The sequence below is a fragment of the Streptomyces sp. NBC_01622 genome (genome assembly GCF_045209635.1).
Classification (GTDB): domain Bacteria; phylum Actinomycetota; class Actinomycetes; order Streptomycetales; family Streptomycetaceae; genus Streptomyces.
Map to the genome: position 1 here is coordinate 2,050,481 of NZ_CP109293.1, position 57,471 is coordinate 2,107,951.

52 protein-coding genes (2 of these 52 only partly in view) are annotated in these 57,471 nt (G+C 69.9%); 21 read left to right on the forward strand and 31 right to left on the reverse strand.

Features of this window, described 5'->3' with window-relative positions; all coding sequences use genetic code 11:
• Window positions 1-956, forward strand: the 3' portion of a protein-coding gene (locus tag OH768_RS09460) for a PDR/VanB family oxidoreductase (RefSeq protein ID WP_406451968.1). 58 nt of this gene lie to the left of the window's left edge; the window shows 956 of its 1,014 coding nt (coding positions 59-1,014); its start codon lies beyond the left edge, outside the window; its stop codon occupies window positions 954-956.
• On the opposite strand, the gene OH768_RS09465 is transcribed toward OH768_RS09460, so the two are convergent.
• A complete protein-coding gene (locus tag OH768_RS09465) occupies window positions 907-1,680 on the reverse strand; it encodes an IclR family transcriptional regulator C-terminal domain-containing protein (RefSeq protein WP_406451970.1) in 774 nt (257 codons plus the stop codon). The two genes, OH768_RS09460 and OH768_RS09465, sit on opposite strands and share 50 nt — an antisense overlap.
• A gap of 202 nt (window positions 1,681-1,882) precedes the next feature.
• Here OH768_RS09465 and OH768_RS09470 point away from each other — a divergent pair, with 202 nt between their 5' ends.
• Genes OH768_RS09470 through OH768_RS09485 form a run of 4 tightly spaced genes read left to right on the forward strand, consistent with a single transcriptional unit; the run spans window position 1,883 to window position 5,245 of the window.
• Window positions 1,883-2,851, forward strand: a complete 969-nt coding sequence (locus tag OH768_RS09470; RefSeq protein WP_406451972.1) for an ABC transporter substrate-binding protein — start codon at window positions 1,883-1,885, stop codon at window positions 2,849-2,851.
• Window positions 2,848-3,621: an ABC transporter permease gene (locus tag OH768_RS09475; protein WP_406451974.1), complete on the forward strand. Its 774-nt coding sequence runs from the start codon at window positions 2,848-2,850 to the stop codon at window positions 3,619-3,621. The genes OH768_RS09470 and OH768_RS09475 overlap by 4 nt, the downstream gene beginning before the upstream one ends.
• Window positions 3,618-4,397 (forward strand): ABC transporter permease, encoded by a 780-nt coding sequence (locus OH768_RS09480; protein ID WP_406451976.1) that lies wholly within the window; start codon window positions 3,618-3,620, stop codon window positions 4,395-4,397. The genes OH768_RS09475 and OH768_RS09480 overlap by 4 nt, the downstream gene beginning before the upstream one ends.
• A gap of 20 nt (window positions 4,398-4,417) precedes the next feature.
• A complete protein-coding gene (locus tag OH768_RS09485) occupies window positions 4,418-5,245 on the forward strand; it encodes an ABC transporter ATP-binding protein (protein WP_406451978.1) in 828 nt (275 codons plus the stop codon).
• Here OH768_RS09485 and OH768_RS09490 read toward each other — a convergent pair.
• From OH768_RS09490 to OH768_RS09570, 17 genes are all read right to left on the reverse strand, one after another.
• Complete coding sequence (locus OH768_RS09490; protein WP_406451980.1) at window positions 5,214-7,394, reverse strand: discoidin domain-containing protein; 2,181 nt, start codon at window positions 7,392-7,394, stop codon at window positions 5,214-5,216. The genes OH768_RS09485 and OH768_RS09490 overlap by 32 nt on opposite strands.
• Window positions 7,395-7,473: 79 nt before the next feature.
• On the reverse strand, window positions 7,474-9,075 hold the full coding sequence (locus OH768_RS09495) for a glycoside hydrolase family 13 protein (RefSeq protein ID WP_406451982.1): 1,602 nt from the start codon (window positions 9,073-9,075) through the stop codon (window positions 7,474-7,476).
• Window positions 9,076-9,114: 39 nt separating this feature from the next.
• Window positions 9,115-9,990, reverse strand: a complete 876-nt coding sequence (locus OH768_RS09500; protein ID WP_406451984.1) for a carbohydrate ABC transporter permease — start codon at window positions 9,988-9,990, stop codon at window positions 9,115-9,117.
• The gene (locus OH768_RS09505; RefSeq protein ID WP_406451986.1) at window positions 9,987-10,943 is read right to left on the reverse strand and encodes a carbohydrate ABC transporter permease; all 957 of its coding nucleotides are present in this window, start codon (window positions 10,941-10,943) and stop codon (window positions 9,987-9,989) included. Before OH768_RS09505 ends, OH768_RS09500 begins: the two co-directional genes overlap by 4 nt.
• A 4-nt stretch (window positions 10,944-10,947) precedes the next feature.
• Window positions 10,948-12,294, reverse strand: coding sequence for an ABC transporter substrate-binding protein (locus OH768_RS09510; RefSeq protein WP_406451988.1), 1,347 nt, complete (start codon window positions 12,292-12,294; stop codon window positions 10,948-10,950).
• A 109-nt stretch (window positions 12,295-12,403) separates the two neighbouring features.
• Window positions 12,404-13,402 carry a LacI family DNA-binding transcriptional regulator gene (locus OH768_RS09515; RefSeq protein ID WP_406451990.1) on the reverse strand — a complete coding sequence of 333 codons (999 nt, stop codon included), beginning with the start codon at window positions 13,400-13,402 and terminating at the stop codon, window positions 12,404-12,406.
• Between the two features lie 58 nt (window positions 13,403-13,460).
• Window positions 13,461-14,153 (reverse strand): GntR family transcriptional regulator, encoded by a 693-nt coding sequence (locus OH768_RS09520; RefSeq protein WP_406451992.1) that lies wholly within the window; start codon window positions 14,151-14,153, stop codon window positions 13,461-13,463.
• Window positions 14,154-14,203: 50 nt separating this feature from the next.
• Entirely contained in the window at window positions 14,204-15,205 is a 1,002-nt protein-coding gene (locus OH768_RS09525) for a proline racemase family protein (protein WP_406451994.1), read from the reverse strand.
• A gap of 36 nt (window positions 15,206-15,241) precedes the next feature.
• Complete coding sequence (locus OH768_RS09530; RefSeq protein WP_406451996.1) at window positions 15,242-16,138, reverse strand: dihydrodipicolinate synthase family protein; 897 nt, start codon at window positions 16,136-16,138, stop codon at window positions 15,242-15,244.
• 31 nt (window positions 16,139-16,169) lie between these two features.
• Window positions 16,170-17,615 carry an NAD(P)/FAD-dependent oxidoreductase gene (locus OH768_RS09535; protein ID WP_406451998.1) on the reverse strand — a complete coding sequence of 482 codons (1,446 nt, stop codon included), beginning with the start codon at window positions 17,613-17,615 and terminating at the stop codon, window positions 16,170-16,172.
• A complete protein-coding gene (locus OH768_RS09540; RefSeq protein ID WP_406452000.1) occupies window positions 17,608-17,916 on the reverse strand; it encodes a (2Fe-2S)-binding protein in 309 nt (102 codons plus the stop codon). The genes OH768_RS09535 and OH768_RS09540 overlap by 8 nt, the downstream gene beginning before the upstream one ends.
• Window positions 17,913-19,067: an NAD(P)/FAD-dependent oxidoreductase gene (locus OH768_RS09545; protein WP_406452002.1), complete on the reverse strand. Its 1,155-nt coding sequence runs from the start codon at window positions 19,065-19,067 to the stop codon at window positions 17,913-17,915. Before OH768_RS09545 ends, OH768_RS09540 begins: the two co-directional genes overlap by 4 nt.
• A gap of 106 nt (window positions 19,068-19,173) precedes the next feature.
• Complete coding sequence (locus OH768_RS09550; protein ID WP_406452004.1) at window positions 19,174-19,527, reverse strand: VOC family protein; 354 nt, start codon at window positions 19,525-19,527, stop codon at window positions 19,174-19,176.
• Window positions 19,528-19,576: 49 nt separating this feature from the next.
• Window positions 19,577-20,392, reverse strand: coding sequence for an ABC transporter permease (locus tag OH768_RS09555; RefSeq protein WP_406452006.1), 816 nt, complete (start codon window positions 20,390-20,392; stop codon window positions 19,577-19,579).
• A 36-nt stretch (window positions 20,393-20,428) separates the two neighbouring features.
• On the reverse strand, window positions 20,429-21,292 hold the full coding sequence (locus OH768_RS09560; protein WP_406452008.1) for an ABC transporter permease: 864 nt from the start codon (window positions 21,290-21,292) through the stop codon (window positions 20,429-20,431).
• 3 nt (window positions 21,293-21,295) lie between these two features.
• Entirely contained in the window at window positions 21,296-22,492 is a 1,197-nt protein-coding gene (locus OH768_RS09565) for an ABC transporter substrate-binding protein (RefSeq protein ID WP_406452010.1), read from the reverse strand.
• Between the two features lie 32 nt (window positions 22,493-22,524).
• Window positions 22,525-23,562, reverse strand: a complete 1,038-nt coding sequence (locus tag OH768_RS09570) for an ABC transporter ATP-binding protein (RefSeq protein ID WP_406452012.1) — start codon at window positions 23,560-23,562, stop codon at window positions 22,525-22,527.
• A gap of 113 nt (window positions 23,563-23,675) precedes the next feature.
• On the opposite strand from OH768_RS09570, the gene OH768_RS09575 reads away from it, so the two are divergent.
• The gene (locus tag OH768_RS09575) at window positions 23,676-24,419 is read left to right on the forward strand and encodes a FadR/GntR family transcriptional regulator (RefSeq protein ID WP_406452014.1); all 744 of its coding nucleotides are present in this window, start codon (window positions 23,676-23,678) and stop codon (window positions 24,417-24,419) included.
• 39 nt (window positions 24,420-24,458) lie between these two features.
• Window positions 24,459-25,220, forward strand: coding sequence for a cache domain-containing protein (locus tag OH768_RS09580; RefSeq protein ID WP_406452016.1), 762 nt, complete (start codon window positions 24,459-24,461; stop codon window positions 25,218-25,220).
• Between the two features lie 39 nt (window positions 25,221-25,259).
• On the opposite strand, the gene OH768_RS09585 is transcribed toward OH768_RS09580, so the two are convergent.
• The gene (locus OH768_RS09585) at window positions 25,260-25,922 is read right to left on the reverse strand and encodes a hypothetical protein (RefSeq protein ID WP_406452018.1); all 663 of its coding nucleotides are present in this window, start codon (window positions 25,920-25,922) and stop codon (window positions 25,260-25,262) included.
• Between the two features lie 223 nt (window positions 25,923-26,145).
• Between OH768_RS09585 and OH768_RS09590 the strand changes: the two genes are divergently transcribed.
• Window positions 26,146-26,802, forward strand: coding sequence for a helix-turn-helix domain-containing protein (locus OH768_RS09590; RefSeq protein ID WP_406452020.1), 657 nt, complete (start codon window positions 26,146-26,148; stop codon window positions 26,800-26,802).
• 33 nt (window positions 26,803-26,835) lie between these two features.
• Here OH768_RS09590 and OH768_RS09595 read toward each other — a convergent pair whose 3' ends face one another.
• The gene (locus OH768_RS09595) at window positions 26,836-27,861 is read right to left on the reverse strand and encodes an alpha/beta fold hydrolase (RefSeq protein ID WP_406452022.1); all 1,026 of its coding nucleotides are present in this window, start codon (window positions 27,859-27,861) and stop codon (window positions 26,836-26,838) included.
• A gap of 218 nt (window positions 27,862-28,079) precedes the next feature.
• Here OH768_RS09595 and OH768_RS09600 point away from each other — a divergent pair, with 218 nt between their 5' ends.
• Window positions 28,080-28,307: a hypothetical protein gene (locus OH768_RS09600; protein WP_200677520.1), complete on the forward strand. Its 228-nt coding sequence runs from the start codon at window positions 28,080-28,082 to the stop codon at window positions 28,305-28,307.
• 9 nt (window positions 28,308-28,316) lie between these two features.
• Here OH768_RS09600 and OH768_RS09605 read toward each other — a convergent pair whose 3' ends face one another.
• A complete protein-coding gene (locus tag OH768_RS09605) occupies window positions 28,317-28,997 on the reverse strand; it encodes a 4'-phosphopantetheinyl transferase (RefSeq protein ID WP_406452025.1) in 681 nt (226 codons plus the stop codon).
• Window positions 28,945-29,853 (reverse strand): metallophosphoesterase family protein, encoded by a 909-nt coding sequence (locus OH768_RS09610; protein WP_406452027.1) that lies wholly within the window; start codon window positions 29,851-29,853, stop codon window positions 28,945-28,947. Before OH768_RS09610 ends, OH768_RS09605 begins: the two co-directional genes overlap by 53 nt.
• Before the next feature lie 319 nt (window positions 29,854-30,172).
• Here OH768_RS09610 and OH768_RS09615 point away from each other — a divergent pair, with 319 nt between their 5' ends.
• Window positions 30,173-31,321: an ATP-grasp domain-containing protein gene (locus OH768_RS09615; protein ID WP_406452029.1), complete on the forward strand. Its 1,149-nt coding sequence runs from the start codon at window positions 30,173-30,175 to the stop codon at window positions 31,319-31,321.
• 154 nt (window positions 31,322-31,475) lie between these two features.
• Window positions 31,476-33,161, forward strand: a complete 1,686-nt coding sequence (locus tag OH768_RS09620; RefSeq protein ID WP_406452031.1) for a carbohydrate binding domain-containing protein — start codon at window positions 31,476-31,478, stop codon at window positions 33,159-33,161.
• Window positions 33,162-33,164: 3 nt separating this feature from the next.
• On the opposite strand, the gene OH768_RS09625 is transcribed toward OH768_RS09620, so the two are convergent.
• From OH768_RS09625 to OH768_RS09645, 5 genes are all read right to left on the reverse strand, one after another.
• On the reverse strand, window positions 33,165-34,049 hold the full coding sequence (locus OH768_RS09625) for a sulfotransferase family protein (protein WP_406452033.1): 885 nt from the start codon (window positions 34,047-34,049) through the stop codon (window positions 33,165-33,167).
• 177 nt (window positions 34,050-34,226) lie between these two features.
• Complete coding sequence (locus tag OH768_RS09630; protein WP_406452035.1) at window positions 34,227-35,477, reverse strand: alpha-L-fucosidase; 1,251 nt, start codon at window positions 35,475-35,477, stop codon at window positions 34,227-34,229.
• An 87-nt stretch (window positions 35,478-35,564) separates the two neighbouring features.
• Window positions 35,565-38,624: an alpha-mannosidase gene (locus tag OH768_RS09635; RefSeq protein WP_406452037.1), complete on the reverse strand. Its 3,060-nt coding sequence runs from the start codon at window positions 38,622-38,624 to the stop codon at window positions 35,565-35,567.
• A 101-nt stretch (window positions 38,625-38,725) separates the two neighbouring features.
• Window positions 38,726-40,063: a 6-phospho-beta-glucosidase gene (locus OH768_RS09640; protein WP_406452039.1), complete on the reverse strand. Its 1,338-nt coding sequence runs from the start codon at window positions 40,061-40,063 to the stop codon at window positions 38,726-38,728.
• The gene (locus OH768_RS09645; RefSeq protein WP_406465205.1) at window positions 40,060-40,824 is read right to left on the reverse strand and encodes a DeoR/GlpR family DNA-binding transcription regulator; all 765 of its coding nucleotides are present in this window, start codon (window positions 40,822-40,824) and stop codon (window positions 40,060-40,062) included. Before OH768_RS09645 ends, OH768_RS09640 begins: the two co-directional genes overlap by 4 nt.
• Window positions 40,825-40,975: 151 nt before the next feature.
• On the opposite strand from OH768_RS09645, the gene OH768_RS09650 reads away from it, so the two are divergent.
• The 8 genes from OH768_RS09650 to OH768_RS09685 all read left to right on the forward strand — a co-directional run bounded on the left by OH768_RS09650 (window position 40,976) and on the right by OH768_RS09685 (window position 52,634).
• Window positions 40,976-41,992, forward strand: coding sequence for a carbohydrate kinase family protein (locus OH768_RS09650; RefSeq protein ID WP_406452041.1), 1,017 nt, complete (start codon window positions 40,976-40,978; stop codon window positions 41,990-41,992).
• A 99-nt stretch (window positions 41,993-42,091) separates the two neighbouring features.
• Window positions 42,092-43,378 (forward strand): ABC transporter substrate-binding protein, encoded by a 1,287-nt coding sequence (locus OH768_RS09655; RefSeq protein WP_406452043.1) that lies wholly within the window; start codon window positions 42,092-42,094, stop codon window positions 43,376-43,378.
• Entirely contained in the window at window positions 43,378-44,337 is a 960-nt protein-coding gene (locus OH768_RS09660; protein ID WP_406452045.1) for a carbohydrate ABC transporter permease, read from the forward strand. The genes OH768_RS09655 and OH768_RS09660 overlap by 1 nt, the downstream gene beginning before the upstream one ends.
• A gap of 14 nt (window positions 44,338-44,351) precedes the next feature.
• Window positions 44,352-45,215 carry a carbohydrate ABC transporter permease gene (locus tag OH768_RS09665; protein ID WP_406452047.1) on the forward strand — a complete coding sequence of 288 codons (864 nt, stop codon included), beginning with the start codon at window positions 44,352-44,354 and terminating at the stop codon, window positions 45,213-45,215.
• Window positions 45,215-48,175 carry a glycoside hydrolase family 2 TIM barrel-domain containing protein gene (locus OH768_RS09670; RefSeq protein ID WP_406452049.1) on the forward strand — a complete coding sequence of 987 codons (2,961 nt, stop codon included), beginning with the start codon at window positions 45,215-45,217 and terminating at the stop codon, window positions 48,173-48,175. Before OH768_RS09665 ends, OH768_RS09670 begins: the two co-directional genes overlap by 1 nt.
• Window positions 48,176-48,244: 69 nt before the next feature.
• Complete coding sequence (locus tag OH768_RS09675; protein WP_406452051.1) at window positions 48,245-50,092, forward strand: LamG-like jellyroll fold domain-containing protein; 1,848 nt, start codon at window positions 48,245-48,247, stop codon at window positions 50,090-50,092.
• A gap of 26 nt (window positions 50,093-50,118) precedes the next feature.
• Window positions 50,119-51,792, forward strand: coding sequence for a PHP domain-containing protein (locus tag OH768_RS09680; RefSeq protein WP_406452053.1), 1,674 nt, complete (start codon window positions 50,119-50,121; stop codon window positions 51,790-51,792).
• On the forward strand, window positions 51,792-52,634 hold the full coding sequence (locus OH768_RS09685) for a hypothetical protein (RefSeq protein ID WP_406452055.1): 843 nt from the start codon (window positions 51,792-51,794) through the stop codon (window positions 52,632-52,634). Before OH768_RS09680 ends, OH768_RS09685 begins: the two co-directional genes overlap by 1 nt.
• A gap of 22 nt (window positions 52,635-52,656) precedes the next feature.
• Here the strand turns inward: OH768_RS09685 and OH768_RS09690 are convergent, their stop codons facing one another.
• From OH768_RS09690 to OH768_RS09705, 4 genes are read right to left on the reverse strand one after another with little or no spacing between them, the layout of a single operon-like run.
• Window positions 52,657-53,112: a MaoC family dehydratase gene (locus OH768_RS09690; RefSeq protein ID WP_406452057.1), complete on the reverse strand. Its 456-nt coding sequence runs from the start codon at window positions 53,110-53,112 to the stop codon at window positions 52,657-52,659.
• Window positions 53,113-53,157: 45 nt separating this feature from the next.
• A complete protein-coding gene (locus OH768_RS09695; RefSeq protein ID WP_406452059.1) occupies window positions 53,158-54,660 on the reverse strand; it encodes an acyl-CoA synthetase in 1,503 nt (500 codons plus the stop codon).
• Between the two features lie 10 nt (window positions 54,661-54,670).
• Complete coding sequence (locus OH768_RS09700; protein ID WP_406452061.1) at window positions 54,671-55,540, reverse strand: amidohydrolase family protein; 870 nt, start codon at window positions 55,538-55,540, stop codon at window positions 54,671-54,673.
• Window positions 55,540-56,457: an SDR family NAD(P)-dependent oxidoreductase gene (locus tag OH768_RS09705; protein WP_406452063.1), complete on the reverse strand. Its 918-nt coding sequence runs from the start codon at window positions 56,455-56,457 to the stop codon at window positions 55,540-55,542. Before OH768_RS09705 ends, OH768_RS09700 begins: the two co-directional genes overlap by 1 nt.
• A gap of 238 nt (window positions 56,458-56,695) precedes the next feature.
• Between OH768_RS09705 and OH768_RS09710 the strand changes: the two genes are divergently transcribed.
• Window positions 56,696-57,121, forward strand: coding sequence for a MarR family winged helix-turn-helix transcriptional regulator (locus OH768_RS09710; RefSeq protein ID WP_406452065.1), 426 nt, complete (start codon window positions 56,696-56,698; stop codon window positions 57,119-57,121).
• A 22-nt stretch (window positions 57,122-57,143) separates the two neighbouring features.
• Window positions 57,144-57,471: the start of an IclR family transcriptional regulator gene (locus OH768_RS09715; RefSeq protein WP_406452067.1), read on the forward strand. The gene runs 470 nt beyond the window's last position; 328 of the gene's 798 nt are visible here — the first part of the coding sequence; it begins with the start codon at window positions 57,144-57,146; the stop codon falls past the right edge of the window.

Here is a 57,471-nt window from a genome sequence, read left to right on the forward strand (position 1 = left end):
AACTCGTCGCCGACCGGCAGGAGTTCGCGGCCGACACCGAACTCGTCGTCGAAAGGCGGGAGTTCGCGGCCGACGGCGTGCTCGCCCTCACCCTGCGCCACCCGCTCGGCGAGCAACTGCCGGTCTGGGAGCCGGGCGCGCACATCGACGTCGTGCTCGGTCCCGGACTGGAGCGCCAGTACTCGCTGTGCGGCGACCCGGCGGACCGTACGGCGTGGCGGATCGCGGTGCTGCGGGAGCCGGACGGGCGGGGCGGATCGGCGTATGTGCACGAGCAGTTGGGGCAGGGCGACAAGGTGCGGGTGCGCGGACCGCGCAACCACTTCCGCCTGGAGCCCGCCCCGCGCTACCGCTTCGTCGCGGGCGGTATCGGCATCACCCCACTCCTGCCGATGCTGGCCGCGGCGGAGGCGGCGGGCGCGGAGTGGAGCCTGCTCTACGGCGGTCGCACCCGCAAGTCCATAGCCTTCACCGAGGAGTTGAGCCGCTACGGCGACCGCGTCACCGTCGCTCCGCAGGACGAGGCCGGACTGCTCGACCTGCCGTCCGTCCTGGACGACGTGCCCGAGGGCACCCTCGTCTACTGCTGCGGTCCTGGGCCACTGCTCGACGCGGTCGAAGCACGCTGCCCCAGCGGCATCCTGCACATGGAGCGCTTCCAGCCGAAGGCCCAAGAGGCGGGCGCCGACAGCGAGTTCGAGGTGGTGTTGGAGCGGAGCGCAAAGACCGTCACCGTCCCGGTGGGCGTGTCCGTGCTCGACACCGTGCGGGCCGCCGGGGTCGAGGTGCTGTTCTCCTGCACCGAGGGCACCTGCGGGACCTGCGAGACCGATGTGCTCGACGGCACCCCGGACCACCGGGACTCGGTGCTGAGCGAGGAGGAGCGGGCGGCCGGCGAGACCATGCTCATCTGTGTCTCGCGCTGCCTGGGGAAGCGGCTCGTGCTCGATCTGTGATCCGCAGATCGTCGTCGATGAGCGCCACCGCCGCCAGCAACTGGGGCAGCAGGTCCCGCCGTACGGCCTCGGCGGAGTGCCGGCCGGCGTGCGCCCCGACGCTCACGCCGGCGACCACCGCGCCGTCCCGGTCCCGCACCGGGGCGGCGACCGATCTGAGGCCCTCCTCCAGTTCCTCGTCGACGAGTGCGTACCCCTCGTGCCGTATCCGGTGAAGTTCCTTGCGCAGTACGTCGGTTGACGGTCGGGCGTCCGTCTCCCCGGTCGGCAGGTGGGCGAGGAGCACCCGGCCCGCGGCGGTGGCACGCGCGGGGTGGCGGGTGCCCACGGTGATCGTGGCGGCCAGGACGCGGCGGGCCGGGAGACAGGCGACGTGGACGACGTCGTCGCCGTCGAGGACGCACAGGGACGCCGACTCCCCTGTCCGCGCGACGAGTTGCTCCAGATGCGGGGCGACGATCTGCGGCAGGGTGGAGCCCGCGAGGTAGGAGTAGCCCAGCTCCAGGACGCGTGGGGTGAGCCGGAAGAGGCGTCCGTCGGACTGGACGTAGCCGAGGTCGGCCAGGGTCAGCAGCAGCCGGCGGGCGGCGGCGCGGGTCAGCTCGCAGGCACGGGCCACCTCGCTGAGCGTACGGGCGGGATGCTCGGCGTCGAAGGAGCGGATGACGGCGAGGCCGCGCTCGAAGGACCTCACGAAGTGCGGTGCGCGGACTACCGCAGGCATCGTCGCCTCCAGACGGACGCACGGGGTGCGCTCCGGGAGCACGGTAGAAGCGCATTTCGATAACTGTCAACAATTTTGTTAGCCAAACCATTGACCCGGTCGGACGCCGGGTTCTACGTTCCCGCTGAGCACCAAGAAGAGCACCACTGTGCGCTGTGCGCACAGCCTGTCGGAACACCGTTGTCTGCACAGGAGGAGCCGTATGCGTCGTCTGCTCGCCGGTCTCACGGTCGGCACGTTTCTGCTCGCCACCGCGGCCTGTGGCTCGTCCGACGGGTCGAGTTCGTCGAAGAGCACGTCCTCGGGGGGCACCACCACGGTCAAGGTGGGGGTCATCCCCATCGTCGATGTCGCCCCCCTCTACCTCGGCCAGAAGGAGGGCTTCTACACCAAGCGCGGCCTGAAACTGACCATGACACTCGCGCAGGGCGGCGCGGCCATCGTGCCGGGTGTGGTCAGCGGCCAGTTCCAGTTCGGCTTCTCCAACATGACCTCGCTGATGCTCGCGCAGAGCAATGACGTCCCGGTGAAGGCCATCGCCAACGGTGTCGCCTCAACGGGCGTGTCGGGCAAGGACTTTGGCGCCCTCGTCGTCAAGAAGGGCAGCACGCTCAAGTCGGCGAAGGAGCTGGAGGGCAAGAAGGTCGCGGTCAACACGCTGAAGAACATCAACGAGACGGCCGTACGCGAATCCGTCCGCAAGGCCGGCGGCGACCCGGACAAGGTGAAGTTCGTCGAGCTGGCCTTCGACCAGATGCCGGCAGCGCTCGACAAGGGCCAGATCGACGCCGCGATGGCCGTCGAACCCGCGCTCACCACCATGCTCGACCAGGGCGCCCAGCAGATCGCCTGGCCGCTGGTCGACGTCGCGCCGAACCTCACCGTCGCCATGTACTTCACGTCGTCGGCGTACGCGGCCAAGAACCCGGACGTGGTCAAGAAGTTCCAGGAGGCCACCGCCGAGTCCCTGGCCTACGCCGACGCCCACCCGGACGAGGTCCGCCAGATCGTCGCCACCTACACCAAGGTCCCGGCAAGCGTGCTGGCCAAGGTGATCCTGCCCAAGTGGCCCGCCGATCCCGACCGTTCGTCGATCGAGGCGCTGGAGAAGCTGAGCGAGACCGACGGTCTCGTCAAGAAGACCCCCGACCTGAACACGCTGCTCCCGTGAAAGGACTGAACACCGCACTCGGTGCGGCCGGACTCGCGGCCTTCCTCGCCCTCGGCGAGGTCGTGCCGCGCGTCGGCATCGTCAAGGAGGCCTACTTCCCGCCGACCAGCAAGATCGCCTCCGCACTCTGGGACGAGCTGAGGGACTCCGCGTTCTGGTCGGCGCTCGGCGACACCCTCACCGGCTGGGCTCTCGGCCTCGCGATCGCCGTCGGCGCGGGCATCGTCGCGGGTGTCCTGCTCTCCGTCGTCCCGTATCTGCGCGAGGCGACCGCCTCGACGATCGAGTTCCTCCGCCCCATCCCCTCGGTCGCTCTCATCCCCCTCGCGGTGCTGTTGTACGGCACCGAACTGAGGTCGGTGCTATTGCTCGTCGTCTACGCCTCGTTCTGGCAGATCCTCATCCAGGTCCTCTACGGCGTCCAGGACGTCGACCCGGTCGCCGAGGAGACGGCGCGGTCCTACGGTCTCGGCACCTGGGCGCGGGTGCGACACGTGCTGTGGCCGAGCGCGCTGCCGTACGTCATGACCGGCGTACGGCTGGCGGCGGCCGTCGCGCTGATCCTCACCATCACGGCCGAACTGGTCATCGGGGCACCGGGGTTGGGCGCCACCATCATGGTCGCGCAGAGCTCGCAGGCCGTGCCCGAGATGTACGCGCTGATCGTGGTGACCGGCCTGCTGGGGCTGATCATCAACGTGGGCGCGCGGACGGTGGAACGGCGGGCGCTGGCCTGGCACCAGTCCGTGCGCGGGGAGGTGATGGTGTGAGGCGGGCCCTGCTCCGACTGCTGTTCGTGGTCGCGCTCCCGGCGGTGCTGCTCACCGTCTGGTGGCTGGCGTCGGACGGCAGCACCAATGTGTTCTGGCCACCGCTGCGGACGATTCTCAAGACCTTCCCGGACGTGTGGACCGCCGACCGGTTCAGGACGGACGTCCTGCCCAGCGTGCTGCGGCTGACGGCCGGTTACGCCGTGGCGGCCGTCGCCGGGGTCGCACTCGGCACGGTCATCGGCTCCTACCGGCGGGTACGCGCGGTGTGCGAACCGGTCCTGGAGTTCCTGCGCGCGGTGCCGCCGCCGGTCCTGGTCCCGGTCATCATGCTGTTCGCGGGCATCGGCGACACGATGAAGATCGTGGTCATCGCGAGCGGCTGCGTCTGGCCGATCCTCCTCAACACGGTCGAGGGCGTCCGCGCGGTCGACCCGGTCATGAAGGAGACGGCCCTCTCCTACGGCATCACGGGCGCCGCCCGCCTGCGGAGCCTGGTGCTGCGCTCGGCGAGCCCGCAGATCTTCACCGGGCTGCGCCAGGCGCTGTCCATCGGGATCATCCTCATGGTCATCAGCGAGATGTTCGCCGGCACCGACGGACTGGGCTACACCGTCGTCCAGTTCCAGCGCAGTTTCGCGGTGCCCGACATGTGGACGGGCATCCTCGTCCTCGGGATGCTGGGATTCCTGCTCTCCGTCGTCTTCCAGGTGGTCGAGCGGCGGGTGCTCGGCTGGTACCACGGCCTGCGCGCGGCCACTCGCCGGTCCCCGTGAACATCGTGAAAGGGCGGTCCATGCACGCGCTACTCCACGTATGCGGCCTCAACAAGGTCTACGAGGGTTCCGGCCGCCGGGTGGAGGCGGTGCGGGACCTCACCTTCACCGTCGACGCCGGCGAACTCGTCTGTCTCGTCGGCCCGTCGGGCTGCGGCAAGACCACCCTGCTCAAGTGCATGGGCGGACTGCTCACCCCGACCGCGGGCGAAGTCCTGCTGAGCGGACGGAAGGTGAGCGGTCCGCCGCCCGGGATGGCGTTCGTGTTCCAGGAGTACGGGCGCAGCCTGTTCCCCTGGATGCGGGTCGGCGAGAACGTCGAACTTCCCTTGAAGCAGAAGGACTTGAGCAGGTCGCGGCGTCGGGAACTGGTCGCGGACGCGCTGGAGTCGGTGGGTCTGACGGATACGGCCGGGGCGTATCCGTGGCAGCTGTCCGGCGGTATGCAGCAGCGGGTCGCGATCGCCCGCGCGCTGGCGTACGAGCCCGAAGTCCTGCTGATGGACGAGCCGTTCGCGGCGGTCGACGCACAGACCCGGGCCGATCTGGAGGACCTGGTACGGGGGTTGTGGCGGGAGCGCGGCATCACGATCCTCTTCGTGACCCACGACATCGACGAGGCGGTCTACCTGGGTGAGCGGGTGGTCGTCCTGTCCGCGTCGCCGACCGTCGTGCAGGAGCAGCTGAAGGTCGATCTGCCCGTGGAGCGCGACCAGTTGCACACCCGGGTCGCCCCGCGCTTCGCCGAACTGCGGACCCATGTGTACGAGCAGATCCAGGCGGCGAAGCGCGGGACTCTCCCGGTCCAGGACCGGCTCACGAAGTCTGATACGCCTCCACTTCGCTGAACTGGGCCGCCGGCCAGCCGGAGTTGGCGCTCACGCTGAGCCGCAGATAGCGCAGGCTGGTGCTGCTCGGCAGGGCCACGGTGACCGTGTTGCCGGTCGCCGGGTCGAAGCGGTAACCGGTGGCGCCGACGACGGTCGAGTAGGTGGAGCCGTCGGTGCTGCCCAGCACCGTGACGGTCTGCGTGCGCGCGCTCCACGCGGACGCGGGCGGCAGCTTCAGCACCAGTCTGCGAACGGCCCGGGCCGAGCCGAGGTCGACCGTCCAGGCCTGTGGGAAGGCGTTGTTGGTGGACTCCCAGTAGGTGTTCGCGTCGCCGTCGACCGCCTTGCCGGGCGTGTAGACGTCCTGCGAGCCGGTCGCGGTGGCCGGGCGGCCCTTGGCGAGGTTGGTGTTCTGGTCCGGGGGCGGGTTGCCCTGGCCGGGCTGCGGCCAGGTCGAGCAGTCCGACCAGGTGCTGCTCCAGCCGGAGTTGCCGCCGCCGTCGGTGAGAGTGAAGGCGCCGGAGCCGGACGGGTAGGGGCAATTGTAGATGCCGGCCGCGCCGACGCCGGTGGCCTGTACGTTGCTGAGCTTCGCCGCGCCCTGCGCCTCCGCCTGGACGACGACCGTGCCGGTGTTCTGCACGGTCGCACCGCTGACGTTGACGTTGCCGGTCGAGTAGCCGTGCCCGCCGCCGGACACGAACTCGAAGGCGCTGTACGGGCTGTTGGTGAAGGTCGTGTTGGTGATGTTGACAGTGGCGTTGACCGCGCTGTCGTAGGAGTCGACGCGCAACGCGCCCATGGGATGGCCCCAGTTGGGGTTGATCGCACCGGTGCGGATGAGGGTGTTGCCGTCGACCGTGATGGTTCCGGCGAGCGGGGAGAAGGGGTCGAGGAACTTCTGGTTGGAGATCGCGATGCCGCTGCCGAGGGCGTTGGTGTCGGAGATCAGGTTGTTGCGGACCGTGATGTCCGTGCCGCCGTAGATCGCGATGCCGTTGGCGAGGTTCGGCTGCGAGACGGTGTTGTTCTCGAAACTGCTGTTGGTGTCCGGGGAGTTGAGCGACCACATGGCGAGGGAGTCGTCGCCCTGGTTGCGCAGGAAGTTGTTGCGGACGATCACGCCGTGGGCGGTGCCGTTGAGGTTGAGGCCGTCGGCGGTGGTGTCGAGGATGCGGTTGTTCTCGACGACGAGGTTGTCGTTGTTGCCCATCAGCCAGAAGCCGCACTTGAGGTGCTGGATCCACATCCCGGAGACCGAACTCCCGGGCCCGAGCGTCCCGTTGACGAAGTTGTCCGGGTTGGAGTCGACGCGCTCGGTGACCTCGCCGATGACCGCGAAGTCCTTGATGTGGACGCCGCCGGAGGAACCGGACTGGTCGATGAACCGCGAGGTGTGCACGACGGAGTACCACTGACCGGCACCCTGCAATGTCACATTCTGTACGCCGCCGAGGGAGGAGGTGAGCCGGTAGTCGCCCGGCGGGATCCACACCACTCCCCCTTGGGCGGCGGAGATGGCGTCCCGGAAGGCCTGGGTGGAGTCGCCCGCGCCACTGGGGTCGGCACCTTTGGAGACCACGGACACCGAACCGGCCGGCTGCGCGGCGGCCCCGGCGACCTGCTCGAAGTCGGCGACGTCGACGGTGACTTGAGTACCGGTCGCCACCAACGCAACCCTGTCACCCTGCTGCACGCTCTGGCCGAGCAGGAGCCGGGAGTTGTCGAAGAAGTGGTGCGTCTTGGCACCCGCGATCCAACCGGTGTCGACGTACGAGTACTTGGACGTGACGGCGAGCGTCTTGGCGATCTTGGTGCCGTTGACGTACACGTCGAGGCTGCCGCTCTGCCCGTCCGGAACGCTGTAGGACACGTTCACGGCGTTGGCCGCGCGCGGCACGGTGAACTCGACGCGCTGTCCGGAGGTGAGCCGTACGGCCTGCCGTCCGGAAGCCTCGGAGGCCAGGCTCCCCTGGGTGTAGTCGGGGCCGATCCTGGTGCCGGTCGCGGTGGCGGACTCGGCCTCGACCGAGGTGAAGGGGAGGGAGGCGCCGGAGGCCGCGTGGGCGGCGGCGGGGGTCAGGGCGACGAGCATGCCTGCGGCGAGCGCGGCGGCCGCCCCGACACTTGGCATGCGCCTGACAGTTCTGGACATGGTGCTGTGCATGTGCTGATCCCTTCGAGGTGGGGGTGCGGGGATAGCGGATGCGGGGTGGCGGTCGACCGTTGACGGTCGACCGTCGGCATTACGCGGTGCGCAGCCAGGCCGCCGTGTCCCGCGGCAGCCGGCCCTGGTCGTCCAGGGGGCCGCTGGTCAGCAGGAGCCGGGTGTGCGACGGCAGCTCGACGGGTCTGTCCGACAGGTTGACCACGCACGTCGCGCCGTCCGCGCGGGCGAAGGAGAGGACGCCGTCGGGGGCGGGCAGCCAGGCGAGGGGGCCGTCGCCGAAGGCCGGCCGGAGGCGGATCGCCTCGCGGTAGAGGTTGAGCATGGAGTCGGCAGTCCGCTGCTGACGGTCGACCGCATACGATGTCCAACCGGCCGGCTGCGGAAGCCAGGGCTCACCGCGCGAGCCGAAGCCCGCGTACGGCGCGTCGGCCACCCATGGGAGCGGTACCCGGCAACCGTCGCGGCCGGGGTCGGTGCCGCCCGACCGCAGGTACATCGGATCCTGTATCCGGTCGACCGGCAGCTCGACCTCGGGCAGCCCCAATTCCTCCCCCTGGTAGAGGTAGACGACCCCGGGCAGGGCCAGCGACAGCAGCGCCGCCGCCCTGGCGCGCCGGGTGCCGAGGGCGAGGTCGGTCGGGGTGCCGAAGGCCTTGGTGGCGAAGTCGAAGCCGGTGTCGGCGCGGCCGTAGCGGGTGACCGTGCGGGTCACGTCGTGGTTGCAGAGGACCCAGGTGGCGGGGGCGCCGATCGGGGCGTGCTCGGCGAGGGTCTCGTCGATCGAGGTGCGCAGCCGGTCCGGGTCCCAGGGGCAGGACAGGAAGGCGAAGTTGAAGGCGGTGTGGAGTTCGTCGGGGCGGAGGTAGCGGGCGAAGCGTTCGGTGTCGGGGAGCCAGACCTCGCCGACGAAGACGGCGCCGTACTCGTCGGCGACGGCCCGCCAGGCGCGGTAGATGTCGTGGAGTTCGTCGCGGTCGACGAAGGGGTTCGGGTCGCGGCCCTCGACGAAGTCGGGCAGTGCCGGGTCCTTGGCCAGCAGTGCGGCCGAGTCGATGCGCACTCCGGCGACGCCGCGCTCGAACCAGAAGCGCAGGATGTCCTCGTGCTCCTGGCGGACGGCCGGGTGGGCCCAGTTGAGGTCGGGCTGTTCGGGGGTGAACAGGTGGAGGTACCAGTCGCCGTCGGGGAGGCGGGTCCACACGGGTTCGGTGGAGCCGGCGAACTGGGACGGCCAGTCGTTGGGCGGGAGTTCGCCGTGTTCGCCGCGTCCCGGGCGGAAGTGGAAGAGCTCGCGCTCGGGGCCGCCGGCGAGGGCGGCGCGGAACCACGGGTGCTGGTCGGAGACGTGGTTGGGCACGATGTCGACGATCGTGCGGATGCCCAACTCCCGTGCCTCACTGATGAGTTTCTCGGCCTCGGCGAGCGATCCGAAGGCCGGGTCGATGGCGCGGTAGTCGGCGACGTCGTAGCCGCCGTCCTTCATCGGTGACAGGTACCAGGGGTTGAACCACAGAGCGTCCACGCCGAGTTCGGCGAGGTAGGGCAGCCTGGAGCGGACGCCCGCGAGGTCGCCGGTGCCGTCGCCGTCGCCGTCCGCGAAGCTGCGGACGTACACCTGGTAGATGACGGCCGAGCGCCACCAGTCGTCGTGGCTTTGGGCATGGGTGGGCTGTCCCACTGTGCTGGCCTTTCTGTCGGAGGGCGTCGAGGGGCGGTGTCAGCCCTTCGTGCTGCCCGCGCTGATCCCGGCGATGATGTGGCGCTGGAAGACCAGGAACATGGCGACCATGGGGATGCTCGCGATCACCATCGCGGCGATGAGCACGGTCAGTTGGATGTTCTGCGACAGCTGGACGAGTGCCACGCTGATCGGCTGTTTGTCGGTGTCGGAGAAGACCATCAGCGGCCACAGGAAGTCCTGCCACACGGCGACCAGGGCGAAGATCGAGACGACGCCGAGCACGGGCCGGGACATGGGCAGCACGATGGACCACAGGATGCGGAGTTTTCCGGCGCCGTCGATCTCGGCGGCCTCCATGACGTCGCGCGGGAGTTGGTCGAAGAACCGTTTGAGGAGGTACAGGTTGAAGGCGTTGGCGACGGCCGGCAGCCAGATGCCGAGGGGATCGTTGAGCAGGCTGGTGTGGATCAGCGGGAGGTCGGCGACGGTCAGGTACTTCGGTACGACCAGCGCCTGCGCCGGGACCATCAGCGTCGCGAGGATGCCACCGAGGATCAACTTGCCGAAGGCGGGCTTGAGTTTGGACAGGGCGTAGGCGGCGGCCGTGCACAGGACCAGCTGGAACGCCCAGGCGCCGGCGGCCTGGACGACCGTGTTCCACAGGTGCTCCGGGAGCTGCATCAGGTCCCAGGCGTCCGTGTAACCGCTGAGGTGCCAGTGCTTGGGGATGATCGTGGGCGGCGTCTGCGCCACCTCGTCCGGCGATTTCATCGCGCCGGTGACCATCCAGTAGACGGGGAAGAGGAAGGCGACGGCGAAGAGCACGACGACGCCGGTGAACACGGTCCAGTAGACGGCCCTGCCGCGGGGCCGGGCGAGCGCGGCCGGGGAGAGAAGCGTGCGGGTGCTCACAGGTCGTCCTCTCCGGAGCGGGTCAGCCGCAGATAGACGGCGGAGAACACGCCGAGCAGCACGAGGAGCATCACGCTGAGCGCGCAGGCGCCGCCGAAGTCGTTGTAGAGGAAGGCGTATTTGTAGATCAGGTAGAGGATGGTGACGGTGGCGCTCTCCGGACCGCCCCCGGTGATCACGAAGGGTTCGGTGAAGACCTGCATCGTGGCGATGATCTGAAGGAGCATCAGCATCAGGATGACGAAGCGGGTCTGAGGGATCGTCACGTACCGCACGCGCTGGAGGAGGCTCGCGCCGTCGAGTTCGGCGGCCTCGTACAGCTCGCCGGGGATGGACTGGAGTGCGGCCAGGTAGATGAGGACGGTGCCGCCCATGTTGGCCCAAGTGGCCACGATCACCAGGGAGATGAGGGCGGTGTCGGTGCCGTTGGACCAGTTCGAGGTGGGCAGGTGCAGGAAGCGCAGCGTCTCGTTGGCGAGGCCGGCTCCCGGGTCGTAGAACCACTTCCACAGCAGGGCGGTGACCACCGGCGGGATCATCACGGGGAGGTAGACGACGATCCTGAAGAACGCCTTCCAGTGCCTCAACTCGTTGAGGACCAGGGCGAGTACGAAGGGGATCGCGAAGCCGATGAGCAGGGCCAGCAGGGTGAAGACGAGGGTGTTGCGCCAGGCGGCGGTGAACTCGGGGTCGTGCCAGACGCGGGTGAAGTTGGCGGTGCCGACCCACTCGGGCGAGGAGCCGGGCGTGTACTTCTGGAAGGCGATCACGACCGCGCGGATCGCCGGGTACCAGGAGAACAGGGCGAAGCAGATGAGGCCGCCGAGGAGGAAGGCGTAGGCGCGGGCCTGGTCGAGGAGGCGGCGCCGCCCCCGGCCCCCTACCGGGGGCGGCGCCTCGACCTCTCGTACCGCCGTCGTCTCGACGGGACTCCGGGTGGCCGTCCGGGTCATCGGGTCAGCCCCGGGCCAGGATGCCGTCGATCTTTCCGGAGGCGTCCCCCAGGAGTTGGTCGATGTTCGCGTCCTTCTTGGTGAGGACGGCGGAGACGGCCGAGTCGAGGACGGAGTAGATCTGCTGGGCGTCCGGCGGTTCGATCTTCATCTGGAGGGACTGGTTGCCGTCCAGGAAGGCCTGGTAGTTCTGCACCGGGACGTTGGCGTTGGCCTTCTTGACCTGCTGGTCCTTGGCGTCGGCGGCGCCGGTGAACAGGCGCGGTTCGGGCAGTCCGACGGGGGCGTTGGCCTTCTTGGCGCGGGCGTAGTCGCCGAGGAAGCCGCTGCCCGGGGTGAGGAACATGCTGTCGAGCCACTTGAGGCCGGCGCGGATCTGGGCGGGCGTGTCGTGCTTGTTGAACATGTAGCCGTCGCCGCCGATGAGCGTGCCCTGGCCGCCGGGCATCGGGCCGAGGGCGAGGTCGTCGTAGTTGCCGCCCTTCTCCTTGACCAGGATCGGGATGTTGTCCGGGGCGGAGAGGTACATGCCGAGCTTGCCCGAACCCATCAGCTGCTGCACGTCGTTGATGACGAGGAGCTGCTTGCTGCCCATCGAGTTGTCGGTCCAGCGCATGTCGTGCAGGTTCTGCAGCACGGCGTGGCCCTGCGGGGTGTCGATGGTGGCCTTCTTGCCGTCGGCGCCGACGACGTCGCCGCCCTGCGAGTACATCTCGGCGGTGAAGTGCCAACCCCCTTGGTTCTGGGCGCTGTAGTCGGCGTAGCCGATGGTGCCGTTGCCGAGCGCGGCGATCTTCTTGGCGTCGGCGCGGACCTCGTCCCAGGTGGCCGGGGGCTTGTCGGGGTCGAGGCCGGCCTGCTGGAAGAGCTTGCGGTTGTAGATCAGGCCCATCGAGTAGCCGGTGCGCGGTATGCCGTAGATCTTGCCGTCGACGGTGTAGATGTCGCGCAGCTGCTGCTGAAGAGTGTCGTAGCTCTTCAACTCCTTGATGTACGGCGTGAGATCGGCCGCCTGGTTGATGTCGACGACATGCTTGGCGTCGGTGAAGTACGTGTAGAACACGTCCTCCATCTGGCCGCCGGCGAGTTTGGCGTCGAAGGTCTTCGGGTCCTGGCAGGGGAAGGCGTCGTGCGCGACGACGTCGATGTCGGCGTTCTTCTTCTCGAAGGACGCGACATCGGAGTCGAAGAACTTGCGGTCGACCTTGGCGCTCTTGGGCGGCTCGCAGTTGACCGTGATGCGTGTCTTGCCGCTCGCCGAGTCGCCGCCGGACCCGCAGGCGGCGGCGGTGAGCGCGAGAGAACAGACGCCGATCGCGGCGAAGGTACGGCGGAACCCGGTGCTTCTCATCGATGGACCCCTCTGGGCAGGAGCGGTGGGCGCCCACACTCAAGCACCGCCGACATCTCTCCGCAAGATGTCGCGCAGAATCTGTAATTATTCGACAGCAGGACGGCTGTCAGCTGCGCGGGGCTTGCGCGGTGGAACCCCTGACCACCAGTTCCGGTTCGAAGAGCAGTTCTTCGGCGGGTACGACGGCGCCGCCGACCTGTGAGTTCAGGAGCTCCACGGCGGCCCGGCCCATGGCCTCGATGGGCTGGCGGACGGTGGTCAGCGGGGGCTCGGTGCAGTTCATGAACGCGGAGTCGTCGTAGCCGACGACGGAGATCTGTGACGGGACGTCAAGTCCCTTGCGGCGGGCGGCCCTTACCGCGCCGAGAGCGAGCGGGTCACTGGCGCAGATGATGCCGGTGACACCGCGGTCGATCAGCCGGGAGGCGGCGGCGTGGCCGCCCTCGATGGAGAAGATGGCGCGCGCCACGAACTCGTCGGGCAGGTCCCCGGACACGGCCCGCGCGGCGGCCAGCTTCCGTGCCGACGGCATGTGGTCGGCGGGTCCGAGGACCAGCCCGATGCGCTCGTGGCCGAGGGAGGCGAGGTGGCGCCACGCCTGCTCGACGGCGACCGCGTCGTCGCAGGAGACGGCGGGGAAACCCAGGTGGTCGATGGCCGCGTTGAGCAGGACGACCGGGATGTTGCGCTCGGCGAGCAGCCGGTAGTGGTCGTGCGGCGCGTCCGCCTGGGCGTAGAGTCCGCCGGCGAACACGACGCCGGAGACCTGCTGTTGCAGCAGCAGCGTCACATAGTCGGCCTCGGAGACCCCGCCCTTGGTCTGGGTGCAGAGCACCGGGGTGAGGCCGAGCTGGGCGAGCGCGCCGCCGATCACCTCGGCGAAGGCGGGGAAGATGGGGTTCTGCAGCTCGGGCAGCACCAGGCCCACCAGCCGCGCGCGTTCACCGCGCAGCTGGGTGGGCCGCTCGTAGCCGAGAACGTCCAGGGCCGACAGCACCGACTGCCGGGTCGAGTCGGAGACTCCGGGTTTGCCGTTGAGTACCCGGCTGACCGTGGCCTCGCTGACCCCGACCTTCTTCGCCACCTCAGCAAGTCGTCGCGTCATGTGCGCAAGAATAGCGCAAGTGACGCAAGTGGTTTGCGCTATGGAGCAACCAATCGCTTCAGTCGTGCGCGGCCCACAGACCGCGGACATGCCCCAGGTGACGGGTCATGATCTCACGCACGGCCCGCTCGTCACGGGCCACCAGCGCGTCGAGGAGGTCCAGGTGCTCCTGGGCGGAGGCCAGCAGACGTCCCTCCTTGACGAGGGCGGTGAGCCCGTAGAGCCGGGACCGCTTGCGCAGATCACCGACGACCTCGACGAGATGGGCGTTGCCGACCAGGGCGAGCAGCCCCAGATGGAAGCGGGTGTCGGCCTCGACGTAGGCGATGAGGTCGCCGGCCACGGCCGCGCCGACGATCTCCCGGGCGGCGGGGCGCAGCGCCTCCAGCGAGACGGGGTCGGCGGTCCCGGCCAGCCCCACCACCGTGGGGATTTCGATCAGGGCGCGGATGTGGGTGTACTCGTCGAGCTGCTTCTCGGAGACCGCGGTGACCCGGAACCCCTTGTTCGGGACGGTGTCGACCAGCCCCTCCTTGGCGAGGTCGAGCATGGCCTCGCGCACCGGTGTGGCCGAGACTCCGAAGCGGGCGGCGAGCGTCGGCGCGGAGTACACCTCGCCCGGCCGCAGCTCCCCCGCGATCAGCGCGGCCCTGAGCGCGTCGGCGACCCGCTCGCGGTAGCTGCTCTTCCCGCCCAGTGCGGGCAGATCCGGGGCAGTGGTGGGCGGGGCGCCGGTGCGCTGGACGGCCATCGAGTCTCCTAGTGGTGCAATGTCACGCGTGACCGGCCATTATCCCCGGGCTAGAGGACGAACCCGCCCGGGAACGGGTCGGTGGGATCGAGCGAGTACTGCGCGGTGCCGGTGATCCAGGCACGGCCGGTGAAGCTGGGCAGTACGGCGGGAACGCCGGCGACCTCGGTGGTGCCGAGGAGCCGCCCGGTGAACCGGGTGCCGATGAAGGACTCGTTCACGAACTCGGTGTGCAGCGGGAGTTCGCCGCGCGCGTGGAGCTGCGCCATGCGGGCGCTGGTACCCGTGCCGCACGGCGAGCGGTCGAACCAGCCGGGGTGGATCGCCATCGCGTGCCGCGAGTGCCGGGCGGTCGCGCCGGGCGCGTACAGGTGGACGTGATGGCAACCGCGAATGGAGGCGTCCTCGGGGTGGACGGGCTCGTCCCTGTCGTTGATCGCCTCCATGAGGGACAGGCCCGCCTTGATGATGTCGTCCTTGCGGGACCGGTCGAAGGGCAGCTCGAACTGGTCCAGCGGCAGAATGGCGTAGAAGTTGCCGCCGTACGCCATGTCGTATGTCACCGTCCGCCCGTCGGCGAGCGCGATTTCCCGGTCGAGGCCGACGGAGAACGACGGGACGTTCTTGAGGGTGACGTTCTTCGCGGCACCGTTCCCGACCGCGACCTCGGCGACGACCGGTCCGGCCGGGGTGTCCAGCCGGATCGTGGTGACCGGCTCGACGACCTCGACCATGCCCGTCTCGACGAGCACGGTGGCCACGCCGATCGTGCCGTGCCCGCACATGGGGAGATAGCCGGAGACCTCGATGTAGACGACGCCCCAGTCGCAGTCGGGCCGGGTGGACGGCTGCAGGATCGCACCGCTCATCGCGGAGTGGCCGCGCGGCTCGTTCATCAGGAACTGCCGGATGTGGTCGCGGTGTTCGCGGAAGTACAGCCGCCGCTCGTTCATCGTCGCACCGGGGATGGCGCCGATGCCGCCGGTGATCACCCGGGTCGGCATGCCCTCGGTGTGCGAGTCGACGGCGTGCAGGACGAGTTTGCTGCGCATGACGCTCCTGGTGGATCGGTGCCGTTGCGAGGGTACTTACGCGAGTCCGGCCGCGACCGCCTGCTCGGTGGCGGCGCGCACGACGGCCTCCTGCCCCGGCAGCAGCGGAACGCGCGGCGGACGCACCGGGCCGCCGTGTCGACCGACGATGTCCATGGACAGCTTGATGGCCTGCACGAACTCGACCTTGGAGTCCCAGCGCAGCAGCGGGTGCAGCTGCTCGTACAGCTTCTTCGCCGTGGCCAGGTCGCCGCCGACGGCCGCGTGGTAGAGCTCGACGCTCGCGGCGGGCAGCGCGTTGGGGTAACCGGCCACCCAGCCCTTCGCACCCGCGAGCGCCAGCTCCAGCAGGACGTCGTCCGCGCCGATCAACAGGTCCAGTTCCGGGGCGAGTTCGGCGAGCTGGTAGGCGCGGCGGACATCGCCGGAGAACTCCTTGACGGCGTGGATGTACCCCTCGCCGTGCAGCTTGGCGAGGAGTTCCGGCACCAGGTCGACCTTGGTGTCGATGGGGTTGTTGTACGCCACGATCGGCACGCCCGCCTTCGCGACCTCCGCGTAGTGCGCGAGGACCGAACGCTCGTCGGCGCGGTAGGCGTTGGGCGGCAGCAGCATCACGGAGGCGCAGCCGGCGTCGCGGGCCTGTTCGGCCCAGCGGCGGGACTCGGCGGAACCGTAGGCGGCCACACCGGGCATCACCCGTGCGCCGCCGATCGCGGCGACGGCCGTCTCGACGACCTTGGCGCGCTCCTCGGGGGTGAGCACCTGGTACTCGCCGAGCGAGCCGTTCGGTACGACGCCGTCGCAGCCGTTGTCGACCAGCCAGGCACAGTGCTCGGCGAACTTGTCGTAATCGACGGCGAGTTCGTCGGTCAGCGGAAGCGCGGTGGCGACGAGGACGCCGCGCCAGGGACGGTTCGGGGTGGTGGTCATGGAGCGTCTCATCTCAATAGGGTGTGACATTTCATTGATGATCGTCGTCCTCGGCCTCACCGGCGTGAGCCAGCACTCCTAGCGGCACGGGCCGCGCGAACGGCCGCCGGGACGGGGCGAGTTCGCACCCGGCGAGCCCCGCGACCGCGGGCCCGCACATCCGCCCCTGGCACCAGCCCATCCCGGCCCGCGTCAGCAGCTTCACGGTGCGTACGTCACCGGCGCCGAGCCCGGCCACGGCCTCGCGGATGGCACCTCCGGTGACCTCTTCGCAGCGGCACACGATCGTGTCGTCGGTGACGAGTTCGGTCCAACAGGCGGGCGGCGCGTACACGGTGTCGAGGGCGGCGAAGAACTCCCGCGATCGCGTACGGGACTTGGCGGCCGTCGCCCACCCGCGCGGGTCGGGTACGGCACCCGTCAGGCGGGCGGCGGCGGAGCGTCCCGCGATGTGTCCTTCGGCGAGGGCGAGGTCCGCGCCGCCGATGCCGGTGGTCTCGCCTGCCGCCCAGACGCCGGGGACGTCGGTGCGCTGTTCGTCGTCGACGTGGACGGAGAGCCCGTCGAGCCGGCAGCCCAGGGTCTCGGCGAGGTCGGTGTGCGGCAGCATGCCGTGGCCGATGGCGAGGGTGTCGCAGACGAGGCGCCGTTCGGTGCCGGGGCGGACCCGCCCGTCGGTGTCGAGCGCGGCGACGGTCACCGCCTCCACCCGCTCGTCGCCGTGCGCCTCGACGACAGTGTGTCGGGTGAGCAACTTGACGCGCCGACGCAGGAGTTGGGCCGCGTACTGGGCACCTTCGGCGATCTTGCCGGGCTGTGCCGCGAGCACCCGGGGCCGTCGTACGAAGGCCTTGGGGTCGGCGGACTCGACGAGCGCGGCCACCTCGACTCCGGCCGCGGCGAGACCGGTCGCCACGGGGAGGAGCAACGGGCCGGTGCCGGCGACCACGGCGGTTCGTCCCGGGACGGCGAGGGAGCCCTTGAGGATGGCCTGCGCGCCGCCCGCGGTGAGGATTCCGGGGAGGGTCCAGCCGGGGAAGGGGAGGACCTGCTCGTAGCCGCCGGTGGCGAGGAGGACGGCGTCGGCGCGGACCTCGACGGGGATGTCCTGTTCGGGGCCGAGAAGGGCGTGCACGGTGAAGGAGTCGAGGGGGCCGCTGCTGTCGGCAGCGCCGCCTCCCTCACTCAACCTCCGCTCCACGAACCAGACATGATGGCCCGTCAAATGACTTACGTGGCCTGCCTCCACGTGGAGGGCGAGGGCGTCGCTGAGTCGCTGCCACGTCCGCCACCGGTGGTGCAGGGCCTGCGGGCGTGCGGCGCGCAGTTCGGCGGCGGCCTGTCGGTAGAACTGGCCGCCCGCCCGCGCGGCCGAGTCGAGCAGCGTGACCCGGACGCCGTGTGCCGCGGCGGCCACGGTGGCGGCGAGTCCCGCCGGGCCCGCGCCGATCACGGCGAGGTGCGGTCGCTCAGTCATCGCGGCCCGTTCCCTCCTGTGTGCGGATGGCGTCACCCGGGTGCAATGGCACCAGGCAGGCCCGTTGGTTCGGGCGGTCGTTGACGGTGACGAGGCAGTCGTAGCAGATCCCGATGCCGCAGAAGACGCCGCGCGGCGCTCCCCCGACCCGGGTGGTGCGCCAAAACGTCACTCCCGCCGACCACAGTGCGGCGGCGACGGTCTGGCCGGGGACTGCCTCGATCTCTCGGCCGTCCAGGGTGACCGTGAAGGCCGGTCCCGGGTGGGCGTCGGCGAGGCCCTGCGGGGATCCTGGGCTCACTCGCCCTCCTCGTCGGGGAAGCGGTCGGGGCGGAAGGGTGTCATGTCGAGGTCGGGGGTCCTGCCGCCGAGCAGTTGGGCGATCAGGTGCCCGGTGCCGGTGGCGAGTCCGATGCCGGCGCCCTCGTGCCCGCAGGCGTGGACGAGGCCGGGGACCCTGGGGTCGGGCCCGATGGCCGGGAGGTGGTCCGGCAGGTAGGGGCGGAAGCCGAGGTAGGAGCGCATCGCCCGCACGTCGGCCAGGAACGGGAACAGGCGGGTCGCGCCCGCCGCCAGGGCCCGCAGGACCGGCAGCGAGAACTCCCGGTCGAAACCGACGCGTTCACGGCTGGCGCCGATCAGGACGGGCCCGGCGGCCGTGCCCTCCACGACGGGTGAGGTCTGCAGGGTGGCCGAGTCGCTGGCCACGTCGGCCACGTAGTCGGCGGCGTACACCTTGTGGTGGATCAGGCGCGGGAGCGGTTCGGTGACGAGGACGAAGCCTCGGCGTGGGAGGACGGGGAGGGTGGTGCCGGCGAGGGCGGCGAGTTCACCGCCCCAGGTGCCGGCGGCGTTGATCACGGTCGGGGCGAGGATGTCGCCCAGGGCGGTGCGGACACCTTGGACCGTTCCATCCGTCTTGCGGAGTACGGCCGTCACGGTACGGCCGGTGAGCAGGCGGGCGCCGGAGACCCGGACGAGGTGGGCGGCGGCCAGGGCGGGCATCACCTGGCGGTCCTGGGGGTAGTGCACGCCGCCCGGGAGGTCCGGGGCGAGGCGGGGTTCGAGGTCGTAGAGGGCCTCGGCGTCGACCGGTTCGGCGACGACTCCGGCGGTGCCCTGTTCCTCGGCGAATTGCTCCAGGGCGGTGAGTCCGCCGGGCGTGGAGGCCACGACGAGGCCGCCTTTGGCCTCGTACTCGATGAACTCCCCGATTTCCTGGGCGAGTTGTGTCCACAGGCGGGCGGAGAGGAGGGCGAGGTCGAGTTCGGGGCCGGGTGCCTTGTCGGAGACGAGCAGGTTGCCCTCACCGGCGCCGGTCGTGCCGCCGGACACCGGGCCGCGATCCACGATGACGACGTCGAGGCCGGCCCGGACCGAGTAGAGGGCGCAGGCCGCGCCCACCACTCCGGCTCCGACGACCACGACATCGCAGGTCAGTCGCTTGCTCACGTCAGTACTATGTCACATACCTCTCTGGCTGAGTATGTCCCCGCGCGAATGTCACCGCGAGGACGGTGAGCCGCAGCGGACCGGGGACAACCCCACTCAGGGGTGCTTACTGGCGCCGTTGCCCGAGGACGCAGAACTCGTTGCCCTCGGGGTCCGCCAGGACGACCCACGACTGTTCGCCCTGGCCGATGTCGACCCGCTGGGCGCCATGGGCCTCCAGACGGGCCACCTCGGCGTCCTGGTCGTCGGGCCTGAAGTCGAGGTGCAGTCGGCTCTTGGACTTCTTGCTCTCGGCGAGCCGTACGAAGTCGATCCCCGGCAGGCGGTCCGGCGCCGGACGGATCTCGAACTCGTCGTCGGAGGAGTGGACCACCACCCAGCCGAGAGCCGTGGCCCACCACTGGCCCAGGGCCGCCGGATCCTCCGAGTGCACGATTACCTGTTCCCATTCCAAGGTCATCCGCAGAGCTTAGACCGGCCGGCGCCCCGGAAAACAGGTGCTCAGGGCGTCAGACCCGGCTGCCGGTGGCCGTGTCGGCGGACAGCCGCTGTGCGACGTAGATCGGGACGACCGAGAGCAGGACGAGCACCGCGGCCACCACGTTGACGACCGGCGCCTGTTGGGGCCGGGTCATGTTGTTGAAGATCCAGATCGGCAGGGTCTCGATGCCGGGTCCGGCGGTGAAGGTGGTCACCACGATCTCGTCGAAGGACAGCGCGAACGCGAGCAGTCCGCCGGCCAGGAGCGCCGAGCGCACCAGCGGGAAGGTGATGTCGACGAAGGCGCGGAAGGTGTCGGCCCCCAGGTCCATGGCCGCTTCCTCGTACGACCCGGAGGTGCGCCTGAGCCGGGCGACGACGTTGTTGAAGACGACGACGATGCAGAAGGTGGCGTGTCCGACGATCACCGTGAACAGGCCGAGGCCCACGCCGAGCGGCTCGAGTACCGTGCTGAACGCCGAGTTGAGGGCGATGCCCGTGACGATGCCGGGCAGCGCGATCGGCAGCACGACCACGAAGGAGATGGCGTCACGGCCGAAGAATCGGTACCGGGCGACCGCGAAGGCGATCAGGGTGCCGAGCACCAGGGAGATGGCGGTGGCACCGAGGCCGGCCTTCACCGAGACCCAGAGGGCCGCGCGGGCGCCCGAGTTCTGCCAGGCGACGGACCACCAGTGCAGGGTCAGGCTCGACGGCGGCCAGCTCGCGCTGCGGTCCGGGTTGAGGGAGTTGACGAGGACGAGCAGGAGCGGGACGTAGATCACCGCGAAGCCGAACCCGGCGGCCACGCGCAGGGCGATGCGCGAGGAACGGGAGAGCTGCATGACATGTCACCTCCTTCAGAGGCGGTCGATGGTGTTTTACAGGCTGCTCAACGCGCCCGTGCGGCGCATCGCGAGCAGGTACACGACGATCACGACGACGGGGACGGTGCCGAGTGCGGCGGCCATGGGCAGGTTGAGTTCGATGTTGGAGTAGACGAGGTTGCCGATGAGCTGGGTCTTGCCGCCGACGATCTGCACGGTGATGTAGTCGCCGAGGCTGAGCGAGAAGGTGAAGATCGACCCGGCGGCGAGGGACGGCAGCACCATCGGCAGCACGACGGACCGGAAGGTCCGCCCGGCCCGCGCGCCCAGGTCCGCCGACGCGTCGAGGAGGTTGGCGGGCAGTTGCTCCAGCGCGGTGTGGATCGGCAGGACCATGTACGGCAGCCAGAGGTACGTGAGCGTGAGGACGGCCGCCGGCAGTCCGAAGCCGGGTCCGCTCAGGCCGAACGGTTTCAACATCCAGTCGGCCAGGCCGCCCTGGGAGAGGATGAGCCGCCACGCGTACACCTTGACCAGGTAACTGGCCCACAGCGGGGTGAGGATGGCGACCACGAGCAGTGGGCGCCACTTCGGCTTGGCAACGCGGGCCGTGTAGAAGGCGAGTGGGAACGCGATGACGGCGCACAGGACGGTGACGGCGAGTGCGACGCCGATGCTGCGGAGGATGACCTGCCGGTACACGGGCACCGTGAACATCTCGTGGAAGTTGTCGGTCGACCAGACCTTCACCACCTCGGAGGTGAAGGAGTCCGTCGTCCAGAACGCGGAGACGAACAGCACGCTCAGCGAGCCGAGATAGAGCACCGCGAGCCACAGCAGCGGTGCGGTGAGGAGCAGGGAGAGCCGCAGCCGGGGGCGCCGGTACAGCGCCCCCGCGGTCCGGTTGAGCAGGGACATGGGTCAGCCCTTGATCTCGGTCCAGGCCTGTACCCACTTGGCGTACGGCACGCACTTGACGTCCGTTCGGCCGTCGAGGCACTGCTCGATGGGCGTGTTCCAGAAGGCGATGTTCTTCCAGTACGCGGTGTCGGCGGCGTGGTAGGTGGTGCAGAAGTTCTTGTCGCTGGTCTCCTCGCAGGCCTTGGCGTTGGCGGGAGCCTCGCCGAAGTACTCGGCGACCTGGGCGTTGACCTTCGGGGAGACGATCCAATCGAGCCACTTGTAGGCGCAGTTGGGGTGCTTGGCCTTGGCGGAGATCATCCAGGTGTCGGACCAGCCGGTCGAACCCTCCTTGGGTACGAAGGCCTTGATCTTGGCGCCCTCGTCGACGGTGAGGTTGGCGATGACCTGCCAGGTGGTGCCGACGACGGAGTCACCGCTCTTGAAGGCGGAGATCTCCTTGAGGTAGTCGCTCCAGTACTCGCCGATGTCCGCGTTCTGCTTCTTCAGCAGGGCGACGGCGGCGTCGAACTGTGTCTGGTCGAGCGCGTAGGGGTCCTTGATCTTCAACTCGGGCTTGGTGGCCTTGAGATAGAGGGCCGCGTCGGCGATGTAGATCGGCGAGTCGTACGCCGTGACATGGCCCTTGTACTTGGAGGCGTCGTCGAAGACCGCGGCCCAGGAGGTCGGGGCGGGCGTCACCTTCTGCGTGTTGTACATGAGGAGGTTGGCGCCGCGGCCGTGCGGGATGCCGTAGGCCTTGCCCTTGACCGAGTTCCAGGCCTGGAGCTTCAAGTCGGGGAAAATGTCTTTGTAGTTGGGGACGAGGTTCGTGTTGACGGGGGCGGCGTCGCCGGAGGCTATGAGGCGCAGGGAGGCGTCGCCGGAGGCGGAGACGGCGTCGTACTCGCCGGTCTTCATCAGCTTGACCATCTCGTCGGAGCTGGCCGCGACCTTGGAGTTGACCTGGCAGCCCGTCTGCTTCTCGAAGTCGCTGACCCAGTTCACCTTGGGGTCGTTGGAGCCGTCCTCGACATAGCCGGCCCAGGCGATCAGGTTGACCTCGCCCTCGCTCTTGCCGAGCTTCGACTGGGCTTTGAGGTCAGGGGGGTTGAGGCCGCCGGACGAGCTGCCCGACGAGTCGGAGGAGCCGCAGGCGGTCGCGGCGAGCAGGACGGCGGCACAGGCCGCCACCTGGAGGGTTCGGGTGAGACGCACGGCGTTCTCCATGGGTGAAGGAGCGAGCGGGGTCAGCGGGGATCGGGAACGTGCACCGTGTGACGCCGGTGCCATTGCAATCGCACCCGGCTGCCGCGGTAGGCGGCCACGTCCTCGGCGGAGGTCTCCAGGTTCTGCTGGAGCGCGGTCAGCCGGCCGCCGGCGTCGAGGTCGACGAGGAAGCGGGTCGAGTCCCCGAGGTAGACGACCTCGGCGACGGTGCCGGCGGCACTCTCGTGATCCGGTTCGCCGGTCTCGGCGGCGTCCTTGAGGACACGGATCTTCTCGGGCCGGACGCTGTAGGTGCCGGTGGTGCCGACGATCCGCTCGGCCGCCTCGCCCGCCAGCAGATTGGAGGTACCGACGAAGGACGCGACGAACGGGGTCGCGGGGCGTTCGTAGACCTCGGCGGGGGTGCCGACCTGCTGGATGCGGCCCTGGTCGAAGACGGCGATGCGGTCGCTCATCGTCAGGGCCTCCTCCTGGTCGTGGGTGACGAAGACGAAGGTGATGCCCACCTCCCGCTGGAGCGCCTTGAGTTCGACCTGCATCTGCTCGCGCAGTTTCAGGTCGAGGGCGCCGAGCGGTTCGTCGAGCAGCAGCAGGCGGGGGCGGCCGACCAGGGCGCGGGCAAGGGCGACGCGTTGCCGCTGGCCGCCGGAGAGCTGGGCGGGACGGCGGGCGCCGTAGCCCTCGAGGCGTACTTCCGCGAGGGCCTGTCGGGCGCGTACGAGCCGTTCGGACTTGGGGACCTTGCGGACCTTGAGGCCGTAGGCGACGTTCTGCTCGACGGTCATGTGCGGGAAGAGGGCGTAGTCCTGGAAGACGGTGTGGACGTCGCGTTCGAAGGGGGCGAGGCCGGTGACGTCCTGGCCGGCGAGTTCGATGGTGCCGCCGGTGGGGCTCTCGAAGCCGGCGATCATGCGGAGCACGGTGGTCTTGCCCGAGCCGGACGGGCCGAGCATCGAGAAGAACTCGCCGTCCCTGATCTCCAGGTCGACGCCGGCCACGGCGGTCGTCTCGCCGAACGACTTCCGCAGATCCCGCAGCCGGATCGCAATCCCCTCCATGGGCGGGAACCTTTCTGGTGCTCTGTGACGTTGCATGGAAACATATGAAGTCATAGTTCAAAGCTCAAGGCCCTCTTAGGGTAAAGCTTGAGTCAACGTGCAAGGTGGTGGCCGTGAACCAGCAGCAGCACCTCAACGGCGGCGCCCGAAAAGCCGTCTTCGCCCCGGTCGGCAACCGGGCGCGGGTGGACGCCGTCGTCAGCCGGCTCGGGGACGCCATCGAGCTCGGACTGCTCGCCGACGGTGAGCAACTGCCGGGCGAGAGCGAGCTCGCCGGGCAGCTCGGTGTGTCCACGGTGACCCTGCGGGAGGCGCTGATGGCGCTGCGCCAGCAGGGTCTGGTCACCACCCGGCGCGGGCGCGGCGGCGGCAGCTTCGTGTCCCTGCCCGAGGTCCCCGGCGAGGAGCGGCTGAAGGTCCGGCTGCGCGGCTGGAGCACCGAGGAGCTGCGCGACCTCGGCGATCACTGGGCCGCCCTGTCCGGCACCGCGGCCCGGCTCGCCGCGGAGCGCACCGAGCCCGAGGATCTCGTACAACTTCGGCGTACGGCCGAGGAGTTGACGCATGCCGAGGACGCGGCGGCGCGCGGCCGGGTATACGGGCGGTTCCATGTCGAGCTGGCCGCCGCCGCGCAGTCGGCGCGGCTCACCCGGGAACAGGTCGCGCTGCAGACCGAGGTCGGGGCGCTGCTGTGTCTGGTGCTCGGCAGCGACGAATATCGTGAAGAAGCCGCAGACCGTCACCGCTCCGTAATCTCGGCCGTGCAAGATGGGGCCCACGATTCGGCCAGGGAGCTGGCCGAGCGGTGCGTGCAGGAATCCACGGCGCGGCTGATCGCCGAGCGGTTGGCCCTGTAGCCGGCACCGCGTCCGCTCCCCGTCTGCTGGAGGGCACGCATGAGCCTCGCGACGGCACCGCCGGCCACGGCACCCGAGCAGTCCGTCGCGGCCGGGGTGCGCTCGGCCCTGGAGTCCGTGTTCGACGCCGTGGCAGCCTCCCGCGCCGACACGACGGCGCTGCTCGCCAAGGTGGCCGCACAGGGCCGCCGCCCCGCGACCGTCGACCTCGCCGCACTGCGCCCGGGCCTCCATCTCCGGCTGGCCCGGCACGAGTTGGTGTCCGGCGTCGGCTTCGTCGCCGCGCCGGGACTGCTGAGCGACGTACCGGCCTGGCTGGAGTGGTGGCAGACCACCTCCGACGGGGGCATCCGACCGCTGCTGCTCGACCTCGATCCCGAGCAGTCGGCGTACGCCGACTACACGCACTGGGACTGGTTCGCGCTGCCCCGTGACACCGGGGAGCGGGCGGTCGCCGGACCGTACGTCGACTACCTCTGCTCGGACGAGTACAGCCTCACCCTGTCCGCGCCGGTGCACGTGGAGGGACGGTTCGCGGGGGTGGCCGCGGCGGACGTGTATCTACGGCACTTCGAGGCGGCCGTGATGCCGATGCTCCGTCAACTGCCCGGTCCGGCACGGCTGGTGAACGCGCGCGGCCGGGTCGCCGCGTCCACCGACCCGCGTCACCTGGTCGGTTCGCTCAGCAAGGGCCCGGACTTCGCGGAGGCGCTCGCGGCGGGCCGGGCGGGGTATGCGCGAGGACTGCGGCTGGTGCCGTGCGACGGGGTGCCGCTGGTGCTGGTCGTCGCCGAGCGCTGACCCCAACTCGCATGGAGATGTGGCGAGTTGGGGCGGTGCTCACTCGGCCGCCGGGACCACCCTCAGGTGTCCCGCACCGCGTCCCGGCCTGCGCGTCCTGGGCGGCGGGGTACGGCGGGCCTCGCGCAGGACCAGCGTCAGACGCGTATAGCCCATGTTCTCAAGGGTCTTGGGGGTCTCGCCGACGACCCGGCAGTCCGTGACGCCCCAGCGCGGGTCGGGGTGCAGTACGGGGCGGACCGCGCCGTCGTGCTCCACGGCCTCCTCGCCCACCGCGCGGATCCAGTGCGGCAGGCCCTGCCGGTAGGCGGCCTCCATGATCGGGTCCTGGGCGATGTCGCGACGGATCGCCTGCAGGCCGTGGTCGTGGCCGTGGCTCTCCACGACGGAGGCGAAGTGGGCCAGCATCGGCAGGCACCAACTCGACTCGTGCTCACCGAGAACCGTGCTCGCGTCGGGGTGGAAGAGCACGAACCTGAGGAAGTTGTCGCCCGGCATGGCCGTCGGATGCGGACCGACCGCCCGGAAAAGTGACTTGAACGCACCGTTGGTCAACACCACGTCCCAGCGGTGGTCCATGACGACGGACGGGAAGGGGACGGCCTCCAGCAGCGTGGCGTAGTCCAGCAGATACGCCTGGGCCTCGGGACTCTCGGGGGCGGGCCGCGGTGCGGACCGCTGCCCACCTGCCTGGTACGCCATCGGGAGGTCACCCCTCTTGCCTATGCGGCCTTCTCGCGGCGCCCTGATCCTGCTGCTCCGACGCGAGCCGTGTCAACTATCGTGGCATTTCATGCTTGTTGACGGCTGAAATTGGCCACAGTTGTGGCGAGACCTGGATGCGAGTTCGAACGAACCGCTACCCTCCGGGATGTTCACGGCCACCGTTTGTGAGAAGCCTGTGAGAGACGTAGGAGATCTGTCGGTGTCGGATGGCTTCGAGGTACCGGGCGCGACGGCGGGCGCCGTGCTGCCCGCCGTCGTCGACCGCGTCACCGCGCTCGCCGAGCGGCTCGACGTTCCGCAGGCCGAGGTCTTCCATGTGGGCCGGATCTCCGTGGCCTCCGGTGTTCCGGACTCCGTGGTCAGGGCCCTGCTGAGCGGTCGTCCCGCGGGCGAGCCCGATGTGCAGGCCCGGTTCCTGCAGCGCCTCGACCTGTTGCGGCGCACCAGACTCAAGCCCAACGGGCGCAAGTACACCCAGCAGGAGATCGCCGACGGCGCGGGCATGTCGCGCCAGCAGGCGGGCGCGCTCATCAACGGCGACCGGCGTCCCACGATGGAGCACTGCGACGCGCTCCAGCGCTTCTTCCGGGTGCACGCCGGATTCCTCACGGCCGAGGACCCCGAGGCCCTCGCGGGTGCCCTCCAGCGCACCGAGCAGGAGCTGTTGCAGAAGCTCGCCGACCGCGAGCGGGCGGCGGCCGAGGCCGCCGGAGACCCGCTGGAGCGGCTGCTGCAGGACCACGGGGTGCGCGGAATCGCCTGGCGCGCCGCGCAGTTGCCGACCGACCAGCACCGCGACAAGGTCGCCGAGTGGCTGGACATGCTCCTGGAGAGCGTGAAGCGTCCCGAGGCGTGATCCGGGGCCGCACGGCCGAGAATTGACGGGGTGTCAGGTGGCGCTGCGTTCGCTCGCCTCCCTCAAGTCCCGTTCCAGGGCTCCGCTCTGCGCCGTGGTGCCGGGCCCGCCCTCGCACAGGAGGTCGCGCCAGTGCTCGCGGCTCCAGTGGGCCGGGGTGGTGGTGCCGGTGAACTCCGTGACCAGGGCGAGGAATCGGGCCGGGTCGGTGTGGAACGGGAAGTGTCCCGCCCCCTCGAAGATCTCCAGCCGGCTGCCCGGCATGGCCTCGTGGGCGCCGTGGGCGTGCCGTACCGGCACCACGCTGTCCCGGTCGCCCCACAGCAGCATCGTCGGCATGCCCTCGGTCAGATAGCAGCGGTCGAGCATGGTCACGACCTGACCGCGCCAGTCGACGACCGCGCGCAGGGTGCGGATGAAGGCGTTGCGGGCGGTCTCGTCGGGCAACGCGTCGACGAGGGTGAGGAGTTCGGGGGCGTCCTGACCGAGGTCGGTGTCGAGGAGCCTCATCAGGCCCACGGCGAGGCCGACCTGGAGGCGCATGCCGGGCAACCGGAGCGCGGACAGGGCGAGATGGGAGCCCGGAAGGGTGACGAGCCGCAGCACGGGGTTGACCTCGCGGCCCACGCCGCCGGCGCTGACGAGGACGAGCCGTTCGGTGCGTTCGGGGAACTGGTAGGCGAACTGCATCGCCACTCCCCCGCCCAGCGAGTGCCCGAGCAGGGTCGCGGACTCGATGCCGAGGGTGGTGAGCAGATCGCGCACGCCGTTCGCGTAGGCGGCGACCGAGTAGTCGGCCCGTGGTTTGTCGGAGGCGCCGTGGCCGAGGAGGTCGGGGGCGATCACCGTGTGGGTGCGGGCGAGCTGCGGGATCAGCTCGGCCCAGGTGGCCGAGGAGTCGCCGATGCCGTGGATGAGGACGAGCGCCGGGCCCTGGCCGGCCATGCGGAAGGCACGGCGGTATCCGTGCACGACGCGGTACTGGAGCGTGAGTTCCGCGTCGCCCACCGGGCGCAGCCGTGCGGCGCGCGCCGGGCGCCGTGCCGGGACGTCCTCCACCCACTCGCCTCCCGTTCACCTGGCCGCCCGCGGACGGCCGAAAACCCTTCCTCTCAGCGTAGGGCCGCTGTCCCATCGGGGATTTCGGGGACGTTTCGCCTCCGCTAAGCGGGCGAACCGGGGCCCGGGGAAACGGGATTGTCAGTGGCAGGCGGCAAGCTGGAGTCGTGCCACCGCCGTGCGGGGGCGCACGACGCCGATCAGGGGAGAGCCGTCCTATGCAGACCGCAGTGATGACCGACCGCGAGCGCGCCGCCGTCCAGGCCTATCTCCGGCTGCTGCACACGGTCAGAGCCGCCTTCGACGGCCCCCCGGGCGACCCCCGCCCGGTCCTGGTCCCGCCCTCGGTGCTGGCCGAGGCGGACCAGGCCCTGACGGACGCCGGACTCGCGGGCAACGAGGAGGCGTTCTTCGGACTGCTGGAGAGCTGGTGCCCGGAGGGATGACGAGGTGGGTCACGGATGCGGGACCGTGACCGCCGTGGCGACCAGTCCCCGTCGTACGGTCCAGCGGCCCTCGAAGGTGTCGAGGCGCTCGCCGTCGACCACCGGGCCGGGGACGAGGAGGCGGGCGCGCAGGCCGCCGCGTGCTTCGTCGCCGGGGTCGGCGAAGAGTTCGATGTCGGCCTCCGAGAAGTCCAGCCACTTCCCGGTGAGGGGGAACCAGGCCTTGTAGACGGACTCCTTGGCGCTGAACAGGAGCCGGTCCCAGTGCACGGCGGGCAGTTGGGCCGCGAGCCGTGTCAGCCGTTCCTGTTCGGCGGGCAGGGAGACGGAGCGGAGGACGCCGTCGGGGAGCGGTGCATGGGGTTCGGCGTCGATGCCGAGCGAGGCGAGGTCGGTGGCGCGGGCCAGCGCGGCGGCGCAGTAGCCGTCGCAGTGGGTCATGCTGCCGATGAGTCCGGCGGGCCAGGTCGGCGCGCCGTGGGCACCGGGCAGGATCGGCTGCGGGGGTACGCCGAGCTTCTCCATGGCGCGCCGGGCGCAGGCCCGTACGGCGGTGAACTCGCGCCGCCGTTTGGGGACCGCGCGGGCCACCCGGGCCTCTTCCTCGGGGTACAGCGGGGCGTCCTGGAACCCCTCGTCACCGTGTGTCTCCACGGTCACCACGGGCTCCGGGAGCAGCTCCTCGATCACCGGCTCCGACCTCCATCGGCAGGATGCGGCGCAGTCGTCCCGGGGGTTCCGGGCGCTTCTGCCACTCGCGGGGGTATCCCACGGACACCTCTTCGAAGCGGACGCCCTCGTGGTGGGTGGTCCGCGGGATGTGGAGATGGCCGTAGACCATGGTGTCCACGCGGAATCTGCGGTGCCAGTCGGCGGTCAGGGTGGTGCCGCACCACATGGCGAACTCGGGGTACCACAGGACTTCGGTGGGGTGCCGGTCCAGCGGGTAGTGGTTGATCAGGACCGTGGGCAGGCTGTCGGGGATCCCGGTGAGCCTGCGTTCGGTCTCGGCGACCCGGGCCCGGCACCAGGCCTCGCGGCTGGGGTAGGGGTCGGGGTGCAGCAGGAACTCGTCGTTGCAGACGATGCCGGTGCCGTGCGCGTACGTCAGTCCCTCGTCCTTGGTGGCGCAGCCGGGCGGGAGGAACGAGTAGTCGTAGAGGAGGAAGAGCGGGGCCACGGCGACCGGGCCGCCGGGGCCGTCCCAGACGGGGTAGGGGTCCTCGGGGGTGAGGACGCCGAGCTCCCGGCACAGGGCGACGAGGTGGTCGTAGCGGGCGACGCCGCGCAGCGTGACGGGGTCCCTGGGGTGGGTCCACAGTTCGTGGTTCCCGGGGGACCACAGGACCTTGCGGAAGCGGCCGGCGAGGAGTTCGAGGACCCAGCGGATGTCGGTCACGGTCTCGGCGATGTCACCGGCCACGATCAGCCAGTCCTCGTCCGTGCCGGGGCGCATGTTCTCGACCAGGGCGCGGTTCTCGGCGTACCCGATGTGCAGGTCGCTGATGGCCAGCAGCTGTCCGGCACCGCCGGCCGTCGGCTCCACCCCTCGCCCCCTCCGCGCGCACGAATGAGGCCACGAGATCACATCCCGCCGTACCGCGACAAGACGGCGGGGCCGCCGGGGCGGCGGTCCGGACGGTGCTCGGGGCGGTCCGGTGCCGGGAGTTCATGGGCCGGGTGGGCAGGATCGGGAAATCCGTAACACGGGCGTTGCACGCGGCACCCCTTGAAAGCCGTATGATCGCCCCAACACCACCGCCATGAACGCCTCTTCGCCGAGGGCGGTTTGGTGTCCCTCCAACCACCCTGGCCGGGCACGGCCTCGCTCCGCCGTGCCCGCGAACCCGAAAGGACGGCCCTGCATGGTCTCTCGCGTACGCGTCTGGCTCAACCGCACGTACGCGGAGAACGTGTTCTTCATGGATCAGCTGCGGAGAAATCCCAGCGATCGGGCCGTCGAGATCCATGCCACGCACGGCGACGCGGACTCCCCCGTACTGGCCGCCGCCGACACCGCCGACCTGGAGCCCGAGGGCCTGTCCCCGGCCGGTTACGTCGAGTACGCCCTCGACCAGTGCGCCCGCCGCGGCATCGACGTGTTCGTGCCCCGGCTGCACCAGTCGGAGATCGTGGCGCACCGCGCGGACTTCGAGGCGGTGGGCACGGCACTGCTGGCGCCGACCCCCGAGGCCGTCGCCGTCTTCCACGACAAGGTGATCGCGTACGAGGCCGTCCAGGCGATCGGCGTGCCTGTGCCGCCGTGGTGGCGGGTGCGGACGGCGCCCGAACTCGTCGCGGCCGTCGAGGAGTTGGAGGCGGCCGGGCACAAGGCGTGCTTCAAGCCGGCGTCCGGCGCGGGCGGGGTGGGCTTCCGCGTGGTCACGCGCGCCCCCTTCTCGCTCATGCACCTCAACGGATTCCCGAGCCCCTACGTCCCGCTCGACACGGTCGTCGAGGCGCTGGAGCAGGCCGACGAGCAGGTCGACTGGCTGGTCATGCCGCGCCTGGAGGAGCCGGAGGTGTCGGTGGACTGCCTGACCGGTCCCGACAACCTGGTCCGGCTCGCCGTGGGCCGCACGAAGAACGGCCGCCGGCGCGGTTTCACCCTGCACGAGCAGTGGCTGGAGCCGGCCCGCCGGATCGCGGAGGGCTTCGGGCTGCACTACCTGTCCAACATCCAGTTCCGGATGTTCGGCGACAGGCCCGTGCTGATGGACGTCAACACCCGTCCCGCGGGCGGCCTGCACCAGCTGTCGCTGTGCGGGGTCAACGCCCCTTGGGCAGCAGTGCAGTTGGCGCTCGGCGAGGACCCGGGCACGATGGAGCCGCCGTTCCTGGGCGCGGACTACGCGGTGGTCTCGGGCCCCCGTCAGCTGCGTCCCGTGATGCTCCCGCACCAGCGCGCGGAGGAGTCGGAGCCCCTACTCCCGACGGTGCCCGCGCAGACCGAGGCGGAGCCGGAGACCACCCGCGCACCGGAGCTGGACAGCCGGGCGGCGGCCCGCGCCTAGGCCGCCAAGGTCTCTCCTTCCCCCTCCGCGCCACAACTTCATACCGGTCTGGACCAATCATGGCGCAGCACCTTGACACCATGATTGGTCCAGACCAAATTGGTTGCGCACCTTCCTGCACTCCCGAACACCCCCATTCCTTCAGGGAGATCGCGTGCGCGACACACTCAGACGTTCCAGACGTCGGCTCCTGGCCCTGCTCGGTACCGCCGCCCTGGCCATGGCCGGGGCCATCGCCCTGCCCGGTACCGCGCAGGCGGCCAACGTCCTGACCAACCCCGGCTTCGAATCGGGTTCCCTGTCCCCCTGGTCCTGCACCGGAAACCTCGGCTCGGTGGTCTCCTCCCCGGTGCACGGCGGCTCCAAGGCCCTTGCGGGCGCGGTGAGTTCGAGCGACACCGCCCAGTGCTCCCAGACGGTCGCCGTGCAACCGAACACGGCGTACTCGCTCAGCGGCTGGGTGCGCGGCAGTTATGTCTACCTCGGTGTCAACGGCGGTTCCTCGACGTGGACTTCGTCCCCGTCGGCGTACGCCCAGTTGACGACGTCGTTCACCACCGGCGCCTCGCAGACCAGTGCCACCATCTACGTCCACGGCTGGTACGCGCAGGGCACCTACTACGCGGACGACATCAGCCTCGACGGTCCCGGCGGTGGCGGCGGTGGCGACACCCAGGCGCCGACCGCGCCGACCGGACTGACCTCCACGGGCAAGACGTCCTCCAGCGTGTCCCTGTCGTGGGGCGCCTCGACGGACAACGTGGGTGTCACGGCGTACGACATCTACAGCGGTGCGAACCAGGTCCTCAGCGTCTCCGGTACGAGCGCCACGGTCAGCGGGCTCTCGTCCAGCACCGCCTACACGTTCACCGTGAAGGCGCGGGACGCGGCCGGGAACTCCTCGGCGGCCTCCAACGCGGTGAGCGTCACCACGAGTGCCGGCACCGGCGGCGGCACCGGGTTCACGCAGGCCGCGCCCTACCTGTACGAGGGCTGGGGCGATCCGCCGAGCCCGAGCACGGTGATGAGCGCGACCGGCATCAAGTGGTTCACGATGGCGTTCGTGCTGGACTCCGGCGGCTGCACCCCCGCCTGGGACGGCAGCCGGGCCCTGACCGGTGGCGTCGACCAGACCGCCATCAACCAGATCCGCGCGGCGGGCGGCGACATCGTGCCGTCGTTCGGCGGCTGGCAGGGCAGCAAGCTCGGCGCCAACTGCTCCTCGGCGAGCGCGCTCGCCGGCGCGCTGCAGAAGGTGATCGACGCCTACGGCCTCAAGGCGATCGACATGGACATCGAGAACACGGACGAGTTCGAGAACGAGGCCGTCCAGGCGAAGATCCTGACCGCGCTGAAGACCGTCAAGGCCAACAACCCCGGTCTGAGGACGATCGTCACCTTCGGCACCTCGACCACCGGCCCGACGTACTACGGCAACCGGCTGATCGAGCAGGCGCAGTCGCTCAACGCCAACATCGACGTCTTCACCATCATGCCGTTCGACTTCGGCGGCGGCGCCGACATGTACGGCAACACGGTCGCCGCGGCCGAGGGCCTGAAGACCAAGCTGAAGTCCACGTTCGGGTGGGACGACGCGACGGCCTACTCGCACATCGGCATCTCGGGCATGAACGGTCTGTCGGACCAGTCGGAGACCACGACTCCCGCCATCTGGACGCAGATCCGTGACTGGTCGAACTCGCACCACATCGCACGGCTCGCGTTCTGGTCGGTCAACCGTGACCGCGGGTGTGCCGGTGGCGGAGTGGTGAGCAACTGCTCCGGCATCAGCCAGAACACCTGGCAGTTCACGTCCATCACGGCCGGTTTCACCGGCTGAGCGTCAGCGTGGGGGTGCCCCGTCGGGGTACCCCCACGCCCGCGCCAACTCCGTGAGCCTGGGCGGCAGTTCGGTGGCCGGATCGGCGGTGCGGGCGGGCTGGACCCGCCCCGACTTGAGGGTGCTGCTCCAGTCGCCGAGCTGCGGCCGGTGGACGCCGTGGTCCTTGCTGCCGTAGTCGAGCATGCCGCTCTCCCAGGGGACACCGAGGTACTCGCACAGGCCGCGGGTCGACTTCTCCGGTTCGGCGGTGAGTTCCTCGTACGTCATCACATGGGCGTCGAGATTCTGCCGGGCCTCCTCCAACTTCTCGGCGTAGCCCAGGACTTCGGCTCGGATCGCCTCGTGGTCGGGGTCGTCGCGGCGGGCGGTGAGCGAGGCGACGACGGCGCCGGGGTGGCGCAGCAGCAGGATGTAGCGGGCGTGCGGCCAACATCGGTGCAGGCGGGGCCAGATGAGGGTGTTGGGCGGGGTCTTGTCGACGATGACGTCCTTGCCGCTGCGCTGCAGTTCGAGGTGGAGCACCCGGTCCCACAGGACGTGTTCCAGCTCCTCCTTGTCGAGCGCGAGCGCCCGCATGGCGTCGTCGGTGAACTCACGGGAGAGATGGACGTGCAGGGTGCGCAGATGCATCTCGTGCGGGGCGCGGATCCGGCTGTGACTGTTCATCAGTACCCGCAGCAGCGTGGACCCGGAGCGCACGGAGGACAGCACGAACACCGGCGAGTCCACCAGGCGCGGGGCGCGCGGCGCGGTGTAGCCGTCGGCGGCCGGCCGGGGCGCGGGCATCGCGTCGAGGTGGCGGCGCGGCGGGCTGACCGCCTGGGCCATCAGCCTCCCCCGCCGCCGCAGCCCCTTGCCGATCGCGGACATCCGCGGGTCTCGCATGCTGACACCTTTCTCTCGCCGTTCCCTCCGAATCCCAGAGGGGGCAGGCGAACTCCAGGTGTCACGGAGTGGAACGGCGCGGGCCGCAATCGGCAGAAAAGCGCCGCTGACCTGCCCGCTTACCGTTTCCTTAATTCTTGATGGGAACTGGTCCACGCACCGAGACGCGCAGGCGTCTCAGAACCGGCCCGAGCCGCGGTACAGCTCCAGTTCCCCGTCGAGTTCCACGGCCAGCACGGTGGCGTGCGGGTCGAGGTCGGCCTCGGCGGGCGGGTCGATCCACAGCACGCCGACGGCCTCGTGCAGCCCCCCGATCACCCGGTGGGCGAGTTCGGTGCCGGTGCCGAGCACGGTGACCCTGCGCACTGGGGTGACCAGCCCTCGGACGCCGATCTCGGCGCGCGGGACGTCGAACAGGGTGAGATAGAGGGTGCGGCCGTCGGCGGAGAGGGTGCTCGGCCCGTAGTGGTGCCCGGCCGGGAGGCCGCGGACCGTGCCGTACACGGCGTCGGAGTGCTTGCGGATCCACTCCCCCAGGCCTTCGAGGCGCTCGACCTGCGGCTGCGGGACGGTGCCGTCCTCCATCGGGCCGACGTCGAGGAGGAGGTTGCCGCCCCCGCCGATCGTCTCCGTGAAGTAACGGACCAGCTGGCTCAGGGACTTGTGGTTGTCGTCGTGGTGCCGGTAGCCCCACGAGTCGTTGATGGTGAGGCACAACTCCCAGGGCCCGTCCGGGGGTTCGATGGGGGCGCCCTGTTCCGGTGTCGCGTAGTCGCCCTCGCTGAGCATGCGGGCGTTGAAGACGACGTGCGGTGAGTACGAGCGGATGAGCGCCGCGAGTTCCTTGATGCGCCACTGCTCCTCGCTGCGGTCCCACTCGCCGTCGAACCACATCAGGTCGGGCCGGTAGCGGGAGGCCAACTCCCGTATCTGGCCGTCCCGATAGGCGATGAACCGCTCCCAGGCCGCCAGGTCCTCGTCCTCGGCCGAGCACTCGGAATACCGGTTGTCCTCCTGCTCCGGCGGGCGGCCCGGCTTGCGGGTGGTGGCGTAGTCGGGGTGGTTCCAGTCGGAGTGCGAGTAGTAGAGGCCGACCTTCAGGCCCTGCTCGCGGAGTGCGTCGGCGTAGCCGGTGAGGTAGTCCTCGCCGAGGTTGAGATCGCCGAACTCGGTGTCCCACAGGGCCACTCCGTCGTGGTGGCGGCTGGTGAGGACGGCGTACTTGGCGCCGGCGCGGGCGAACAGGTCGGCCCAGGCGCGCGGGTCGTACTTCGCTCCGGTGAACCGGCCGAGCTGGGACATGTACTGGTCGTGCGGCACGATGTCGTCGTAGAACGACCAGGACTCCTGGACGCCGTCGACGGCGTAGATCCCCCAGTGGACGAAGATCCCCAACTTGGCGTCGGTGAACCATGGTTGCATGGGCACGGCTGAACTCCCGTTACGTACAAGGTCAGTTGGGGGATGCCGGAGGGCGGGCCCGGCGTGCGACGACCGGGCCCGCCCTCCGGGGTTCTACTGGCCCGCGTCCGCCCGCTTCAGACGGAGCGTCAGGATCTGGAAGGGCCGCAGGGCGACGGCGACCGAGCCCTCGCCGAAGGAGACCTCCTCCTCCAGCGGTCGTTCCAGCAGGTCGGTGATCCGGGCGCCGGCGAGCGGGAAGCCCGTGCGCAGCGTGCCCTCGGCGCGACCGCCGTTCGACTCGTAGAGCCGGACCACGACGTCGCCGGACTCGTCGTCGGCGAGCTTGACCGCCTCGACGGTGATGCCGTCGCCGTCGACGGAGACGACCGGTTCCGCGGCTCCGCCCGAATCGGACACCCGCAGCGGGAGGTTGAGGGCGTAGCCCTCGGCGACCGCGTCCTCGATGCTCGCGCCGGGCAGCAGCGAGTAGACGAAGCGGTGCCTGCCCTGGTCGGCGCCCGGGTCCGGGATGCGCGGGGCGCGCACCAGGCTGAGGCGGACCGTGGTCGTCGTACCGCCGTCCTCGCGGACGGTGCGGGAGACGTCGTGGCCGTACGTCGAGTCGTTGATGACGGCGACGCCGTAGCCGGGCTCGGCGAGGTGCACCCAGCGGTGGCCGGAGACCTCGAAACGGGCCGCCTCCCAGCTGGTGTTGGTGTGCGTGGGCCGCTGGATGTGGCCGAACTGGATCTCGGCGGAGGAGTGCGCCGCCCGGATGTCCACCGGGAAGCCGGCCTTGAGGAACTTCTCGGCCTCGTGCCAGTCGATGTCGGTCTCGAAGTCGATCCGGGCGCTGCCCGCGCGGAGGGTGATCGTCTGCACGATCTTCGAGCCCTTGCCGAAGGACCGCTCCACGCGGATCGCGCCGAGCAGCGGGTCCTGTTCGACGACGGTGATGGAGTCGGCGTCCAGGAGGTCGGTGAAGCGGTTCTTGTAGTGCTTGTCTACGTCCCACGCGTCCCAGTAGTTCGGGAGGTCGGTGTGCAGGCGCAGCAGGTTGCCCTGGTCGGCGAGGACTTCACGGCCGCCGTGGCGCAGATCGCGCACGGAGGCGAGGGTGCCGTCGTCGGCGAGTTCGACGCGGACGATGCCGTTGTCGAGGACGCGGTCGGTGACGGCGACCGCCTGCGGGACGTACTCGGCGGCCAGCGGGGCGCTGCCGTTCGCGGGGACCGTCGCGTACATCGGCACACCGGTCGCCGTACGGATGACCTCGGCGCGGTCGTAGGGGCTGGTGTTGAAGACGCGGGTCCCGCTGCCGCCGAGCGCGGCGACGGCCGCCGTCGTCAGCTCCTCCAACTCCGTTGCCACACGCGCGTATTCGGCCTCGGCCTCGCGGTGCACCCAGGCGATCGAGGAGCCCGGCAGGATGTCGTGGAACTGGTGCAGCAGGACCGTCTTCCACAGCCGGTCGAGCTTCTCGTACGGGTACGCGTAGCCCGGTGCGTGCAGCGCGGCCGTGGTCGCCCACAACTCGGCCTCGCGCAGCCGGTGTTCGCTGCGCCGGTTGCCCTGCTTGGTGCGGGCCTGGGAGGTGTAGGTGGCGCGGTGGAGTTCGAGGTAGAGCTCGCCGACCCAGACCGGGGCGTCCGGGTACTCGGCGCGGGCCTTGGCGAAGAACTCGTCGGGGTGCTCGACGACGACCTTCGGCGAGCCCTCCAGGTCGGCGAGCCTGCGCGCCCGTTCCATGATCTCGCGGGTGGGGCCGCCACCGCCGTCGCCCCAGCCGAACGGGGCCAGGGAGCGGGTGGCGCTGCCCTTCTCCTGGTAGTTGCGGACCGCGCGGGACATCTCCTCGCCGCTGAAGCGGGCGTTGTAGGTGTCGACCGGCGGGAAGTGGGTGAAGATGCGGGTGCCGTCGATGCCCTCCCACCAGAAGGTGTGGTGGGGGAACTTGTTGGTCTGGTTCCAGGAGATCTTCTGGGTGAGGAACCACTCGTTGCCGGCGAGCTTGGCGAGCTGCGGGTAGGCCGCGTTGTAGCCGAAGGAGTCGGGCAGCCAGACGCCCTTGGTCTCGACGCCGAAGTGCTCGATGAAGAACCGCTTGCCGTGGATCAGTTGGCGGGCGATGGCCTCGCCACCGGGCAGGTTGCCGTCGGACTCGACCCACATGCCGCCGACCGGCGCCCACTGACCGCGCTTGACGGACTCCTGGATACGGGCCCACACCTGCGGGTAGTTGTCGCGCACCCACTCGTACTGCTGGGCCTGCGAGCAGGCGAAGATGAAGTCCTCGTACTCGTCGGCGAGCGAGGTCACGTTCGAGAAGGTGCGGGACGTCTTGCGCTTGGTCTCGCGGATCGGCCACAGCCAGGCCGAGTCGATGTGCGCGTGCCCGACACCGGAGACGATGTGCGCGCTGGCGTTGGCGGGCTTGGACAGCACCGGCTTGAGCGCGGCCCGTACGTCGGCGGCCGTACCGGAGACGTCGTCCAGGTCGAGGAGGTCCAGGGCGCGGTCGAGGGCGTGCATGATCTCGTGGCGGCGGGGGTCGTGCTCGCCCAGTTCCAGCATCAGTTCGCGCAGCACCTGGACGTCGAGGTCGAGGTGGAAGACCTCCTCGTCGAGGACGGCGAGGTCGGCGCGGCGGAATGTATACAGTGGACGGTCGCCCGCGGTCAGTACATCGCCGAGCGGGGTCGGCTCGGCGAAGTTGTTGGCGAGGATGTCGGGGTTGGAGGCCGCCTCGACCAGGTAGTCGATCACCTCGCCGCCGGTCGCCGGGTTGGCGATGGCCACGTACTGGTTGAGCGGGTTGACCGCCTTGAGCGGCGTCCCGTCCGTGAGGTGGACCAGTGCCTCGGCCTGGTTGCCCGGCCAGTCGCCCGTGAACCCGAGGTCGATGACGGCCTCGACGCGCTTCCCGGCCCACTCGGCGGGCACCTGTCCACGCATCCGGAACCAGGTGGTGCCCCAGGGCGGACCCCACGGGGTGTCCATCGCGAACGGCTTGTACGGCGCCGCCGCGGCCTCCTCGAAGGGGACCGGCTCGCCGGGGGCCTGCCAGGCCTCGACCGTGAAGGGCGCGGTGGCCGCGTAGATCGCGGGCTTGATCCGCTGGTCATGGGCGCGCTGGACGCGCTCCTCGATCCGGCTGCGTTCGTCGTGCATGGGAGGTCTCCAGGGAGCCAGGGAGCTGAGCTGCTGAGAGCTTGGGGAGCTGTTGAGAACTCGCTGCCGAGATCTCGGGGAAAGCGCTTACCGAGCGGTGCCTACTTAAGGTACGCCAGACCCGGGTGGACCTCGCTGTAGCCCTCGACCAGGCGGCGCGCGACGTTCACGGAGTCGACCAGCGGGTGCAGCGCGAAGGCCTTCACCGCCGTCGTGCGGGAGCCGCTCTCGGCCGCCGCGAGGACCTCGCGCTCGACGCCCTTGACCGCGCAGACCAGGCCGGTGGCGTGGTCGGGCAGCGGGTCGACCGCGACGGGGTGGGCGCCGTTGGCGTCGACCAGGCACGGCACCTCGATGACGGCGTCCGTGTCGAGAACGGACAGCGCGCCCTGGTTGCGCACGTTGAGGATCAGGGTGGTGCGTTCGTCGCGGGCGATGGCCCGCATCAGGGCGAGGGCGACCTTCTCGTAGCCGCCGGAGAGGTCGTCGGCGTCGCGCTCGCCGGCGCCGGCGGTCTCCCGGTTCTCGGACATGTAGGTCGCCTCGCGCTCGGCGCGGGTGCGGTCCCAGACGGTCAGCGCGGACGCGTCGGGGCGCTTCATCTCGTCGTAGAACTGCGCCTGCTGGTCGCGGAGGAACGCGCCGCGGGTCCGCTCGACCTCGCTGTAGGCGCGGACGGTCTCACGGTTGAAGTAGTAGTAGTGCAGGTACTCGTTCGGGATGGCGCCCAGCGACTGGAGCCAGTCGGTGCCGAAGAGCTTGCCCTCCTCGAAGGAGCCGAGCAGGTCCGGGTCGGCGAGCAGGCGCGGGAGTTCGTCGCGGCCGGCGACGCGCAGGCCGCGTACCCAGCCGAGGTGGTTGAGGCCGACGTAGTCGATGAAGGCCTCGCGCGGGTTGGCGCCGAGCACCTTGGCGATACGGCGGCCGAGGCCGACCGGGGAGTCGCAGATGCCGATGACGCGGTCGCCGAGGTGGCGGGACATGGCCTCGGTGACCAGGCCCGCGGGGTTGGTGAAGTTGATGACCCAGGCGTCGGGGGCGAGGCGGGCCACGCGCCGGGCGATGTCGACGGCGACCGGGACGGTTCGTAGACCATAGGCAATACCGCCGGCGCCGACCGTCTCCTGGCCGAGGACGCCCTCGGCGAGTGCCACCCGCTCGTCGTTGGCGCGGCCCTCCAGGCCGCCGACGCGGATCGCGGAGAAGATGAAGTCGGCGCCGCGCAGGGCCTCGTCGAGGTCGGTGGTGGCGGTGACGGTGGGGGCGTCGGGCACGGTGGCGGCCTGTTCGGCCAGTACACGGGCGACCGCATACAGTCGACTGTCGTCGAGGTCGTGCAGCACCACCTCGGTGACCCGGCCCTCGCCGCGGTCCGTCAGCAGTGCCCCGTACACGAGCGGCACGCGGAACCCGCCGCCGCCCAGAATCGTCAGCTTCACGCTTTCACCTTTCCTGCCACGACGACCTCGACGCCCGCTTCCTCCAGGGAGGAACGGGTCGCCGGGTCGACCGGGGCGTTCGTCACGACCGCGTCCAGGTCCTCGGGACCGCACACCTTCGCCATGCCCGTACCCGGGAACTTCTGCGCGTCGGCGAGCAGGACGACCTTTTCGCCGGCCTTGATCATGGCCCGTTTGACCGGCACCTCGACGACCGTCGTGTCCATCACCTGTCCGCCGGGCCGCACGCCGCTGGTGCCGAGGAAGAGCCAGTCGGCGTGCAGCTGGCGCAGGTTGTCCTCGGTGAGGAAGCCCACCAGGGAGCGGTACTCGCGCCTGACCATGCCGCCGAGCAGCACCAGTTCGATGCCCTCGTCGTCGGCCAGCTCCTCGTAGACGACCAGGTTGCTGGTGATCACGGTGAGCCGGCGGCCGTGCAGCTGCCGGGCGAGCCGGTAGGCGGTGGTGCCGATGTCGAGGAGGACCGACTGCCCGTCGGCCACCATGGCGGCGGCGTGCACGGCTATCGCGTCCTTCTCGGCCACCCGCACCTCGGCGACCTCGGCGAAGGGCTGGTCGCCCTCGTCGGCCACGGCGCCGCCGTGGACCCGGGTGAGCAGTCCGTCCTCCTCCAGTTTGAGCAGGTCACGCCTGATCGTGGCGGGGCTCACACCCAGCTGCTCGGAGAGATCGGTCACGGCCGCGGGGCCACCGGAGCGCAGGGCCCGCAGGATGAGTTGATGTCGTCGTTCTGCCAGCACCCCGCGAACACTACTCGTCATCTTCAATCATTTCTATGCTCAGTTCTGCTCGGGTATTGACCAATCTCGTCGAGCAGCGCACGATTCCCGTCACCGAAATGAAGAGTTTTGACGAGCTCTCCAGCTGACGTGCCGACGAGAGGATGTGCGCGTGGACGACGACCGGCCCGATGTGCTGCTGACCGGGCTGCTCTTCTACGACCTCGTCCTCACGGGTCTGGGGCAGCCGCCGACGCCGGGCGAGGAGATCTGGACGACCGGCATGGGCTGCGGCCCCGGCGGCATCGCGAACCTCGCGGTCGCCGCCTCCCGCTTCGGCCTGAAGACGTCCCTGGCCACGGTCTTCGGCGACGACTTCTACGGCGCGTACTGCCACGAGATCCTCGCCGGCCAGGAGGGCGTCGACCTCTCCCTGTCCCGCACCGCGAACGGCTGGCACACCCCCGTCACTGTCTCGCTCGCCCAGGGCAACGACCGGGCTCTGGTCACCCACGGCCAGGAACCGCCGTACTCGCAGGACGTGCTGATGGGCGACCCGCCCGAGGCGCGGACGGCGCTGGTGCACATCGAGGCCGAACCGCGCGCCTGGCTCGCCAAGGCCTCCGCGAACGGCACACAGATCTACGCAGACGTCGGCTGGGACCCCACCCAGCAGTGGTCCACGGACCTCCTGGAGCAGCTCGCCCTGTGCCACGCCTTCCTCCCGAACGAGGCCGAGGCGATGGCATACACCCGCACCGACAGCGCGGTCGCGGCGCTCGGCACGCTCACCGAGCTGGTGCCGGTCGCGGTGATCACACGGGGCGGGGACGGGGCGATCGCCGTCGACCAGACGACCGGCGAGTACGCGGAGGTCCCGGCCCTGGCCGTGGACGTCCTGGACGCGACGGGCGCCGGTGACGTGTTCGGCGCGAGCTTCGTCGCGGCCTCGCTCGGCGGCTGGCCGCTGGAGGAACGGCTGCGGTTCGCGGTGCTCGCGGCCGGGCTGTCCGTCCAGCACCCCAGCGGCGCACTGGCGGCGCCGGGCTGGTACGGCGTCGACCGTTGGCTGCATACAGTCCGCGATCCCGAACTGCGGACTGCATACGGCTTCCTCGTCGACAGGATCCCGGCCGACCCCGGCCCGCCCGTCGCCTACGCGCCCGTCACTCCCCCCGCACGGCAGTAACCCCCCACCACCTGGCAAGTCCCCTGCAAGTCCCCCCACTTCAGCCCCTCGTATGCACGACCCGAACAGATCGAACAGATCCGAAAGGCGGTGGGAGCTGTGCGGCTCTCACGAAGAGGCCTGCTCCGTGCGGGCCTGGCCGGTACGGCCGCCACGGCGCTCGACGGCCTGGCGTCCGGCTGTGCCGTTCCGACCGGTTCCACCGGCCGGAACATGGTCCTGTGGTACTGGGACGGCGGCCTCGGCGACACGGTCGTCAAGAACGCCAAGGCGCGTTACGACAGTACGGTCGACCTCCAGGCGATCAAGATCGGCGGCTACTACCGGTCGAAGCTGATCACCACGATGGCCGGCCGGGCCCACGTCCCCGACATCGCCGGCCTCAAGGGCGAGGACATGGCGTCCTATCTGCCCAACGCCGACCAGTTCGTGGACCTCAGGACGCTCGGCGCGGACAAGTACAAGAGCCAGTACCTGACATGGAAGTGGGAGCAGGGCATCGCCGACGACGGCACGATGGTCGGCTTCCCCATCGACTGCGGTCCGGTGGCGCACTTCTACCAGTACGCCGTGTTCCGCAAGGCGGGACTGCCGTACGAACCGGCCGACGTCTCCAAGGAGTTGAACACCTGGGAGAAGTTCTTCGCGGCGGGCGAGCAGCTCCGGCAGCGGATCCCCGGGGCGTCTCTGGTCACCGACGTCAACAGCATCTTCGAGAACGCGGTGAACCAGGGCTCCAAGCGGTACGTCGACAAGGACCGCCACTTCATCGGCGGCGAGGAGCATGTGCGCCAGGCCTGGGCGCTCGCCGTGGAGGCCAAGCAGCGCAAGATCGTCTCCAATCTGGTGAGCGGTACGCCGGACCAGCTCTCGGCCGTGGAGGACGGCAAGCTGCCCAGCCAGCTGGGCGCCTCCTGGGCCACCAGTGACCTCAAGACCGGGGTGCCGAAGACCAAGGGCAGGTGGCGGGTCGCCGACATGCCGGTGCGGCCGGCCAACAACGGCGGTTCGTTCCTGTCGATCACCAAGGCGTGCCGCGAGCCCGACGAGGCCTTCCGGATCATCACCTGGATGATGAACGCGGCCAACCAGGCCCAGGGCTTCGTGGACGCGGGCCTGTTCCCGTCCACCCCCGCGTCGTACGGCCTCAAGACGCTGCGCGCGCCGGACCCGTTCTTCGGCGGGCAGGACACGATGGACATCTTCGGGCCGGCCGCGCAGAAGATCACGGTCGCCTACAACAGCCCGTTCGACATCGCGCTCGGGCAGCCCCTCAAGGACGAGATCAAGAACGTCGGTGTCCTCGGCAAGGACCCCAAGAAGGCCTGGAGTGACGCCATGAGCAAGTGCCGGCGCATAGCGGACCACCTGGGGGTGAGCTACTGATGGCCACCGCACTGGACAAGCCCCCGACCGCCGTGGGCAGTTCGTCAGCCTCCGCGCAGCCGAAGAGCGGCTTCCGCAAGTACTGGCATCTGTATGCCGCGATCTCCCCGTTCTATCTGCTGTTCCTCTGCTTCGGGCTGATCCCCGTCGGGTTCTCGTTCTACCTCTCCCTCCACCGCTGGGACGGCCTCGGTTCCATGGAGTGGGCGGGTCTGTCGCAGTACAAGTACCTGCTGAGCGACACCGACTTCTGGAACTCGATCGGCAACACCCTGATCATCTGGGCGCTGGCGACGTTCCCCATGATCTTCCTCGCGATGATCACGGCCGTGATGCTCAACTCGGCGGTTCGCTTCAAGAACGCGTACCGCTTCGCCTACTTCCTCCCGAACGTCACCTCGGTGGTGGCGATCGCGATCGTCTTCGGCTCGGTGTTCTCCACCAACTTCGGCCTGGTGAACGCCCTGTTGCAGGCGGTGGGCATCGACCAGATCGCCTGGCTGAACACCCCGTGGGGCATCAAGATCGCGATTGCGACGCTGATGACCTGGCAGTGGACCGGCTACAACGCGATCATCTTCCTCGCCGGTCTGCAGACCATCCCGAGCGAACTGTACGAAGCGGCACGGATGGACGGCGCCGGACCGGTGCAGACCTTCTTCCGGATCACGCTGCCGATGCTGCGCCCGGTGCTGCTGTTCGTGCTCGTCATCTCGACGGTCACCGGTCTGCAGAGCTTCTCCGAACCACAGGTCCTGCTGCAGAACACCTCCAACGACTCGACGTTCGCGGGCGGTCCGGGCCACTCCGGCCAGACGATGGTCCTGTACTTCTTCCAACAGACCTTCGACAACAACGACTTCGGCTACGGCGCCGCCGTCGCCTGGGGCATCTTCCTCGTCGTCATCCTCTTCTCCATCGTCAACTGGCGCCTGGTGCAGCGCCGGGGCGAAGACTAGGGAGTTCGGTCACCATGGCATTCCTCCAAGGCACACGGCGACCGAAGGCCATCCGGGGCACCCGGAGCCGCGGCATCGCACTCCATGTCTCCCTGATCCTGGGCGTGTTGCTCTCGGCCTTCCCGTTCTACTGGGCCGTGATCATGTCGACGCACACCTCGTCGGAGATCTTCTCCTACCCGCCGAAGCTGCTGCCGGGCTCGCACTTCCTGGAGAACGTCCGCGGCCTCTTCGACAACATCGACTTCTTCGGCTCGATGTTCAACTCGGTACTCGTGGCGGGGTCGGTGACCTTCCTGGTCCTGTTCTTCGACTCGCTGGCCGCGTTCGTCTTCGCCAAGTTCCACTTCCCCGGCAAGAACGTGCTGTTCGCGCTGCTGATGGTCATCTTCATGGTGCCGGCGCAGCTCGCGGCCATCCCGCAGTTCGTGATCATGGCGAAGCTCGGCTGGATCGGCTCGATGACCGCGCTGATCGTGCCGGCGGCGGCCAACGCGTTCGGCATCTTCTGGATGCGCCAGTACATGAAGAGCGCGATCCACGACGAACTCCTCGACGCCTCCCGCATCGACGGCGCGAGCTTCCTGCGCCAGTACTGGCACGTGGCCCTCCCGGTGGTCCGCCCGGGCCTCGCCTTCCTCGGCATCTTCACCTTCATGGGCCAGTGGAACGACTACGCCTGGCCCCTGATCGCCCTCACCAACCCCGACAACGTCACCCTCCAGGTCGCGCTGTCCCAGCTCAACGGCACCCACGGCACCACCGACTACGGAATGGTCATGACCGGCGCGCTCCTGGCCCTCGTCCCCCTGCTGATCGTGTTCGCGGTCGGCGCCAAGCAGATCATCGGCGACCTCGGCAAGGGAGCCATCCGCTGATGACCGACCCGCTCTTCGCGCTCCGCCCCTGGGAGTCACCCGAGGTGACCTCCTGGGGGCGGTTGCCCATGTCCGCCGTCGACCGTCGACGGGATGCGGTCTCCCTCGACGGCGACTGGCGCTTCCAGTTGCTGCCGGCGCCCGACGCCCCGCTCGCGGACGCCTGGTCGTCCGCATACGTGCCGGGCGTATGGACCATGCAGGATACGGACGACCTTCCGCAGTACACGAACGTCCGTATGCCGTATGCAGAATTCCCTCCACTGTCGCCCGCCGACAATCCGACGGGCGTCTACGAGCGTGAGATCGACGTCCCGGCCGAGTGGGCCGGACGGCGCGTCGTGCTCCAGGTCGGGGCCGCCGAGAGCGTGCTGCTCGTGCACGTGGACGGGCGGCCCGTCGGCGTATCCAAGGACTCCCACCTCGCCGCCGACTTCGACCTGTCGGGCGTCGTACGTCCCGGCGAGCGGGCCGCCGTACGGCTGACCGTGGTCAAGTGGTCGGACGCCTCGCACATCGAGGACCAGGACCAGTGGTGGCACGGGGGCGTCACCCGGTCGGTGCTGCTGTACGCGACCGACCCGCTGTATCTCGCGGACGTGACCGTGCGGGCGCGCTACGACGGGGAGCTCCAGGTCGACTGCCAGGTGCGGGACGCGGGCGGCGCACTGCCCGCCGGGTGGTGGGTCAGTGGCGAGCTGGACGGTCAACTCCTGGTCCAGGATGCGGAGTTCGACCGGTTCAACACGGAGGACGACCGCGTCTCCGACTTCCTCGGCGAGGCCCGTATCCGGGCCACCGTCCCGGAGGTGCGCACCTGGAACGCCGAGACGCCCGAGCTGTACGGCCTGACGGTCCGGCTGCACCGGGCCGACGGAACGGTCGCCGACACGTCGTACCGGCGCATCGGTTTCCGGGACGTGGAGATCGTCGGGCGGGATCTGCTCGTCAATGGAGAGCGGGTGTTCATCCGGGGCGTCAACCGGCACGACTTCCATCCGCTGACCGGCCGGACGGTGTCGTACGACGACATGCGCGCGGATCTGGTGCTGCTGAAGCGGTTCGGGTTCAACGCGGTCCGCACCTCGCACTATCCGAACGACCCGGCGCTGTACGACCTCGCCGACGAGCTCGGGCTGTACGTCGTCGACGAGGCGGACATCGAGTCGCACGACCACGCGCACGAGATCGCCGACGACCCGCGCTATCTGAACGCCTTCGTGGACCGCGTGTCGCGGATGGTGCTGCGGGACAAGAACCACCCGTCGGTCATCGTCTGGTCGCTCGGCAACGAGTCCGACTACGGCGCCAATCACGACGCGGCGGCCGGCTGGGTCCGCAGGCACGACCCCACCAGACCGATCCAGTACGAGGGGGCCGCCAAGCGCGGCTGGGCCGATCCGGACCTGGCCTCCGACATCGCGTGCCCGATGTACGCGCCGCTGGAGGAGTGTGTCGCGCACGCCCTGTCCGGCGAGCAGACGAAGCCGTTGATCCAGTGCGAGTACTCGCACGCGATGGGCAACAGCAACGGCACCCTCGCGGACCACTGGGCTGCCATCGAGTCAACCCCGGGTCTTCAGGGCGGCTTCATCTGGGAGTTCTGGGACCACGGAATCCTGCAACGTGTGAGCGACGGAAGACCCACCGGCCGCGCGGGCGCCGGACTGTATGACAACGGTGTCGCCGCGCCCGGTCAACGCTGGGCGTACGGCGGTGACTTCGGCGAGGCGATCCACGACGGCGCGTTCATCGCGGACGGCGTGGTGTTTCCCGACCGCACGCCCAAACCGGTGATGTTCGAGCACCGGGAGATCGCGGCGCCGGTGCGCATCGAGTGCTTCCGGCACGAGGGCATCGTCCTCGGCAACCACCAGCACTTCCGGGGCCTCGAATGGCTCGCCGGGACCTGGGAGTTGGCGCTCGCGGACGGCCGTACGCTGACCGCTCCGGCCGAACTGCCCGCCCTGTGTCCGGGCGAGACGGCGGCCGTACCGCTGCCGTTCGAACTGCCGGAGGACGGCGGCGAGGCCTGGCTGACGCTGCGGGTGACCACGGCCGGGGACCAGGCGTGGGCGCCGCGCGGCACGGAGGTGTGCGCGCCCCAGGTGCGGCTGCGGGCGGCGGAACCCGTGGCCGGTCATGCGGCGGGCGGTGGTCGGATCGAGGTCGACGGCGAGGGTCTCCTGATCCATCCGCTGCTGACGGTCGCGCCGACGCTGTCCCTGTGGCGGGCGCCCACCGACAACGACGAGTTGGGCGGTATGGCGGCGCGCTGGCGGGCCTGGGGGCTGGACTCGCTGGTCCGCAAGATCGTTTCGGTGCGGCGGGACGGCGAGCGAAGCGAGATGGGGGTCCCCCCGGCCGAAGGCTGGGGGAGGGTGACCGCGGTCGCCGAGTACGCGGGGGCCACGGGGGTGGTCCGGCACTGTCAGGTGTTCACCCCGGTCGAGGGCGGGGTCCGGGTCGAGGAGTCGGCCGAACTGCCCGAGGAGTTCGACAACGTGGCCCGGGTGGGCACCGTGTTCGAGACGGTGGCGGGTCTTGATCTGCTGGAGTGGTTCGGCCGGGGTCCGTGGGAGTCGTACCCCGACCGCAGCACGGGCGCGCCCGTGGGCCACCACTCGGTCCCCGTCGACGAGTTGTTCACCCCGTATCTGCGCCCGCAGGAGAGCGGTGGCCGCAGCGGGGTGCGGCGGTTCACGCTGTCGGCACCGGACGCCACCGGTCTCACGGTCGACCTCGACGAGCCCCGCCAGGTCTCGGTGACCCGCCACCGCGCCGAGGATCTGACCGCCGTACGGCATCACGACGAGCTGGTGCCGCGCGCGTCCTGCGTGGTGCAACTCGACGCGGCGCACCGGGGGTTGGGCACGGCCTCGTGCGGCCCCGACACCACAGCGCAGTACCTCGTCGCACCGGGCGTCCATCGCTGGAGCTGGACCCTGCGCGTTCTCTGAACCCACCGGTTCGGAACTTCCCGGCTTTGAACTCCCCAGGTTTCACGAGCACTTACCCACGGAGCACACGTGTGCACTTCCCATGACCACGAGCACGAGCAGTGCGAGAGCGCCCAGGCCGGTGCCGGGCGGCGCAACTTCCTGCGGGCCACCGCGCTGCTCGGTGCCGCCGCCACGGCCGGTGTCGCGCTGCCGGGCGTCGCCGAGGCGGCCCCGAACTCGGCGTCCACGAAGGCGAGTTGGCGGCCCGATACCGAGAGCCGCCGCTTCACGCTCGCCGTGATGCCGGACACCCAGTACCTCTTCGACGGGCCGAGCATCGACAAGGCGCCGATCGAGGCCTCGCTGCGCTATCTCCTGGAGCACGGCAAGGACGACAACATCGTCTTCCTGTCCCATCTGGGCGACCTGACGCAGAACGGGGCCGTGCCCGAATTCGCCGCCATCGGGGAGGCGTTCAAGCTGCTGGACCGGCGGGGCGTCGGCTACAGCGTGCTGGCGGGCAACCACGACATCAAGTCGTCGACGGACGACCAGCGCGGGGCGTCGCCCTACCTGGACGCGTTCGGCCCGCGGCGGTTCGAGAACAAGTCCACGTTCGGCGGGGCCTCTTCGGACGGCTACAACACGTGCCACGTGTTCAGGGCGGCCGGGCGGGAGTGGCTCGTGCTGGCGCTGGACTGGCGGCTGTCGGCGAAGGGCTACGCGTGGGCGAAGGACGTCATCGCGCGGCACCCGAGGACGCCGGTCATTCTCACCACGCACGAACTGGTCGTGGACGACGACACGTTGTCGGACTACGGGCAGCAGCTGTGGGACCAGCTCATAGCGGACCACGACCAGATCTTCCTGACCCTGAACGGCCACTACTGGCCGGCCCGCCGGGCGACGCGCAAGAACGCGGCCGGCAACGATGTCCACCTGCATCTGACGAACTATCAGAACCGCTACTTCGGCGGCGCGGCGATGATCCGCCTCTACCACTTCGACCTGGACCGCGACGTCATCGACGTGGAGACGGTGTCGCCGTGGATCCTGGGCCGGGCCGCGAAGGGCCTCAACGAGCTGGAGCGGCAGGAGATCGAACTCAGCGGCGACGCCGACCGGTTCTCCGTCGGCATCGACTTCGCGGACCGCTTCGCGGGCTTCGACCCGGTGCCGGTCCGCGCGGCGCGCCCCGCGTCCAGGATGCTGATCCCGGGCACGGCCGCCTACTGGCGCTTCGAGTCCCCGGTCTCCGGCACCGTCCGTGACCTGTCCGGCCGCGGCAACGACCTCACCGTGGTCTCCGTGAACGGCGGCGCCCTCGGCTGGTCGGCCGACCACCACCCCGACCAACCGGGCCACGGCAGCCTGGAGTTCACGGGATACAAGTCCCCGCTGAAGGGCGCGTACCTGCGGACCGTCGACGGTGCGCCGCTCAACTCGGCTACGTTCAAGGACGGTTACACCATCGAGGCGTTCTACTGGCTGCCCGCCGACTGGGACGCCTCGCACAACGCCTGGGCCGGTCTGGTCAGCCGCACGGGCCGCAACGGTTCCGTCGGCACCGTGACGGACGACCCCGACGAGCCGCTCGCCACCCTGTCGCTGTCCGACGGGCCGGGTCCGCAGTGGGCGGTGCACCCGCTGAACCAGCAGCAGTTGGCCACCAACTGGGGTGACGAGACCGACCCCGAGATCTGGTGGCACCTCGCGGTCGTCAACGACGGACGGCACACCACGATGTACGTGCAGGGCTGCCCGGTGGCCCGCAACCCGCACGCCCCCGCGATCGGCATAGCCTCCTCCGGTCAGCCGTGGCTGCTCGGCGGCTACGAGTACGCGGACAAGATCGACCAGATTCTGCACGGCCGCCTCGGCGACGTCCGGATCGTCTCCCGGGCGCTGCCCGTGACCTCCTTCATGACCCACTGACAGCCTCCAGAGGACTCCCGAAGATCATGACCGAGCAGCAGCTGCCCACCTGGGCCGACCCGTCCGTCTCCCCCGCCGCCCTCGACGCACAGGGCGTCTCCCGACGCCAACTCCTGAGCCGCGCGGGCCTGTTCGGCGCCGCGTTCACCCTCGGCGCGGGGCCGCTCGCCGCGCCCGCGGTGGCGGCCGGGCGGGGCTACGGCGGCAACGACCCGCGCCTCGCCTACCTCGTCGGCGACCACCATGTGCACTCGGTGTACAGCCACGACGCGAAGTACACGTTCTCCCAGCAGGCGAAGGCCGCCGCGCAGTACGGCCTCGACTGGATGGTGTTCAACGAGCACTCCAACTTCGGACACGCCAACTACGGCGCCGAGTCGGAGCACGCGGAGATCCTCAAGGCGCGTGCCGAGAACCCGCGTCAGCTGATCTTCCAGGGCCTGGAGTGGTACATCCCGGCCGCCGAGCACTGCACGGTGTTCGCCGCGCCCGGCCGCCACGAGGTGGATCTGCTCACGCAGTTCGAACTCGCCTACGACGGCAAGCTGTTGGGCTACACGGAGGGCTCGGCCGGGGCGACGGACACCACGCGCAACGAGGCCCACGCCGTCAAGGCCATCAAGTGGCTGGCGGAGCAGCGCCGTTCGGGCTACGTCGACGACGTCCTCGTCCTCGCCAACCACCCGCTGCGCCTCGGCATCGACTCCCCGCACGAGATGCGGGCCTGGCGGGACGCGGCCCCCGAGATCATGATCGGCATGGAGGGCGCGCCCGGTGCCCAGGGCGCGGCCCTCCCCGGCCGGCGGGGTGCGACCTCGATCCGCGGCGAGTACGAGAACAAGCCGTCGGCGCAGTCCTGGTCGGGCTATCCGGCGGACGCGTATGTGACGTACGGCGGTTTCGACTGGGCGACGGCGACCGTCGGCGGGCTGTGGGACTCGTTGCTGGCCGAGGGCCGGCTGTTCTCGATCACCACGAACTCCGACAACCACCGTACGGTCTACGACACTTGGGCCAACGGCGCCTGGCCCGAGGGGCAGAACTTCGACAACACCGGGAAGCTGCCCGACCCGGTGCAGACCGGCACCCCGCAGCCCGGCAGCGACTTCTGGCCCGGCGAGTTCAGCCGCACGCATGTCGGCGTGACCCGCTACGGCTACGGCGCGGTGATGGCGGGGATGCGCGCGGGCCGGGTCTGGGTCGACCACGGGCACCTGCTGGACGGGCTGGAGGTGCGTCTGAAGCGGGACTGCGACCCCGGCCAGGGCGTCACGCTGGGCGGCCGGCTGCGGGTCCGCAAGGGCGACAGGCTCACGCTGAGCGTCACCGTGACGACCGCCTCGCGGCCCAACGCCCAGGGAATCCTGCCGGAGTTGGCGCACGTGGACGTGATCCGGGGTGCGGTGCGCGGTGTGGTGTCCGACCGGGACGCGTGGCGGGCGCCGGACACGAAAGTGGTCCGTACGGCCGACGTGAACGGCCGCAAGGGGACGTACACGCTGCGCATCCGGGTGGCCGCCGGGGACGAGTCCTTCTACCTGCGGCTGCGCGGCAGCGACGGCGAGCGGCACGGCGCGGGCTACCTCGGTGCCGCCATCGACCCGCACGGCCCGATCCCTCACGAGCCCGGAAACGGTGACCCGTGGGCCGACACATGGTTCTATTCGAACCCCATCTTCGTCGACCTGGCAGGTAACTGATGAACCGTCAACTCACTGTCCTCGCCGCCTTATTGGTTGCTCTCACGCTCGGCGCGAGCACCTCCTCGGCCGCCGCTGCCACCACCTGGGCGGAGACCGGCACGGCCTACACCGACAGCCTCGGCGGCGGAGAGGGCGTCGCGTCCCGTGCGGACGGCTCGCTGCTGTACCGCGGGCTCGCGTCCATCCCGCTGGATCTGCGTGCCCAGGGCTGGAACCACATCGGTGACCCGGACATCGCGAACGGCTACGTCTTCGACGCCTACCAGGCCGCCGACACGGGCACGTCCAAGATGTTCGCGGTCACCACGCCGTCCGGGACGCGCTACACGTACGTCCACCCGCTCGACTCGGGCGAGAAGATCAACAACTCGTTCGACGCCATCTCGCCGGACACGCAGTGGATGGTGTCGGGCGAGTGGGGCGACCAGTCCAGACTCCAGGTCTTCCCCACTCCCCTGCTCAACCCGTCCACTCCGGCGACGGGCGGAACGCTGCCGCAGGCCGGACAGATCACCCTGGACAGGACGGTGAACGACATCCAGGGCTGCGACTTCGTGACGGACACCCGGCTGGTGTGCGTCTCGGACGACGCGTCGGGGACCAAGTTCCCCGAGATCCGCCCGCTCCTCCAGGTCGACCTGCCGCACAAGCTGGACGGCCAGCCGATCACCGGCACGGTCACGAGCCTGTTCGCGCTGCCCCAACGCAGCATCTGCACGGGCACGTTCGAGGCCGAGGGCGTCGACTACGACGTGAACAGCGGGACGTTGCGCGCCGAGGTCGTCCAGCCCGGCGTGTGCGTGGTGTCGACCAGCGTCTACTCGTACAAGCAGCAGTAGCGGCAGGAGCGGTGCGGGTCCCTCAGGCGTAGAACCGCGAGAGGCTCTGCAGGACGGCGGCGGGCTTCGGCCCGCCGTCGATCTCGATCGTCCCGTCGACGGCGATCTGCACCCCGCCCGGCACGTCCTCCACCGACGCGAGCCTCGCGGCGAGCCGGATCCGCGAACCGACCTTGACCGGTGCGGGGAAACGCACCTTGTTCAGGCCGTAGTTGACCTTCGTGGACACGCCCTCGACGTCCAGCAGCTCGGTGAAGAGCGGGATGAAGAGGGAGAGGGTCAGATAGCCGTGCGCGATGGGCGCGCCGAAGGGGCCGGCCGCGGCCTTCTCCGGGTCGACGTGGATCCACTGGTGGTCGCCGGTCGCGTCGGCGAAGGTGTCGATGCGTTCCTGGGTGACCTCGATCCATTCACTGGTGCCCAGGTCGCTGCCCGCGAGCTTCTTGAGTTCGTCGAGGCCGTTGACGGTGATGCTCATAAGTAGCCTGTTCCTTGAGGGAGTTACCGGTTGCCCGTGGGCTGTCTACTGGTCGCCGAAGCGCTTGCGCACCCGGGACTTGAGGAGCTTCCCCGAGGCGGTGCGCGGGAGTTCGTCCGCGACCACCACCGACTTGGGGATCTTGTACTTGGCCAGGCGGCCGGCCAGCGAGGCCAGTACCTCGTCGGGGTCGAGCGAGGCGCCTTCGCGCGGTACGACGACCGCCCGCGGCACCTCGCCCCACTTGTCGTCCGCGACCCCGATCACCGCGCACTCGACGACGGCCGGGTGGGCCAGGAGCAGGTCCTCGATCTCGGCGGGGTAGATGTTCTCCCCACCGGAGATGATCATGTCCTTCATACGGTCGACGATGTACACGTAACCGTCGTCGTCGGTCCGGGCCGCGTCCCCGCTGCGGAACCAGCCGTCGGCGAAGACCGCGGCCGTCTCCTCGGGCAGCCCCCAGTAGCCGGGCATGACATGGGGTCCGCGCACCACGACCTCGCCGGTCTCGCCGACGTCGGTGGGGGTGAGGTCCGGCCGTACGACCCGTACGTCGCTGAAGAAGTGCGGCACGCCCGCCGAACCCGCCTTGCTCACCGCGTGTTCGGCGTCCAGGAACAGGGTTCCGGGCGCGGCCTCCGTCATGCCGTAGCCCTGGAGGAAGGTCAGGCCCCGCTCCTGGTACGCGGCGATGAGCGGGGACGGGACCGGGGAGCCGCCGCAGGTGAGGATGCGCAGCGAGGACAGGTCGGCGTCGGCCCAGCGGGGATGCCGGGCGATCTGGTCGAACATCGTCGGCACGCCGAACATGAAGGTGATCCGGTGCCGTTCGACCAGGTCGAAGGTGGCGTCCGGGTCGAAGGACTCGACCAGGACGCAGGTGCCGCCCTTGAGCAGCACCGGCAGGGTGAGCATGTTGAGGCCGGCCGTGTGGAACAGCGGGGCGGAGACCAGGGCGCGTTCGTCGGCGATCAGGTCGGTGTCGACGAGGACGTTGAGCGCGTTCCAGGTCAGGTTGCCGTGGGTGAGCATGGCGCCCTTGGGGCGGCCGGTCGTGCCCGAGGTGTACATGATGATGCAGGTGTCGTCGGCGGTGACGGGCTCGTCGATGGGCTCGGCGGACGCCGCTTCGAGCAACTCCTCGTATTCGGGGCCGACTTCGACATAGATGCGTACGTCGGTGCTGCCCGGCAGTCCGGCGACGAGGGCGGTGTGCGTCGGACCGTAGACGAGGATCCTGGCGCCGGAGTCGGCGAGTTGGTAGGCGATCTCGGGGGCGGTGAGGCGGGTGTTGAGGGGGACGAAGACCGCGCCGAGGGTGCCGGCCGCGAACAGGGTCTCCAGGTAGGAGGGGTGGTTGGGGCCGAGGTAGGCGATGCGGTCGCCGCGGCGGACGCCCCGGGTGCGCAGGGCGTGGGCGAGGCGGGTGGTTCGTGTATGCAATGTGCCGTAGTCCGTCGGCGAACTGCCGTGGATCAGGGCTGTGCGGTGCGGGGTCTTGCGGGCCCGGCGTGCGGGCCATGACCCCAGTCCCTCGTTGCGCATCCGGTGCCCCTTACGTCAGCCCGAGCAGGCGGGCGGCGTTGTCCTTGAGGATCTTCGGTCTGACCTCGTCCTTGATGGGCAGCTTCTCGAAGTCGGCGAGCCAGCGGTCCGGGGTGAGGACGGGGTAGTCGGAACCGAAGAGGACCTTGTCCTTGAGCAGGGTGTTCGCGTACTGCACGAGCTGCGGCGGGAAGTACTTCGGTGACCAGCCGGAGAGGTCGATGTGGACGCCCGGCTTGTGGGTGGCGACGGCGAGTGCCTCGTCCTGCCAGGGGAAGGACGGGTGCGCCAGGATGATCTTGAGGTGGGGGAAGTCGGCGGCGACGTCGTCGACGTGGAGGGGGTTGGAGTACTTGAGGCGGATGCCGCCGCCTCCCGGTACCCCCGCGCCGATGCCCGTCTGGCCGGTGTGGAAGAGGGCGATGGCGCCCGTCTCCTCGATGACCTCGTACAGGTCGTAGGCCACGGACCGGTCGTTGGGGAAGAAGCCCTGGATGTTGGGGTGGAACTTGAAGCCCTTGACGCCGTACTCCTCGACCAGCCGCCGGGCCCGCTTCACGCCCGCCCGGCCCCGGAACGGGTCGATGGACGCGAAGGGGATGAGGACGTCGGCGTTGGCGGCGGCGGCCTCGGCGACCTCCTCGTTCGGGACGGGCTCGGTGCCGGTCGCGGACTCGGCGTCGACCGTGAAGATCACGGCGGCCATCTTCCGCTCGCGGTAGTACGCGGCGGTCTCCTCCAGGGTCGGCTTCCGCTTGCCCTCGACCTTGAAGTAGGCGGAGGAGGCGTCGTGGAGGTCGTCGTCCAGGGAGGAGTGGCCCTTGGAGGACACCTCCGCGTGGGTGTGGACGTCGATGGCGACGAGTTCGCTCAGGTCCATCACGCCTCCGGCAGCTTCGGTGCAGGGATGCCGACCGACTGGAGTTCGGCGCCGACCGAGGTGGGGAAGGCGACGGCCAGGGTGTCGGGGGTCCAGCCGCCGTCGGCGTAGGCCGTGCTGATCTCCTGCGGGTGGGACCAGAGTGCCACCTTGTCGCCGCCGATGCCGATGGCCTGGCCGGTGATGGAGCGCGCGGCCCCGGAGGCGAGGAAGGGGACGAGGGCGGCGCAGTCCTCGGGGGTGCCGAAGCCCTCGCCCTTGCGGAGGAAGTCGGGCAGCGCCTCGCCGTTCTTCATGGCCTCGATGTACGGGGCGAACGCGGGGATCGTCTCGGTCATCGCGGTCGCGGCGACCGGCACGATCGCGTTGACGGTGATGCCGGCGCGGCCGAGCTCCATCGACCAGGTGCGGGCGAAGGCGGCGATGCCGGCCTTGGCGGCCGAGTAGTTCGTCTGGCCGAAGTTGCCGCGCTGGCCGGCCGGCGAGCCGACCAGGATCAGGCTGCCGCCCTCGCCCTGTTCGCGCATCCGTACGGCGGCGGCGCGGGCGCAGGTGAAGGTGCCCTTGAGGTGGGTGGTGATCACCGCGTCGAAGTCCTCGTCGGTCATCTTCCACAGCACCTTGTCGCGCAGGATGCCCGCGTTGGTGACCAGGACGTCGAGCCGCCCGAACTCCTCGACGGCACGGTTCACCAGCCGTTCGGCGGCCTCGGTCGTACCGACCGGGACCACCTCGGCGACGGCGGTGCCGCCCGCCTCGGCGATCGACTTCACGGCCTGGTCGGCCACCGCCTCGTCGATGTCGTTGACGACCACGGACGCGCCGTGGGCGGCCAGGGCGTGCGCGTAGGCGAGACCGAGGCCCCGGCCGCTGCCGGTGACGACGGCGACCTTGCCGGTCAGATCGATGCTGGGCACGAGCGGATCCCTTCACAAGGCGATGCACCGCGATGCGGCTACAGGCGCACCGGTGCGGCTTCGAGATCGAAGCTAAGAGCAATAATTGTTGACGTCAATAGTTGTTGCCGACGGACCAGGTGCGTCACACTGACCCCGAACCACCGCACGCCCCACCCCGGGGCCTCGACCCAGGGAGCCCGCCATCGCCCGCCAGCAGCACGCCGCGAACCCCCCGATCGACGCGCACGAGCCGTGGATGCGCGGGCTGCACGCGGACACCGGTTACCTCCTGTACCGGCTGGGCCTGCGCTCCGGCCAGCTCTTCAACACGTTCCTCCAGGAGTCGGGCCTGCGCCTGCGCCACTACGCGCTGCTCCGCTTCCTGGCCACGTCCGAGGGCGCCCTCCAGCGCGAGCTGAGCACGCGGCTGGGCTACGACCCGAGCGCGATCGTCGGCCTGGTCGACGACCTGGAGAAGCTGGGATTCGCCGAGCGGCGCCCTTCCCCCGACGACCGGCGAAGCCGCATCGTGGTCCTGACGGAGAACGGCCGCGGCTTCCTGCGCGACACGGACGAGGCCGGCCTGCGGGTGACGAACGAACTGCTCGACCCGCTGGACGCGACCCAGCGGGAGACCCTGCACACGTTGTTGCAGCAGGTCGCCGAGGACGGACTCGCCTGACGCCGGACAAGGAGGTACGGCGATGACCACCACCCGGCCGGAGACGACCGCCCGCTCCGCTCCCGACCGGCTGCTCGCCGTGCTCGCCGCCTTCGACCACGAGCACACGGCCCTGTCGCTGTCCGACATCGGCCGCCGGGCCGGACTCACCCTGACCACCGCGCACCGGCTCGCGGGCGCCCTCACCGAGTGGGGCGCGCTGGAGCGGGACGCGTCCGGCGTCTACCACGTGGGACTGCGGCTGTGGGAGATCGCGGCGCTCGCGCCCCGCGGCCTCGCCCTGCGTCAACTGGCCCTGCCCTACCTGGAGGACCTCTACGAATCGACGCACGAGAACGTGCAGTTGGCGG

Bases quoted from the DNA above. Each gene is read 5' to 3' on its own strand.
- OH768_RS09465 (WP_406451970.1), bottom strand. From the start codon at position 1,680: ATGCCTGCGGTAGTCCGCGCACCGCACTTCGTGAGGTCCTTCGAGCGC.
- OH768_RS09470 (WP_406451972.1), top strand. From the start codon at position 1,883: ATGCGTCGTCTGCTCGCCGGTCTCACGGTCGGCACGTTTCTGCTCGCC.
- OH768_RS09485 (WP_406451978.1), top strand. From the start codon at position 4,418: ATGCACGCGCTACTCCACGTATGCGGCCTCAACAAGGTCTACGAGGGT.
- OH768_RS09490 (WP_406451980.1), bottom strand. From the start codon at position 7,394: ATGCACAGCACCATGTCCAGAACTGTCAGGCGCATGCCAAGTGTCGGG.
- OH768_RS09505 (WP_406451986.1), bottom strand. From the start codon at position 10,943: ATGACCCGGACGGCCACCCGGAGTCCCGTCGAGACGACGGCGGTACGA.
- OH768_RS09510 (WP_406451988.1), bottom strand. From the start codon at position 12,294: ATGAGAAGCACCGGGTTCCGCCGTACCTTCGCCGCGATCGGCGTCTGT.
- OH768_RS09515 (WP_406451990.1), bottom strand. From the start codon at position 13,402: ATGACGCGACGACTTGCTGAGGTGGCGAAGAAGGTCGGGGTCAGCGAG.
- OH768_RS09520 (WP_406451992.1), bottom strand. From the start codon at position 14,153: ATGGCCGTCCAGCGCACCGGCGCCCCGCCCACCACTGCCCCGGATCTG.
- OH768_RS09525 (WP_406451994.1), bottom strand. From the start codon at position 15,205: ATGCGCAGCAAACTCGTCCTGCACGCCGTCGACTCGCACACCGAGGGC.
- OH768_RS09530 (WP_406451996.1), bottom strand. From the start codon at position 16,138: ATGACCACCACCCCGAACCGTCCCTGGCGCGGCGTCCTCGTCGCCACC.
- OH768_RS09535 (WP_406451998.1), bottom strand. From the start codon at position 17,615: ATGACTGAGCGACCGCACCTCGCCGTGATCGGCGCGGGCCCGGCGGGA.
- OH768_RS09550 (WP_406452004.1), bottom strand. From the start codon at position 19,527: ATGACCTTGGAATGGGAACAGGTAATCGTGCACTCGGAGGATCCGGCG.
- OH768_RS09555 (WP_406452006.1), bottom strand. From the start codon at position 20,392: ATGCAGCTCTCCCGTTCCTCGCGCATCGCCCTGCGCGTGGCCGCCGGG.
- OH768_RS09560 (WP_406452008.1), bottom strand. From the start codon at position 21,292: ATGTCCCTGCTCAACCGGACCGCGGGGGCGCTGTACCGGCGCCCCCGG.
- OH768_RS09570 (WP_406452012.1), bottom strand. From the start codon at position 23,562: ATGGAGGGGATTGCGATCCGGCTGCGGGATCTGCGGAAGTCGTTCGGC.
- OH768_RS09580 (WP_406452016.1), top strand. From the start codon at position 24,459: ATGAGCCTCGCGACGGCACCGCCGGCCACGGCACCCGAGCAGTCCGTC.
- OH768_RS09585 (WP_406452018.1), bottom strand. From the start codon at position 25,922: ATGGCGTACCAGGCAGGTGGGCAGCGGTCCGCACCGCGGCCCGCCCCC.
- OH768_RS09600 (WP_200677520.1), top strand. From the start codon at position 28,080: ATGCAGACCGCAGTGATGACCGACCGCGAGCGCGCCGCCGTCCAGGCC.
- OH768_RS09615 (WP_406452029.1), top strand. From the start codon at position 30,173: ATGGTCTCTCGCGTACGCGTCTGGCTCAACCGCACGTACGCGGAGAAC.
- OH768_RS09625 (WP_406452033.1), bottom strand. From the start codon at position 34,049: ATGCGAGACCCGCGGATGTCCGCGATCGGCAAGGGGCTGCGGCGGCGG.
- OH768_RS09635 (WP_406452037.1), bottom strand. From the start codon at position 38,624: ATGCACGACGAACGCAGCCGGATCGAGGAGCGCGTCCAGCGCGCCCAT.
- OH768_RS09660 (WP_406452045.1), top strand. From the start codon at position 43,378: ATGGCCACCGCACTGGACAAGCCCCCGACCGCCGTGGGCAGTTCGTCA.
- OH768_RS09665 (WP_406452047.1), top strand. From the start codon at position 44,352: ATGGCATTCCTCCAAGGCACACGGCGACCGAAGGCCATCCGGGGCACC.
- OH768_RS09670 (WP_406452049.1), top strand. From the start codon at position 45,215: ATGACCGACCCGCTCTTCGCGCTCCGCCCCTGGGAGTCACCCGAGGTG.
- OH768_RS09680 (WP_406452053.1), top strand. From the start codon at position 50,119: ATGACCGAGCAGCAGCTGCCCACCTGGGCCGACCCGTCCGTCTCCCCC.
- OH768_RS09685 (WP_406452055.1), top strand. From the start codon at position 51,792: ATGAACCGTCAACTCACTGTCCTCGCCGCCTTATTGGTTGCTCTCACG.
- OH768_RS09690 (WP_406452057.1), bottom strand. From the start codon at position 53,112: ATGAGCATCACCGTCAACGGCCTCGACGAACTCAAGAAGCTCGCGGGC.
- OH768_RS09695 (WP_406452059.1), bottom strand. From the start codon at position 54,660: ATGCGCAACGAGGGACTGGGGTCATGGCCCGCACGCCGGGCCCGCAAG.
- OH768_RS09700 (WP_406452061.1), bottom strand. From the start codon at position 55,540: ATGGACCTGAGCGAACTCGTCGCCATCGACGTCCACACCCACGCGGAG.
- OH768_RS09710 (WP_406452065.1), top strand. From the start codon at position 56,696: ATGCGCGGGCTGCACGCGGACACCGGTTACCTCCTGTACCGGCTGGGC.